This window comes from Streptacidiphilus sp. MAP12-16 (assembly GCF_041262165.1).
GTDB lineage: Bacteria > Actinomycetota > Actinomycetes > Streptomycetales > Streptomycetaceae > Streptacidiphilus.
The window spans coordinates 112457-159959 of the sequence record NZ_JBGCBY010000020.1; the positions used below are offsets into that span (position 1 = coordinate 112457).

The following is a 47503-nucleotide window of genomic DNA, read 5'->3' on the forward strand; positions in this document are numbered from 1 at the left end:
TGGTTCAAGGGCCAGGGCTGCTACGTCATCGGCGGGGTGCCGCGCGAGTGGCGCACCGGAGTGAACGGCTCCCGGGCCGGGTTCGGCGACGTCTACCACGCCTTCCACATGCTGACCCCCTGGATGGTCGGCGCCATCGGCAACGCGGCCGACTCCGACTCGGTCTACCAGAACGTCAACGTCCCCGACCAGGCCGACTGCAACGCCCACGGCATCGACTACCAGCCCTGCGTGCTCCCCGGGGACCTCTCCGGGCGCCAGCGGGCGCACGGCGACTTCATGTGGCGGCAGTTCTACAACATGATCCGGGTCGGCGCCCAGGGCATCTACATCTCCATGTTCGACGAGTACGGCGAGGGCAACCAGATCGCCAAGACCGCCGAATCCCAGGCCTGGACACCGACCAACTCCGGCTTCGCCGCACTCGACGAGGACGGCACCGCCTGCTCGGCCGACTACTACCTGCGCCTGACCGGTGACGGCGGCCGCATGCTCAAGGGCCAGATCGCCCTGACCGCCACCCGCCCCACCCAGCCGGTCATCAGCACCGCGCCAGCCCTCAGGACGATCACTCTGCGCTCCAGGGCCAACAACGACTACGTAACCGCCGAGAACGCCGGCGCCGGCTCGCTGATCGCCAACCGCACCACCGCCGGACCCTGGGAGCAGTTCGACGTGGTCGACGCCGGCAACGGCAACATCGCGCTACGCGCCAGGATCAACGGCAAGTACGTCACCGTCGAGAACGCGGGCGCCGACCCGCTGATCGCCAACCGCACCGCGATCGGCGCATGGGAGACCTTCAGACTGATCACCAACTCCAACGGAACAGTCAGCCTGCTCGCCCAGGTCAACGGCAAGTACGTCACCGCCGACAACGCCGGCGCCAGCGCACTGATCGCCAACCGCACCAGCATCGGACAGTGGGAACAGTTCGACCAAGCCACCGTGTGAGTGCAGCGCGTCAGGAGTCGCGGCCCGGGCCGACACCAGTTCCGCCAGCCTGATGCAGGTCGCCGGGGAGCCGCAGTGCCGGGCCGCGCCCGTCGGGCGCGGCGGCGGCGTTTTCCCAGACCGCGCGGACGGCGTCCGGGTCGGGGATCAGTCCCGGCTCCGTGGCCGGGGCGAGTTGCTCGGCGAACTCCTCGGCCGCTCGGCCGGCGGCCACCCGCGGCCCCGGCCGGCGGGCGCCCCATCGGGTGCGGGTCGGTGAAGAGTCGTCAGGGAGGCGACCAAGGTGTCGGCCGCCTCCGCCATGCGTGAGACCGCGACGCGGTCGGCGGGCGACCCGCCTGTTCTTTCCCCTCCCCGTTCGAGCGCGGAAGCCGTGCTGCCTCTCGGCGAACCCACGGGCGTGTCGGCCGTCGATGGACACGCGCGTCAGCAGTGATCGTCCGATCTGAAGCCGATTGGCCCCGGTTGCCGTGAACCCCGCGTCTGTGACACGCGTATCCGTCTGTGACACGCGTATCTCCGATGCAGCGCACATGCGGCACACGGGACGCGTGGCTCCCGTACGCGGTTGGAAGGGGGTCATCCGAGCATCGAATTGGCATGACCGCGTCATACAAGCACGGCATTGTGCAAGCACCCAGCCTGACGGAGGATTTCGATGTCACAGAACAAGCTCTGGCCGCACGCTCTTTCGCTCTTCCGTGTCATCGTCGGGGCGCTGTTCGCGTGCCACGGCGCGGCCACGGTCTTCGGTGTGCTCGGCGGCGCCGCGGGGTCCGGGGCGGCCTCGCCGGTGGGGGCCTGGCCCGGATGGTGGGCCGCCTTGATCCAGCTCGTCGGCGGAACCCTGGTCGCGGTGGGGTTGGGCACCCGTGCCGCGGCCTTACTCTGCTCCGGCTCGATGGCCTACGCGTATTTCAGCGTCCACCAGGGCAAGGCGGTCCTGCCGATCCAGAACGGCGGTGAGGCCGCCGTGATGTTCTGCTGGACCTTCCTGCTCATCGCTCTTGCCGGACCGGGGGAGTGGGCGCTGGATGCACTTGTGGCGCATAGGCGGACGACGCCGGGCCGAGTGGTGCAGGCAGCCGACCCGGCATCCGAGAGCGTCACCGCGTAACCACCGCTTCGGCCCCCGCCCGTACCGGGACCGTCCTCACGCGCACGTCCGAGGGCCCCGAGGGCCCTCCCGGTGCGGGCCATGCGCGCCGATGCCGGAAACGGCAATAACTCGAGTCCGCCCCGTCGTCGCCCGACCTCATCGAGCCTGCCTCTTGTGCGGTCGCGTTCGTCGGGGCGGTACCGGCTGAGTCCGATGATGGTTGCCCCCGACTGGGCGGGCGGTTCCTGCTCGCCTGCGCCCCCAGCTCGCGGACCCTCCCCGTTGCGGCGTGCGCGAGGTGTTCAGACTCGCGGGTGCTGTCGCGGCACTACAGCGGGACGGGAACGCTGACAGGCCCGTGGTACCACGGACACTCCTCGTGGTTGACGGTTGGTCAGATTTGACGACGTTGTGCGCCAACGCTTGACAGCCATGTGCACGGCCCGTAGAAATCAGCTGGCTAGAGAGCGCTCTCTCGCACGAGTAGCGCCAACCGGCTCTGCGGGCAGTTGTGTTGTGGCATCACCCTGCCACAGCTTCGCCATGCCCGCTGCTGGAACCGAGAAGGCGCGAGCCGCGCTGAAGGGAAGGCAACGTGTCCGTCATACCGCGTATCGGCCGGGGAGTCGGCCGCCGAAACGAACCTCCAGGGCAGTCGTCCAGGACGCCGGCGAGGGGGCGCTCGTTCCTGGCCACCGTGGCACTTCTTGCCGGATGCCTGACCGGCGCCGTCACCACGACGATGGTCGCCGCCCCGGCGGCGCAGGCGGACACCGTGCCGCCGGCGCCGCCGGGTTGGACGACCGTGTTCGGCGACGACTTCGCGGGGGCGGCCGGATCCGCGCCGTCGTCAGCGAACTGGTTCTACGACATCGGCACCGGTTACGGGACGGGAGAACACGAGCAGACCACGAACTCGACCAACAACTCCTACCTGGACGGCAACGGTCACCTTGTTCTGAAGGCCATCAACAATGGTGGGACCTGGACCTCGGCACGGCTCGAGAGCACCCGTGAGGACTTCCAGGCGCCGGCCGGCGGCAAGCTCGAGATGACGGCCTCGATCGAGCAGCCCAATCCCGCCAACGGGCTCGGCTACTGGCCGGCGTTCTGGGCTCTCGGATCCCCGATGCGGGCGGGCGGTGGTTGGCCCACGTCCGGGGAGATCGACATGATGGAGGACGTCAACGGCCTGAACCAGGCATCCCAGACCCTCCACGACTCGGCGAACAGCCCCGGACACACGCTGATCGCCTGCCCCGGCGCGGGGTCCACCTGCCAGACCGGCTACCACACCTACTCGGTCATCATCGACCGCACCAACACCAGCGCCGAGACCCTCCAGTTCCTGATGGACGGCACTGTCGAGAGCACCATCACCGAGGCGTCGGTGGGCACCACGGCCTGGCAGCAGGCCATTGACCACGGCTTCTTCATCATCTGGGACCTCGCGATGGGAGGCAACTACCCGGACGGGGTCTACGGCTCCGCGACCCCCACGGCGGCGACGTCCTCTGGCGGGGCCATGAGCGTGGGATATGTGGCCGTGTACGAGCAGGGCGGCAACTCCACCCCCACCGGGACCGCCACCGCGACCGGCGCGTCCAAGGGGATCAACGGCCTCTGCCTGGCCAACCAGAACTCCCTCAACACGGAGGGTAACCCGATCGGTGTGAGCGCCTGCGACGGAAGCGCGGGCCAGCAGTGGTCGCCGTACAGCGACAACACCCTCCGGGTCCAGGGCGGCTGCCTGGACGTGGTGAGCGCCGGGACGACCAGCGGCACCAACGTCGACTGGTATCCGTGCAACGGCACCGCCGCCCAGGGTTGGACCCACCAGGCCAACGGCGAGCTGCTGAACCCGAGTTCCGGGCTGTGCCTGACCGATCCCGGCGGCAACACCGCCTCCCGGCTCGACATCGAGACCTGCACCGACTCCGCCCAGCAGCAGTGGACAGTGCCCAGCGGTGGCGGCACCGGAAACACGGTGACGGTGACGAGTCCCGGCAGTCAGAGTTCGACGGTGGGTACGGCGGCGAGCGTGCAGGTGCACGCGAGTGACTCGGCGTCGGGTCAGACGCTGACCTATGCCGCCACCGGACTGCCCGCAGGGTTGTCGATCAATGCCTCGTCCGGGCTGATCTCCGGGACCCCGACTGCGGCGGGTACCTCCAACGTGACAGTGACCGCCACCGACAGTACCGGGGCGGTCGGATCGGCCGCCTTCAGCTGGGTCGTGAGCGCGGCCGGCGGTGGGTGTGGGACGACCAATATCGCGCTGAACAAGACCGCCACCGCGTCCTCGACGGAGAACGCCGGAACGCCGGCGCAGGCTGCGGTGGACGGCAACACCGGTACCCGTTGGTCCAGTGCGTTCTCCGACCCGCAGTGGTTGCAGGTAGACTTGGGCTCGGTGCAGAACATCTGCCAGGTCGTCCTCGATTGGGAGACGGCTTACGCCACGTCCTTCCAGATCCAGACGTCCAATGACGGCACAACGTGGACGCCGATCTACTCCACCACGACAGGTACCGGCGGCACCCAGACCCTCAACGTCACCGGCACCGGCCGCTATCTGCGCATGAACGGCACCGCGCGTGCCACCCAGTACGGCTACTCCCTGTGGGAGCTGCAGGCCTTCGCGGGAACTGGCGGTACCGGCGGCGGGTGTGGGACGACCAATGTCGCGCTGAACAAGACCGCCACCGCGTCGTCGACGGAGAACGTCGGAACGCCGGCGCAGGCTGCGGTGGACGGCAACACTGGTACCCGTTGGTCCAGTGCGTTCTCCGACCCGCAGTGGTTGCAGGTGGACTTGGGCTCGGTGCAGAACATCTGCCAGGTCGTCCTCGATTGGGAGACGGCTTACGCCACGTCCTTCCAGATCCAGACGTCCAATGACGGCACAACGTGGACGCCGATCTACTCCACCACGACAGGTACCGGCGGCACCCAGACCCTCAACGTCACCGGCACCGGCCGCTATCTGCGCATGAACGGCACCGCACGCGCCACCCAGTACGGCTACTCGCTGTGGGAGCTACAGGCCTTCAGCAGCTGAGCGCTCCTGCACCGGGTGGGGCCGGGAACCCGATTCCCGGCCCCACCCCGCACAAAAGGCACAGCCAGGTGACGCTGCTACGCCAGTCGCCCCAGGGGCGGGCGCCGCCTTCAGCCTCGGTGTCGGTGGTGGGGGCGTACCGATGCCGGTGTTCTCGAAGGCCGCTGGGAACGAGGAGTGCCGTTTGCGCGCGGCGCGGGCCAGGTGGATCTCGTCGCCGACGACGATGAGCACGCCTATGCCCTGCGCGAGTGGGCTTGCCGCCACCCGCACGGCCGCGTCGAGGTTGCCAGGGCCGTCTGTGCCGGGCAGGCCCGAGTTGCGCATGGCATCGGTCACCACGACTGGGCCGGTCTTCGCGGTGCGACCGCGAGGACCGTGGTCGGCTCCCACGGACACGCCTTTGTATCGGCAATGCCGTGCGACGCCCTGCGCGAGTGGGCAAGATGGGCGAGACTTAAGTCCCATCAATGGACCCGTGTGGGCTCGTCGTCCGCGTGGCACGGCCCCCGCTGGAAGAATCCCGCGTCGAGGAGGATACAGCTTGGCCGGCGATCGTCGCCCCCTTCAGGCGTTCCGGGAAGACGGCCGCCTGCGTTCCTGCGCGCGGCGTCCTCGGGCCGTGGTGGGCTGACGGGTGGACGAGCTCTTCGGCCGGAACGACGAATGCGCCACGTTGCGCGTCCTTCTCCAACACGCCCAGCGCGGGATGAGCGCGGCAGTCGTTCTTCGGGGCAGCGCAGGAGCCGGCAAGACCGCGCTGATGGACTACGTGCACCGCGCGGCGTCGCCGGACTTTGAGGTGCTGCGCTTCGACGCGGTCGAATCCGAGGCGCAACTCGGATACGCCGCCCTCCACCAGCTGCTGCTGCCGTTCTTGGGCCGCATCCCCAAGCTGCCGGAGCCGCAGCGCGACGCGATCAGCCAGGTCTTCGGGCTCCAGCGGCGCAAGACCCCGCCGGACCGCTTCCTGGTCGCGATGGCCTCGCTGGGGCTGCTGGCCTCCCGGGCCGACGGCCCCCCGCTGCTGTGCCTGGTGGACGACGCCCACTGGCTGGACGACGATTCGGCTGAGGTCCTGAGCTTCATCGCGCGAAGGATGTACGCCGACTCCGCCGCGATCGTGTTCGCCGCACGCGACGGCGCCACCCATGCCGAACGGCTGACCGGCCTGCCCCAGCTTCCGGTCGACAGCCTGGACCCCGTCTCGGCCGGCCAACTGCTCGAGTCCGTCGTCAACGGCACCCTGGCTCCGGATGTCGGCTCGCGTATCGTCGCCAGCACCGGAGGCAACCCTCTGGCGCTGATCGAGGCGGCCAGGGAACTGCACGCCGACCAGCTGAGCGGCGAGTCCCCGCTGCCCGACCCCGTGCCTCTGGGGCAGAAGCTGGAGCGCAGCTACCTCAGCGACGTCGCGGCCATGCCGCCGCGGACCCGCACCCTCCTGCTTGCCGCCGCGGCCGACCCCACCGGCGACCCCAACGTGCTCTGGCGCGCGGGCGCCGAGCTCGGCTTCGCCGCAGACGCTGCGGAAGCAGCCGAAGAGCGTCAGCTGCTCGCCATCCGGGACACCGTCAAGTTCCGTCACCCGCTGATCCGTTCAGCCATCTACTACGGCGCGCCCCTCTCCCAGCGCACCCGCGTCCATGCCGCTCTGGCCGCCGTCACCGGCGACCTGGGCAACGCCGAACTGCGGGCCTTCCACCTGGCAGCGGCCGCCACCGAGCCCGATGAGAAGGTCGCGGCAGAGCTCGAGCAGGCCGCCGAGCGCACGCGCGACCGCGGCGGCTGGACGGGCAGTTCCACCCTCCTCGCGCACGCCGCCACGCTGACCGCCGACCTGCCCGCCCGCTCGCGTCGCCTCCTCGCCGCCGCCGAATCCAGCGCGATGGCCGGCTCTCCGGGCCGCGCCCAGGCCCTGCTCGACGAAGCCGCCGCCTACCGCGCCGACCGGCGGCACAACGGCCAGATCCAGCGCGCCCAGGCCCACGTCCACCGACTCATGGGCGAGCCGGCCCGAGCCACCAACGCGCTGCTTGCAGCCGCGCGGGAACTGGGCCCCGTCGACATCCGCCTGGCGCGGGACGTACTCGTGGAGGCCCTCGTCCAGGCCCAGATCAGCGACGCCCTGGCGCCTCGTGGCGCCACCCGCCGCAGCGTGGCCGAAGCCGTTCGCGCTCTTCCCCTGCCGCAACACGTGCAGGCAACGACGGGCGATGTGATCCTCGAGGCCGACACGGCACTCCACCTGGAGGGACTGGCAGCGGCGACACCGCTGCTCAAGGAAGCGATCGCCGCGGCCAGCAGCGAGAACTCCACGGCCGCGGAACTGTTCCCCTGGCTGGCCGCGGCCTGCTCACACGCCACCATCCTCGGCGACGACATCGCCCTGCACGAACTCGCCCGCCGGATGGAGACCGAAGCCCGCCGCCAAGGAACCGTGATCCCGATGGCGCTCGCGCTCAGCCACAGCGCGCTGTCCGAGCTCATCGCCGGACATCTGGCGGAGGCGGAGCGCTTCTTCGACCAGCGCGCGGCGCTGGAAGAAGCCCGCGGAGCCACCATCTACCTGGGTGCCCTGCTGGTCGCGGCCTGGCGCGGCGAGGTGGACACCGCCGGCCAGCTGCTGAAGGCCGTCGACGAACACGCCGCCCGCACCGGCCAGGGCTACCAACTGGTCTTCCGCGACTACGCGAACGCCGTCGTCGAACTCAGCCAGAGCCACTACCAGGAGGCCTACCTCAGCCTCAAGGACCGCATCGGAGAGGTCTGCCAGCTCAAGTTCGCAGTCGTCGACATGGTCGAGGCAGCCGCCCGATGCGGCATGGATGACAGAGCCGCCGAACTGACGGAGCGCCTGCGGCGCCTCGCCGAACGCACCCCCGTGCCCGGCCTGCTCGGCGATCTCGCCCGCGCCCGGGCCCTGACGTGCGACGCCCCCGAGCAGGCGGAACAGCTCTACCTTGAGGCCATCGAGCACCACCGCAACACCCGCGGACCGGGTCGGCGGGCGCGCAGCCACCAGCTGTACGGCGAGTGGCTGCGCCGCGAGCGGCGCACCAAAGAAGCCCGCAGTCAACTGCGCACCGCCCACCAGCTGTTCGAAGAGATGGGCGCCTACGGCTACGCCGCCCGCACGGCCCGGGAGTTGTCCGCCGCGGGGGACCCCGTGGAACCGCGCGACACCGCGGGCACCGGGGATCAGCTGACCGCTCAAGAGGCCCGGGTCGCCCATCTCGCGGCCGCGGGAGCGACCAACGCCGAGATCGCCGCCCAGCTGTTCCTCAGCGCGCACACGGTGGACTACCACCTGCGCAAGGTCTTCCGGAAACTCGACGTGCACTCCCGGCGCGAACTCGCCAACCAGCGCATGTTCACTACCCCGCAGTAGGCGCCGAGCCCCCGGCGCAGGCGCTGGCCGCCATCCCGGGACGCGCGGAGCAGTCGCGGGCGGCCAACACGGAAAGCAGCCCCGATTCCAGGGCGCGGGCGTAGTCGGCCATGTCGTCGTGGGCGACCAAGGCGAACAGGGCGGCGCCGGGCCCGGAGGGGTCGTAGACCCCTTGGAGGGGGCCGGTGTGGGGTTCGAGATCGATGTCGTGGTGGCGCAAGGTCCTCGGCGATGGCCAGGAGCTCGGCGGCGCCGCGTCCCAGCCAGCTTCATGGCTACCGCTCCCGGACGGTGTAGGTCAGGTGCGTCACCCTCGGGGAGGGCTCGGCGCGGACCGGCTGCAGGGCCACGCGGGACGCGTCCACGCCCTCGAACAGGCGGATCCCGGAGCCGAACAGCACGGGTGACAGCGCGATCGAGAACTCGTCGATCAGGCCGGCGTTCACGTAGTCCAGGATCGTCGCGCCGCCGCCCGCGATGCGGACGTCGCGGTCGCCGGCGGCCTCGCGGGCCAGGTCGAGCGCGGTCTCGATGCCCTCGTTGACGAAGTGGAAGGTGGTCCCGCCCGGCCGCTCCCAGGGGTCACGCTTCTCGTGCGTCACGACGAAGACCGGCGTGTGGAACGGCGCCTCCTCCGGCCACGCCTGCTCGCCGAGGTCGAACATGCGCTTGCCCATCACGCTCGCGCCAGTGCGCTCGAACGTCTCCCTCGCGATGTCGTTGTCCCGTCCTTCCTCGCCGCCCTCGCCGAGCTTCAGGTTCTCCCGGAAGAACCGCTGCGGGAAAATCCACTGCTGCAGTTCCATCCACTGCGCCGTCCAGCGCTGCACGTCCGGGGCGTCCGTGCGCTCCTCGGGCGCGATGAACCCGTCCAGCGACATCGACACGCTGAAGAACACCTTCCCGGCCATCAGCCCTCCGCTCCCTTCCGGACGATCTCGGTGACGTAGGCAGCCAGGTTGCTCAGGGTCTGCCGGCCGCCCTCGATCGCGTGGTACTTCTCGACAGCCTCGTCGCGCAGCTCCTTGGTGAGGAACACGGTGCGCATCTCGATCCGGGTCGCCGCGCCGTCCGGCGCGAAGGTGAGGGTCGACTCGAAGGCGTTGGGGTCGCCGCGGGACTCACCGTGGCGCAGCGCGATCCGCTCCGGCGGGGCGATCTCGGTCCAGGAGATCCACTCCTGGTAGTCCGTCCCGTCCGGTCCGTGCATCATGAAGTCCCACTCCCCGCCGACGCGGAACTCGAACGCCCGCGTGGTGGTGGTGAACCCCTCCGGCCCCCACCACCGCGACAGGTGCCGGACCTCGGTGAACGCCTCGAACACCAGCTCCCGTGGGCCGTCGATGACCCGGGAGATGACGATCTCGCGGTCGTCCGTCGCGGACTTCATCGGCGCTCCTCGTCCCGTCGCTCTCATCAGCTACTCCTCCTGCCTTGCCTGCTTCAGGTCCTGCACGTACGCGCCCAGCCGGTCGAAGCTCTCGTTCCAGAATCGTTCGAACCCACCGGTCCACTCGTGGACCGGTCGCAGCCCGCGGGCATCAAGGCCGTACAGGCGCTGCTTGCCTGCGTTGCGGTCCCGCACCAGCCCGACCTCCCGGAGTACCCGCAGGTGTTTGGACGCGCTCGGCTGGGTCATCCCCAGCTCCCGGGCCAGCTCGGTCACCGGCCGCTCACCCGCCCGCAGCAGCAGCAGGATCTCCCGGCGCTGCGGCTCGGCGATCGCGTTGAAGACATCTGACGTCGTCGCTGCTCGTGCCATGACCGCCATCATATTCCGATATCGGCATGCGTCAAGCCGGGGGGAAATCAGGCGAGTCCTGTCAGACGACGATCGTTCCTCCGCGGCTTCGCCGCCGCGACGATGGCTGGAAGCGCTGGCTCATCGTCGAAGGCACCGCACACAGCGACTTCTCCGACCTGCCCGTGCGCCGTGTCCGGACGCGCCCGCCCATCGTCGGTCGGTCACCGATGCCATCGGCCGGATCCTGCGGCGCTACCTGGAGGATGGGACATCCAAGCGGACGTTCGCATACCTCACTCGCAGATCTGGAGCAGGTGATTCCCGATCGCTGTCCGAACTGGCCACGCGTGGTCGCGTAGCCGCCGCTACTACGTGCCGCACGGGATGACACGGCAGTCCACCCGGCGAATGGTGGTCTCGTAGGCGACCTCATGGCTGGTCCCTGGCAGCCCGGGTGGCCCAGGCAGCCGTCCGGGGACCGGCGCAGGCACGCGAGTGCCACGCGAATGCCACGGAACATGGCACGACCGGCCGCCATGTCAGCCGGGCCGCACCGCGTGGCCCCGTCTCACCGTCAGCATCCTTGGCGGTCGCGCCGGCCCGGGCCGGCGCGACCGCACACGATGGGAAAGAGGAGAGCAGATCATGACTTCACAGGCACCCTCATTCACCGTGGTCCTGGTCCATGGTGCCTTCGCCGACGCCTCCAGCTGGGCCAAGGTCATCGACCGGCTGAGCCAGGCGGGCGTCGCCTCGGTAGCGCCGAGCAACCCGCTGCGCGGACTGACCGCCGACGGGGAGTACACCGCGAGCGTGGTGTCCCAGATCGACGGGCCGGTCCTGTTGGTTGGGCACTCCTACGGAGGCCCCGTCATCACCTACGCCTCCTCCAAGGCCGACAACGTCAAGGGCCTGGTCTACGTCGCCTCCTTCGGTATCGACAAGGGCATGTCCACCCTCGGGTCGAACGCGGCGTTCGCCCCGGCCGAGCTGGACTCCTCCCTGCTGCCGAAGGCCTTTCCGCTGGGCGACGGAACCGGGACCGAGTTCTACATCCAGCCCGAGCACTTCCACTCGGTGTTCTGCGCGGACCTGCCGGCCGAGCAGGCCGCCATCATGAACGCGACCCAGCGACCGGCGACCGACACGGCTTTCGGGGAGCCGCTCGCTGTGGAGCCCGGCTGGAAGAACGTTCCCAGCTGGTTCGTGGTCGCCGGGGCTGACCACGCCATCAACCCGGACGCGGAGCGGGCCGCGGCGCAGCGGGTCGGGGCGACCGTGACCGTGGTCGAGGGCGGCTCCCACGCCATTGCCCTCTCGCGCTCGGACGAAGTGACCCAGGTGATCCTCACCGCCCTTCAGGCCGTCGCGAAGTGAGCACGACCGGGGGAGGCCGAGAGCCTCTCCCGGCAGTAGTCCACGGCAGCGGGTGCGCGGGCCCCGGTGAGGGGCGTTTCCACCGCAACCGCGCGGAGCCGACACGTTTCCGCCGAAGCCGCCCGGAGCCGACAAGGGCCCTCGGACGGTTGGGTCGAGGACACGCGAGCCCCGGGCGCGGTCGCTCGAACCCACGTCGCTCGCAGGTCCACCAGGTTTCCCAGCTCCACAACTGACCGGCCTGCCCGGCACAACTGACCGGCCTGCCCGGCCCTCCCCGGCGGGCGGCGACACGGGGGGCGACCCGGCGGGCGGCGACAGCCCGCGCCCGCGGGCCCAGCTGCCATTCCGACGGGAGCTACCAAGCGGCGGCCGCACCGCGGCCAACCCGCCGCGGATCCCGGTCTTCAGCGGCTCCGGGCCGTGGCGTGGTAGTCGACGGCCCGGATGCACCCGTGGATGTGGTCGTTGACCACGCCCACGTTCTGCATGAACGCGTACACGCTCGTAGGCCCGATGAAGCGGTAGCCCTGAGACTTCAACCGCTTGGAGAAGGCCTCCGCGTCCGGCGTGACGGTGGGCAGTTCGGCGAGGGATCGGGGTGCTCGCTTGCGATCGACCTCGTAGGACTTGGCGAGGGCCGGGAGGTCAGGCGACGCGGACAGCATGGTGCGCGCGTTCTCGATGGTGGCCTGGATCTTGGCGCGGTTGCGGATGATCGAGGGGTCCTCCACCAGCCGGTCGACGTCCCGGCCGGTCATCGAGGCCACCTTGGTGACGTCGAAGCTGCGGAACGCCGTCTGGAACGCGTCCCGCTTGCCGAACACGATCCGCCAGCTCAGTCCGACCTGGAACAGGCCGAGGGTGAGGGCCTCGAACATCGCGGACTCGTCGTGGGTGCGGGTTCCCCACACCTCGTCGTGGTAGCGGGCAAGCGCGGTGTCGCCCGTCCCGGCCCAGTCGCAGCGCGGCTTCCCGTCGTATCCGATGACTACATCGCTGTCCATGCGATCCTCCAGCGTCCTGTTCCCGTCCTGTTCCGCGGCTGATGGCGCCCCCGCTGGCACTGCTTCCCCTTCAGGTTCCCATCCAGGCGCGGGACACGGTGCGGTGCGCAGGCCCAGCTGGGCGCAGCGATTGCGGCCACGTAGCCGCCCGGCCCGGCTCCCAGGACGACGACGTCGAAGTCGGAGTCGGGGTTCATGGCTCCACCTCACAGCTGTTCGGGTCAGTCTGTCGGTCGCCCGCTCAGGTCGCCGGGTACAGCAGGTCCAAGGGCCCGGACAGCGCGGCACGGACCCGCCGTGCGGCCTCGTCGACGAGCACCTCCGGCTCGTCGCGCTCGATCGCGTCCATCGTCTTGGCGGCCACCTCGGTCGGCGCCGCCTTCGGCGCGTTCACCCCCACGGTGGCGTCGGTGTCCACATAGCCGACGTGAACGCCCACGACCAGCGTCCCCTGCTCGCGCAGGCCGACACGCAACGCGTTCGTCAGTGACCACTCCGCGGCCTTGGACGCGGCGTAGCCCGGGAATCGGTTGTTCGCCCTCCACGACGCCACCGACAGCATGTTCACCAGGGCTCCGCCACCGTTTGCGGCGAGCACGGGCGCGAACGCCCGCGAGACGGCCCACACGCCCAGGTAGTTCACCTCCATCTCCCGCCGCGCGCCCTCGAACGAGCCGTCCAGCAGACCGGGCCCGGCCTGGATGCCGGCGTTGTTGATGACGATGTTCGCGTCGCACGCCAGTGCCGCGGCCTCCTCGACCTGGCCGTGGTCGGTGACGTCGAGTCGCACCGGTTCCAGCCCGGGCAGGTTGAACTCCACGGGCTGGCGGACCCCCGCGTACACCTTGGCGGCGCCCCGGGCCAGCAGGGCGCGCGAGAAGGCGAGCCCGATCCCGCGGTTCGCACCGGTCACCAGGGCGACCGCTCCCTCGATCCTCATCGTCCGACACCTCGTTTCACGGGTTGCTGCGTGTTGTCGTCGCCGGCGCCGGTCTGCGGGACGGCCCCTGCTGTGGCGGCGGAATCCCGGTGCAGCTCGGTGAAGGCCTGGCGATCGCGGGAGCTGACGTGCGTGGCAGCGCGGTCGGGTCCGGGCTGCGGCGCCGCGGGGCTGGTGGGCCGGTGGCCCCGTTCCAGAGGTCAGGCCTTGGCCAGCAGCTCGCGAACGTGCTGGACGAGCTCCTCGTTGGTGTAGGAGTGGCCACCGATGCCCCAGCCTCCGGGGACCGCCTCGGTCAGGGCCACCCAGGTGCGCTCAGCCAGCGAGGGGTCCCCAGCGGCGGATGCGACCAGCTCGGAGATCTCCTTGACCAGGCCGAGCTGCTGCTCACGGTTGAGCGCGCCGGCGTTGGTGGTAACGGCGACCCGCACGTGGTCGGTGCTGCCGCCGGCGCTGGAGAAGCTCTCCGCGTCCAGCTCGTGGACGAAGGCGGCCGTGTTGTCCGTGAAGAACGGGATGACCGGGACCTTCTCCCAGCGCATGATCGCCTGGGCGAGCTCCTGGGCCAGCGCCTTGCGGTCCTTGATCAGACCCTTGGCGGCGTAGACGTCGATCATGGGCATGCGATCAATCCTCGCTGTGCGATGTGAACTGGATGGTGAAGCGGACTTCGCCGTGTAGCGAGCATCCCTCACGTGGGCGACCAAGAGATCCCGCAGCGCACGTAGTCCGCGCGGACGGGTGCGTAGGGCCCGCGCTGTGAGGTCAACAAGACGGCCCGGATCCCTACGGGCCATCCGACAGGTGCTCGATCTTGCGTCCGGTGGCGCCGGCCGCGTCGCGAACGAAGGCAAGGTTCAATCATCGGACCAAAGCGACTTCGTGTGGTTCCATGACGGTGTGTTGCCAAGTACCTACGAGAAGCAGGACTGCTCGCTCGCCCGTGCCTTGAAGTCGTGGGGGAGCGTTGGACCTTGCTGGTCATGCGTGACGCCTTCTACGGCGTCCGCCGCTTCAACGACTTCTCCGCGCACCTCGACGCGCCGCGAACCGTGTTGAGCGCGCGGCTGTCTGCCCTGGTCAAGGCGGGCCTGCTCGAACGTCGGCCTGACCCTCAGCACGGCGGGCGCCACCTGTACGAGGTGACGGACAGGGGAAAGACCCTGTGGCCGCCCCTGTACGCCCTGCGTTCCTGGGGCGAGTCCTACGCGGCCGACGACCGCGAGCCCCGCCGGGTGTTCACGCACGCGTCCTGCGGCCAGCCGCTCGACGCCACCGCCCGCTACGCTGCATGCGACGTGGTCCCGGAACCGCAGGACGTCATAGTGATGCCCGTGTGGCTTCCGAGCAGGACACCGTGGAAGGGATCGTCGCCGAGATGCTGAAGCTGCACGGAGACCGGGACAACCCGTACACCCTGTGGCTCTCCGCCCGCCGGATCGTGGCCACTCGCGGATAGACCAGTTCCCCCAGTACGGAGAACGTCGACGCTACTGGCCGGCCAGGCGACATGGATGCTCCGAAGCGACCCACTGCCTGACGGCGCCGTCCGCCCGGCGTGTGCACCAGCAGATGCAGCAGGATCCCACCACGGCTGGGCAAGATGGACGAGACCAGATCCCCTGCTCCGGCCAACCGGGCAGGGCATCACTCTTCGGCACGAGGACGACGTCGCGTGGATGAGCTGTTCGGGCGGAACGACGAATGCACCGAGCTGCGTGCCGTGCTCGATCGCGCCCGACAGGGAATGGCAGCAGCGGTCCTGCTGCGCGGCGAACCTGGATCCGGCAAGACCGCGCTCCTGGACTACGTCCACCGCACCGCTGACCCGGAGTTCGAGGTGATGCGGTTCGACGCCGTCGAATCGGAGGCGGAACTCAGCTACGCCGGGCTGCATCAACTGCTGCTGCCGCACCTGGGACGCATTGCCAAGATCCCCGAACCGCAGCGCAAGGTCCTCGGCCGGGTGTTCGGGATGGAGCGGGCCAGCGCGCCCCCGGACCGCTTCCTCGTCGCCCTGGCAACGCTGGCCCTGGTCGGCACCAGAAGCGACCCCCGGCCGCTTCTGGTCCTGGTCGACGACGCTCACTGGATCGACCGGGAATCCGCCGAAGTCCTGATGTTCGCAGCTCGCCGCCTGTACGCGGACTCCGCCGCGATGGTGTTCGCCGCCCGGGAGCCGGGCGGCCGGACTGATCCGCTCGCGGACCTGCCCACACTCGCCGTGGACAGGCTCACCGCCGATGCGGCCGCACGGCTGCTGGAATCCGCCGTCGGCACCGCCGTACACCCGGATGTCAGCGCGCGCATCGTCGCCGGGACGGGCGGAAACCCGCTGGCTCTCATCGAGGTAGCCCGAGAACTGCGACCGGAGCAACTGACCGGTGAGGTCCCCCTGCCCGATCCAATTCCGGTCGGCCACGCCCTCGAACGCGGATACCTGCGCGAGGCGATGACGCTGCCACCCCGGACACGCACGCTGCTCCTGACCGCAGCGGCAGACCCCACCAACAGCCCCACCCTGCTGTGGCGGGCCGGCTCCGAACTCGACTTCGACGCGAGCGACGCCGCCGCCGCCGAAGAGCGCAACCTCCTGATCGTCCGCGACAACGTCAAGTTCCGGCATCCGCTGATTCGTTCAGCGCTCTACTACGGCGCCACCCTCGCCGCGCGCGTTCAGGTCCACGCCGCGCTCGCCACCGCCACCGGAGACCTCGGCAACGCCGACCAACGCGCCTGGCACCTGGCCGCAGCCGCCACCGGGCCCGACGAAGCGGTGGCCGCCGAACTCGAACTCGCCGCCGCGCGGACCCGGGACCGCGGCGGCTGGACCAGCGCGTCCAGCCTGCTCGCTCGCGCGGCCGTACTCACTCCCGCCTCCCCAGACCGGACCCGACGCCTCCTGCAGGCGGCAGAGGCCAGCGTCGTCGCCGGATCCCCGGGCCTCGCCCAGGCACAGCTCGACGAGGCAAACGCCCTGATCAACGACCAACGTCAGCGCGGGATGGCGCTGCGCGTGCAGGCCCGCGTCCACCGGCTGGCCGGCGCGCCCGGCGAAGCCACCGCCGCCTTGCTCGCGGCAGCACGGGAGTTGGGCCCGACCGACATCCGCACGGCCCGCGACATCCTGGTGGAAGCGCTGGTCCAGGCGCAGATCAGTGAGTCCCTCGCTCCTCAAGGTGCCACCCGCCTCAGCGTGGCCGAGGCCGTCCGATCCCTCCCTCTACCCCCAGGGGAACCTGTCCGTGCCGGTGACCTGATGCTCGAGGCCGACACCGCACTCCACCTGGAGGGGCTCGACCGCGCCACACCGCTCCTCAAAGCGGCCATCACGGCCGCGGCCGGCGAGCAGGCGACGGCTCCGGAGTTCTTCCAACTGCTGGCCGCTGCCTGCTTCCACGCCACCATGCTCGGAGACGACGTGACGTTCCACGAGCTCGTGCAGCGCATGGAGTCCGAAGCCAGGCACCAGAGCTCCGTCATCCCGCTCACCCTCGCCCTCAGCTACAACGCCCTGTCCGAACTCATCGCCGGACATCTGGCCCAATCGGAGCGCTACTTCGACCAGCGTGCCGCCTTGGAGGAGGCCCGCGGCTCCGAACTCCACCTCGGCACCATGCTGATCGCCGCCTGGCGCGGGCAGGCCGAGCCGACCGCCGAACTCCTGGACGCCGTTGCGGAGCACGCCACCCGGACAGGCCAGGGCTACCAACTGGTCTACCGAGACTACGCACGATGCATCCTCGCCCTCGGCCAAGGGCGCTATCGCGACGCCCTTCTCAGCCTCGAGCCCCGCATGGGGGACGGCTGCCAACTCAAGTTCGCGATCGTGGACCTGGTTGAGGCAGCCATCCGCTGCGGCGAAAACCGGAAAGCCGCGACCCTGCGCGAGGACCTCGCCCACCTCGCCAGGCGAACCCCGGTGCCGGGCCTGCTGGGCGACCTTGCCCGCGCACAGGCGGTGACCTGCGAAGTGGCACAAGAAGCGGAGCAGCTCTACCTGACGGCCATCGACCACCACGAGAACACCCGCGGACCGGGCCACCGCGCCCGCAGCCACCAACTCTACGGAGAGTGGTTGCGACGAGAGAAGCGCACCAAAGAGGCCCGACGCCAACTGCGGATCGCCCTCGACCTCTTCGACGCCATGGGCGCCCACGGTTTCGCCGCCCGCACCGCCCAGGAGCTGTCCGCAGCCGGAGACCCTCACCAGCCGCGGGACTTCCAGCACCGGGACGACGAACTGACCGCCCAGGAAGCCAGGGTCGCGCACCTGGCGGCGTCCGGGGCCACCAACGCCGAGATCGCCGCGCAACTGTTCCTCAGCGCCCACACCGTCGACTACCACCTGCGCAAGGTCTTCCGGAGACTCGACGTCCACTCCCGACGCTCGCTGCGCCAGCGCTACGGCCGCTGAGCCCTGGCATCGACAGCCGCACGGCCCCGTGCTGCAGCCACGACGCCGGGGGGGCGAGCCGATGGCGATCATTCGTTCGGGCTCGCTCCTGCGGCTCATGTGCGGGACGGGGAGTAGCGCCCCACCAGGCGATCTGCCATCAGATCTCGGCTGCGGACTGGCTCAGAAGGTGAACCGCGTGCCGATGCTGTTGGGCACGAAGGCCTCGCCAAATCGGGCGGCCATAGCGTGCTGGGCCCGCCAGCCGGTGCAGTGTGCGGGGACGAGCACCTGGGGATCGAGCAGGGCGAGGTCATCGAGCACACGCGGAATGAGGGGTTCGAACAGCGGCCCGTTGAGGTGGAACCCACCGAGCAGTGCGTGCAGCGGCTGCTCGCCGGTCAGTCGCCGGGCGTAGCGGCTGATGTTGACCACGCCGGCGTGGCCGCAGCCGGTGATCACGATCAGTCCCTTGCTGCGGACGTTGACGATGAGCGCTTGATCGTCGAGGACGAGCGGGTCGGGCTGCCAGACCTCATCGATCCAGGCCTGCTGGATCGGGAAGCCCGGCTCGTAGCCGCTGACGCGTGGCACCTCGCCGGTGATCAGGACGGATCGGTCGAGCAGGAAGCTTGGTTGCTGGTTCTCGATGATGTCGAAGCCGACCTCTCGCAGCGCGGTCGCGCTGGTGGTCGGTAGCTCGAAGGGCTCACGTCCGGGGAATACCGCGCGGCGACGGCGCCAGAAATGTGGATGGATGAGCACCGGCATACCGGTCGGGCCGAGGACGCGCAGCAGTCCGTCCAGGCCGGCGGTGTGGTCGAAGTGCCCGTGGCTACAGACGATCGCCTCGATCGAGGATGGATCGACGTCCAGGCGACGCATGTTCTCCACGACCCCGTCGGGGCTGGCACCGGCGTCGAACAGCACCCGATGCTCGTGCCCGGCTTTGGAGATGGTGACCAGCATCGAGAATCCGTGTTCGGCGATCAGGGCGTCTGGGACCTCACGGTCGGTCATCACCGAACATCGCCGAGCGGGCCGCGGCTGTGGGCCTACCCGGTGGGCCGGCCCCTGGTCGGGCATGAACAGATCCAACGAGTTGTCCATCAGCGTTGTCACCGTGACGGCATCGACCGGTTCGAGGTTGAGTACCTCAACCGGTCCCACGTCGTGCAGGAGTCGGTGCGGATTGTGCTGCGGAGATTCATCGACGCACATACCGTGCTCCTCGCGCAGGAAGTCGTGCCAGGCATTCTGACCGTACACCTCCTGGTAGACGCGCTGGCCGAGCCCGCAGCGGAGCCTCACCCAAATTGCCCATCTCGCAGCCCAGGTCGGCGCGACCAGTAGCGGGCAATCAGACTGAGGCGGTCAACCGGCAGAGGAACGCTGCGGCACGGTCGGCTTCGGGGAAGCCGGTCGCCGGGCCGATGGGGCTTTGGAAGTCCGCTTGTCGGCGTTGCGGATTCGGCCGATACGATCTGCGGAAGGCCCTGCCGTGCCCCTGGGCGGTAGGGCTGCCTCCATGTTCTGGGCGCGTGCACCGCCGGCGCGCAGGACATGGAGACCCAGGCCTGTCCTGTGCGCCGTGGCCGCGGTGCGGGAAGGCCTCGGGGCCTTGTTGGACAGGACCGGCTCCGGGCTCGGTGGGCGGCCGTCAGCTGGGGCTGTTCGCGCGCAATTTGGTGAGTTCGGTGGTCCAGAGGGTGGTGTGGGCGGTGAGTTGGGCGCGATCGTGGGCGGGTACGGCTTGCCTGTCGTCGCGGACCTGCATGCTCCTGCGCCACCAGGCGTCGTGGTCGTGCTCGGTGGTGGCGCTCTCTGCCAGGTGACTGTAGCGGGCGATGAGTTGGTTGGCCGTGGCCAGGAAGGCGTCGTACAAGGTGGCGGTGCTGGTGCCCGGGTCGGCTTCGTCGGGCTGCTGCGACACGGTCATGGCCAGCTCCTGCGGGATGGGCAACGGCTTCGGGGAGAGTCTTTCCGGAGTCGGCATCCCTGATGCCCCCGACACGCTGAAGGTCCTGGTATGCCCTCCCACGGGCTGGCCGCCCTGATCGCGGCTTCGACCTGCAGCACCCGTGCCGGCGCCGCGCGATGGACGTAGTCGTCGTCACGAGCTTGCTGCTGGCCCGGCTGCTGACCGACGTTGCTCGCACACGCGCGCTCACCTGTTCACCACCTCGCTCGCCGAACTGGTCGCGGCCGGGGCTGCCGGGCGAGGGGCGCGCTGCCCGGGCAGGCCGTGCTGCTCTGAATCCATCTGACCGGGCCTCACCGGTTGGAGGATCATCGTGAATCACAGATCTCGTGCTCCCGAGCAGGAACGGTAGACCGGCGTCATGACCAGGGAATCAGGGTTCGTCGCGCGGACCGGGCACGAGCTCGACAACGCGATCGGCGAAGGGCGACGGCAGCAGGTCGCGCAGGCATGGGAGTCGCTGCGACAGATCCGCCTCCTCACCCAGCCCGAGCATCCGGAGCTGCCCGCGGCCTGGGAGAGGAACCGCCTCCTCCAGGCCGTCGGCCTGGCCCTCGAAGCTGCCGACACCTCGTTCTGCGCGCTCGACGAGCACGGCGCCGTGGACCACACCGGAGTCCAGCTCACCTTGGACACTCCTGCGCTGGTGCGTGGGGTGTGGCGGCACCGGCGCGGGGAACGCCCGATCGACGCCGGCGACGAAGCACTCGGGCGCTGCGCCGAGATCCTCAGGCAGGCGGGCTGGGACGCGCTGCTCTACCGTGCCGGACGCACCCGCTACATCCTTGTCCAACCCCGCCGGGATAGCTGAATGCCCCGGCTGCCCGCAGCAGCGCTATACCGCTCGACCAGGCCAGATGATCAATTGCCACCGGCACGGCCGCCCTGGGACCGGATGGGCTCGTGCTCTGGGGAGCTGTGACCGACGGCCAGGTTGTTTTCGACCTGTTCGAGCCCGTCCAGTAGTGCCTTTTGCTGTGCGGGTGTCATCTGAGCGGTCGTGATCGCTTCGAGTCGCGCCCACAGCTGCTCCACCGAGCGTCGTAGTCCATTGCCGGCGGCGGTGGTCTCCACCAGCGTGGCTCGCCCGTCGTTCGGATCGGGCCGACGGCGGACGAACCCGGCCCGCTCGAGCCGTTGCACGGTGCGGGTCATCGCAGCCGAGTCCGTGTCGAAGACCACGGCGAGGTCCGCCTGCCGCTGGGGTCCGGTATCCCACAGGTGCATCAGGAGCAGTTCGTGGCCGGGGTGCAGTCCGACGGCCCGGAACAACTGCCTGGCGTGCATGACGTGAAGCCGCGTTACCCGGATCAGAGCGTTGCTTATGGGGCCGCTGCTGGCCGCGGTGGCGGAGGGGGCGCCTCCGCGTCCGGGCTGTCGTGAGGTCATGGATCATCCTAGCCGTTCTGCAGCTTCGGACCGGTTCGCGCCGGCTGGCGGGCCCCGCCGCGTGATGAGGAGTCACCGGCAGGTGTGAGTCGCTGCTGCAGCGCTGGAGCGTTCCGGGCAGTACTCGGTCTTGCGTCGGCAAGTTTGCTGTCCAGGTCACATAGGTTCTGCTGGGAGACCGATTTCCCATGGATGACAGCCTACACTCCTCAAAGTTCTCCGTCTCTCTGGAATAAAGTCCCGACCGCCAGCATTATGCTGTCTAGAACAGCTAATGGGCTCGGCCTCCTGTCGGCCTGTGCGGTGGAAGGACGTGATGTGGGCCAAATCGCCCTGCTGGCCGACGGCGCGATCCAGGTCGAGGCCTCATGGCCGCGGTCACCCGATCGGGCAGGCGCTGTCGCCGTTCGAGTCCCTGCGGTCGGCCCACACGATGAACAGTCCCGGTCGCTCCCCAGGAGTGATCTCGCGGCACGAGCCATGAGCTGGTTTCTCATCCCATTCAAGATCATCCGCAATCGATGTGAGGTAGAGCGATGAAGGCAATCCAGATGACCGAGCAGGGCGGCCCTGAGGTGCTGCGGCTGGTAGAGCTCCCCGACCCGCAGCCGGGGCCGGCCGAGGTACTGATCCGCGTGGAGTCCGCTGCGGTCAATTTCTCCGACGTCATGCGCCGCCGCGGCGACGTCTACCCGGCGGCCACGCCGTCGCCCTTCGTGCCGGGCGCCGAGGTGGCGGGCACCGTCGTCGCCCTCGGGCCCGGTGTGGACGGCCCGGCGGTCGGCACCAAGGTATTCGGTACCGTCGGTGCCGACGGCTCCGGCGGATACGCGGAGCTGGCGCTTGCCTACACCCCGAGCGTGATCCCGATCCCTGAAGGGCTCGGCTCCGACGCCGCGGCAGGGATCGTGGTCGCGGGACTGGCGGCGACCGTCGTCCTCACCGAGCTCATCGGGCTCGGAAAGGGCCAGAGCGTGTTCATCCCGGCCGCGGCCGGGGGCGTCGGCCAGTACGCCGTGCAGATCGCAAAGCTCCTCGGCGCCGACACTGTGATCGCGGGGGCCAGCACTCCGGCCAAGCGTCAGATCGCACTCGACCTCGGGGCCGACCACGCCATCGACTACACCCGGGATGACTGGCCGGAAGAGGTGCGGGAACTGACGGGCGGTGTAGGGGTGGACGGCGCGCTGGAGATGTCGGGCCCGGCCCGCCTGGCCCAGACGTTGCGCGCCTTGGCTCCGTTCGGACGTCTGGTCGTCCTGGGCTCTGTCGGTGGAACCACCGAGGGCCTGGACCCGGCCGCACTGGCTCCGCTGCTGTACGACCCGGCTCCCAGCCAGTCCCTGATCGGCTTCAACCTGGGCATCTGGTTCGAGCACCGCCTGCCGGAGGCGGGCAAGGCGTTGCAGCGCCTGGTGGGATGGGTCGCTTCGGGCGAGGTGCGCACGCCGGCGACTCAGACGCTGCCCCTCGCCGAGGCGGCCGAGGCCCACCGTCTTTTGGAGACCGGCCAGACCACGGGCAAGCTCATCCTCAAGCCCTGATCCGCCGGGCCGGCCCCTCCGCTGCGACCGGCTCCGGCCGTATCGGCCGGGCCGACCCTCGCTCCACCGACTGAGTGGTCGGCTCTCGAAGTCCTTCGGGGGTTGACCTGAGAGTCCGAGCCGTGCCGAGAGGACAGCGGCGATCTGGTGCTGTGCGGCGAAGGTCGGCACCCCCGTGCCACATCAGGAACATCCGCCTTCCGGTCAGACGGGCAGGTCTCCTGACGGTCACGCCGACATGGCCTGTCCACCGCCTTCGGCATCCTCCGCGCAGGCGGCGGCGAGGCTGTCCAGCGACAGCTCCAGCGCGTGGGCCAGGGCCGCCACGGTGAAGAAGGCCGGGGTCGGGGCCCGGCCGGTCTCGATCTTGCGGAGTGTCTCCGCGGACACCCCGGCCGCGGCTGCCACATCCACCATGCTGCGGTCGCCGCGGGCCTGGCGGAGCAGGGCACCGAACTGCTCTCCGCGTTGCCGCTCTCGCGGACTCAAAGGAACTCTCACCATACCCGTGATACTAATACCGGTATAAGTATTGGGTAGCATCGCATCGCAGGGAGTCACGACACATGGTGGAGATCAAGACCGACACAGCACTGGAGACGATGCGGGAAGCCGGACGCGTCGTGGCCCACGCCCTCGCGGCCGCCCGCGAAGCGGCAGCCGTGGGAGTTCGCCTGCGCGAGCTCGACGAAGCCGCCCGCACCGTCCTGACCAAGGCCGGGGCGCGCTCTCCGTTCCTGGGCTACCAGCCCTCCTTCGCCCCCACCCCCTTCCCCGCGGTGATCTGCGTCTCCGTCAACGACGCCGTCGTGCACGGCATCCCCGACGACTACCGCCTGCGCGACGGTGACCTGGTCAGCGTCGACTGCGGAGCCGAACTCGACGGCTGGACCGGCGACGCCGCGATCAGCTTCACGGTCGGCACCCCTCGTCCCGCCGACCTGGAACTCATCGCCGCCACCCAGCAGGCCCTGGACGCCGGCATCGCCGCCGCCACCGTCGGCCACCGCATCGGAGACATCTCCCACGCCATCAGCACCATCGCCCGCACCGCTGGGTGCGGTATGCCGGCCGACTTCGGCGGCCACGGCATCGGCCGCCGGATGCACGAAGACCCACACGTTCCCAACCACGGACGCCCCGGCCGCGGCTTCCCCCTGCGCCACGGCCTCGCCCTGGCCATCGAACCCATGCTCATGGCCGGAGGACGCAACGACTACCGCACCGACCCCGACGGCTGGACCCTGCGCACGATCGACGGCACCCGCGCCGCCCACATCGAACACACCATCGCCATCACCCAGGACGGCCCCCGCATCCTCACCCTGCCCTGACCTCGAACCCGCCCACATTCGGCAATCAACCCCCGAAGGACTCCGAGAGCCGACCAAGGGGACGCCGCCATCCGGGCGGTGATGCTGCGTCAGCCCAGCGCGCGGTCGAGGTTGAAGGCGGCGCTGATCAGCGAGAGGTGGGTGAATGCCTGGGGGAAGTTGCCGAGCTGCTCGCCCGTCGGGCCGATCTCCTCGGCGAACAGACCGAGGTGGTTGGCGTAGGTGAGCATTTTCTCGAAGGCGAGCCGGGCCTCCTCCAGCCGGCCCGCGCGGGCCAGCGCTTCCACGTACCAGAACGAGCAGATCGAGAAGGTGCCCTCGGGGCCGCGCAGGCCGTCCGGGCTGGCGGTCGGGTTGTAGCGGTAGACCAGCGAGTCGGAGACCAGGTCCGTGGTGAGCGCGTCCAGGGTGGAGAGCCACTTGGGGTCGGTGGGTGAGATGAACTTGGCCATAGGCATCATCAGCAGCGAGGCGTCCAGCTCACCGTCGTCCAGAGCCTGGACGAACGCGCCCCGCTGGGCCGACCAGCCGCGTTGCATGATCTGCCGGTAGATCGCGTCACGGGATTCCCGCCAGCGGGGCAGGTCGGCAGGCAGGCCGCGGCGGTTCGCCATCCGCATCGCCCGCTCCAGCGCCACCCAGCACATCAGCCGCGAGTACACGAAGTCCCTCCGGCCCGCGCGGGTCTCCCAGATTCCCTCGTCGGGCTGGTCCCAGTGCTCGCAGAGCCAGTCCGCCATCGCGCCGAGCTCGTCCCAGCGGTCGCTGCTGATCGGCTGTCCCCACTTGTCGTACAGGTAGGCGGAGTCCATCAGGGCTCCGTAGATGTCCAGCTGGAGCTGGTGAGTGGCGGCGTTGCCGACCCGGACCGGTCCGGAGCCGAGGTAGCCCTCCAGGTGCGGCAGCTCGTACTCGGGCAGCTCGCTGCGCCCGTCGATGCCGTACATGATCTGCAGCGGGCCGGTCTCCCGGCTTCCGTGCAGGATGCCGCGCTCGCAGAGGAACCCCATGAACGCCTCGGCCTCCGAGGTGAACCCCAGGCGCAGCATGGCGTAGACGCAGAAGGCGGCGTCGCGGACCCACACGTACCGGTAGTCCCAGTTGCGTTCGCCGCCGACCTGCTCGGGCAGGCTGGTGGTGGGTGCGGCGACGATCGCACCAGTCGGCGCGTAGGTGAGCAGCTTCAGCACCAGCGCGGAGCGGTTCACCATCTCCCGCCACCGCCCGTGGTAGCGCGAACCGGCCAGCCAGCGGCGCCAGAACCGGACGGTCGCCTCGGCCTGCTCCTGCGCCTCGGCGCGCAGGCACGACCGGGTCGGGACGTCGTCGCCGATTCGGTCGAGGGCGAACACGTTGGACTCGCCCTCGCGGAGCTTGAAGTGCGACCACACGTCCAGGCCGTCGCTCTCCAGTGGTGCGGTGGCGGTCAGCGCGAGCGTCAGTGACGGGGAGCGGAACACCGCCTCGTTGCCTTCGAGGTGCGCGGTGTGCGCTTCGGCGCCGTAGCCGAAGCGCGGGGCGATCCGCGCCCTGAAGGGGAGGGTTCCGCGGACGCAGATGACCCGCCGGATCAGCCGGTGCCGGGCCGCCTCGCGCGACTCGTCGACCACCGGCATGAAGTCCTGGATCTCCGCCACGCCGTCTGCGGAGAAGAACCGCGTGATCAGGACGTTCGTATCGGGGAAGTAGAACTGCCGGGTGCGGGTCGGGACGTCGGCAGCCAGCTCGAACGACCCGCCCCGGTCGGCGTCGAGTATGGACCCGAACACGCTGGGCGCGTCGAAGCGCGGGCAGCAGTACCAGTCGATGGTGCCGTTCGTTCCGACCAGGGCGGTCGTTCGAAGATCGCCGATCAGGCCGTGCTCGGAGATCGGTACGTAGCGGCAGCTCTCGGCCTGCTCGAAACCAGTCGTGTCAAACGCCATACCGGCCTCCCTGCCGCTGCGACGCGGGCCTGGAGAAGAAACCTCCGCACTTCATGCTAGATGATTGATTCCAAGGGGTCCTGGGCTGCGCGTTGAGGCGCTGAACAGCAAGAATGCGGTCTCCTGTTGCGGTTGTCGGCAGCAGTAGGGGATGAGCATCACGGGCAGACGGTGTAGAGCCCCGCTTCCGGACCTGGGAGTTGGACGGGACCTGGGAGCGGCTGTCCACCGCGATCTTGGCCGAGGCCGAGGCGGCCGGAGCGATCGAGTGGATCGTGGGTCTGTCGCCTGAGACGCGGGGCTCAGCTGTGGCGTAGCGGAAGCCCGAGCGTGGGCTCGCCTGGGCTGGAGCGCCCTGCCGCACCGGCTGGGAAAACCGCTGTCGGGCAAGTGAATCAAGGTGGTAGAACCACTGCTGTGCATAAGACTCTGGAGTTTTCCGATCTGCTGCGGCTGATTGACGAACGTGCGACCGCCTTCCGCGCCGTGATCGCCTCGGCACCCAGCCTCGACGTGCAGGTGCCGACCTGCCCCGAGTGGACGCTGTTCGATCTGGCGCAGCACCTGGGCCAGGGGCGTCGCTTCCGGGCCGCCACCATCGCCGCGGGACCTGCCGACGCTCCCCCGGCCGAGGCCGTCGCCGAGCGCACCGTGCCGGCCCCCCGGGAGCGCGAAGAGCTGCTGGCCTGGTTGGCCGCGACGACGCAGGAGCTGCTGGACGCGCTGCTGGCGGCTGACCCGGAGGGCAGTTGCTGGACCGGGTGGGGTGCCACACAGTTGACGGACACCTGCGGTTCCGTCGCCCGGCACCAGGTCCAGGAGATCGCGGTGCACACGTACGACGCTCAGGTCGCCGTGGGCGCCCCGCAGCCTCTGCCGGCCGAGGTGGCGCTCGACGGTGTCGAGGAGAACCTGTTCATCAGCTGCTTCACGACGAGCGCCTGGCCGCACAAGCCCACCGCCTTCGACATGCACGCCACCGAGGGCCGCTCCTGGCGTCACACGGTCGACGGCGACGGTGCACGGACCACCCGGCTGCCCGCTACCGGCGAGGACCCGGACGCGGCCGGTCTCTCTCTTCGCGGCACGGCCAGTGATCTGGTCCTCTTCCTGTACGAACGCATTTCGGCGGACTCCCTGGAACTCGACGGGGACCCAGGGCTGCTCGACCTGCTCCACGCCTGGGAGTGGTGGGCGTGACGACACGCCACCGCGTACAAACCTGCCGCCTCCATCGCGAACGGGTCTCGTACCGAACGGTGGCGGTCTCACCAGATGATCGGCTCCAAGGGGTTCAGGGGTAGAACGTCAGCGTGACGATGTGCCGTCGTATGGCTGGGTCGGCCGCGAGTTCGAACAGCATCGGAAGCGCCCGCAGGTAGTCCTGACACCGGTCGCGGTACTCGCGGCGGGCGCCCTGCAGGACGGCCTCCGGGACTTGCTCGTTCTCCAGCTTGGCGGTCACCTGCCGTTTCAGGTCCCACATCGAGCGTCGAGGCCGAGCGCCGCTCTCAGTACAGGCTTCGTCGGCCTGGTCTTCGCAAGGCGTCACGTCCAGCACTCGAACAACCCGACAGTCTTGGTGAAGCCCCGCCGGAGCTGCTACCAAGGAATGAGGTTTTCTCAACGAAATGATCTCGTGAGGTGACTCGGCCCAGGGGATCCCGCGAGCCGCGATGAGTCCTGCTGCCTCCGGCGGTCGTACTGTCGAACCCGTCACCGAGGAGGACTTCTGATGCGCAGTGTGACCTATTCGATGGGCGTCTCACTTGACGGCTACATCGTCGGGCCGGACGGCGGCTTCGATTGGACGCCGCCCGACGAGGAGGTCTTTCGCTTCGTCACCGACGAGATTCGAGAGGTCGGTGTCTACCTGTTGGGGCGGCGGCTGTACGAGACGATGCTGTACTGGGAGACCGCCGACCAGGATCCACCGCTCGACGACTCAATGCTCGAGTGGGCCGCGATCTGGAAGCCGCTCCCAAAGGTGGTGTTCTCCTCCACGTTGTCGGCGGTGCAGGGCAATGCCCGCCTGGCCTCCGGCGGCCTGGCGGAGGAGATCGAGCGGTTGCGAGCCGAGCCGGGGGAGGGCGACATCGCGATCGGCGGCGCGACTCTCGCCGCCGAGGCGGCCGCGTTGGGACTGATCGACGAGTACCGGGCCAGGGTCTGCCCGGTGCTGGTTGGCGGTGGCATTCCGTTCTTTCCCCAGCGCGAGCGCCGGGTGGATCTCGAATTCGTCGAGACCCGCACCTTCAGCTCGAGAGTCGTCTACCTCCGCTACCGCGTGGCGCGTTAGCCGGCTCGTCCGTGCCACACGGCACTCCAGCGAGGCGATCACCGACGGCATGACAGTCGGGGCCGGTCTTCACTCGGGGAGATGCGTGGTGGTCATCTGCTCGCCGCAGCGGTGAGTAGATCGGTCACCAGTGCGAGTGGGGGCCAGTCAAGGCGGCCGTGGCGCGCCACGGCGTACGCCCGCAGCTCGACCTCCGGGGCGGTCAGCGGCAGCAGTCGTACCCCGGCGAGCAGTGGGTAGTCGACCGGCAGCAGCGCCACGCCCAGGCCCGCGACGATCATCTCCTGCACCAGTTCGAGGCTGTCGGCCTGGTGGGTGACCCGGGGGCTGAACCCCGCCATCGACGACAGCGTGCGGATAACTTGCTCGTCCGCTGTGTTGCGGGAGTTGACGATCCAGTCGTGCGCGCGGAAGCGGGCGAAGGTGTCCAGGGTCGTCCCCTCGTGGGCCTCGGCTCCCACTGGGACGCCGAGTCCCCAGCCGGCGGTCCACAGTGGTCTGGCGCTGACAGTGGGGTCGGCGGCGGCCGGAGCCAGGTTGTAGTCGTAGGTGAGGGCCAGGTCTGCCTCGTCCGCCGCCAGCAGCGCCAATGCCTCGGCGGGTTCGTGCTCGCGCATGAGGACATGAACCCGCGGATTGCTCACGGCGAGCTCGATCACGACGGGCAACAGGTATCCGCGGAATGCGGTGGCGAAGCCGGCGACCCGCAGGGTGCCGTTGGGCTCGGCTCCCGGGCCCAGGTCGCGGTGCGCCGTCTCGACCGCGGCCAGGATCGTCACCGCGTGCTCGGCAAGCCGCCTACCCGGCGGTGTCAGCCGGACCAGGCGCCCGGAGGGCTCGATCAGCGCGGTGCCCATCTCGCCGGCCAGGGCGGCGATCTGCTGCGAGACCGTCGAGGTGGTGATTCCGAGTACATCCGCGACCGCGCGCATCGACCCCAGCCGGGACAGCTCCGCCAGTATCTGCAGTCGCCGTGTCTCCATCCGGCCATTGTTCAGCAATCCCGAACGGAATGTCCATGATCGGCACGTGGACACCAACGGTCGCCAGGCCATCTACTGGGGTCCATGAGCCCGCTGGAACCCGTGACCCGTCCCCTCGCCCCCCGCCTGCCCCTGCCCGGCGCCCAGGGCGGAGCCCTGATGGCCCTGGGGTCGATGTCCTCGGTCCAACTCGGGCTGGCCCTTTCGGTACCCCTGTTCGCCCAGCTCGGCGCCCTGGGAACGGCAGGGCTACGACTGGCCTGGGCCGGCCTGCTGGTCCTGGTGCTGGTTCGGCCGCGCCGCCGCGACTTCACCGGCCGGGACCTGCTGGTCTGCGCGGTGCTGGGCGTGGTCACCGCCGGCATGGTGCTGTTCTTCATGCTCTCTGCTGCACGTATCCCGCTCGGCACCGCGAGCGCGCTGGAATTCCTCGGCCCGCTGGGGGTGTCCCTCTACCGCCCCGGCGCCGGGCGAAAGCACTGGACTGCGCTGGCCGCCGTCGGCGTCGTGCTGCTGACCGAGCCCTGGAACGGCGGCATCGACCCGGCCGGCCTCGGATTCGCCCTCGGCGCTGCGGCCTGCTGGGCGGCGTACATCCTGCTGACCCAGCGCGTCGGCGACCGGGTCACCGGCCTGAAAGGGCTGGCCGTTTCGCTGCCCGTAGCCGGCGTGGTCGGCATCCTGGTCAGCGGACCGTCCGAGCTGGGCCGGGCGACCTGGCCACTGCTGCTCATCATGCTGGGGCTGGCCGCACTGAGCACCGTGCTGCCGTTCTCACTCGAATTCCTCGCGCTACGCCGCCTCACCACCTCGGCCTTCGGTACCCTGATGAGCCTGGAACCCGCCATCGCGCTCGCCATGGGCCTGCTGGTGCTCGGCCAGGTACCCGGACTTCTGCCCGCAGTCGGCGTCGTCTTCGTGGTGATCGCGGGGGCTGGTGCGACTCGCACCGGCGCCCGCGAGGCAGCTGAGCGAGAGGCCCGGGAGCCAGTGACGTGTGACATCGCCGCCAGTCCAGCGCCGCCCGCACCATCTCCCCGGGGCGGGCAGGGCCGGGTTCCAGCACGCCTGGCATGACAAGGAGGAGCTTGGCCGTATCGACCTGCCTGCTCGCTCGTAGTCCGCTGATGTCGACAAGCGGGCCCCACAAAAACTGTCTTGTGGTCGCGCGCCCTGCGGCCATTCCTGTGAAGTGGCACGTACGAGGAGCGGGCAGCAGCCGTGGCTGTGCCCACCCTGGCGTTGCCGACCCTGGACGGCCGGTGGACCGATCCCTGGAACGCGAGCCCGCTCGGTGACCTTTGCCCGGAGGAAGCCGGGGCCGAAGCGAACTGGCGTCTTTCCGACGCCTACCTGCGCGGGCTGACGAAGGATGCGCTGATCGTCCAACTCCTCTGCCACTGCTGACTGGGCACCCCTCGAGGTCGGGCGCGGGGCCCGCCCGTGGGAGCGGGCTGCGCATCTGTGCCCGCCCACGACCAGGCGGCAAGACTCACCGTCGCCCCCAACGCGCCTCGACCGTCCTCCAGAACGGCCTGCGCGGGGCCCGGCTCGGGTACAAGAAGCGCGCGCTGCCTCCGAACGGGGCTCGGCCGCGCAGTCACACCAGCAGGGGTTTGAGGGCGCTCCACTGGCGCAGGCCGGGATGGGGTGGCTGATCGGATCCGATGCCCCCGCTGCGCGGGGAGGGCACCACTGCCCACCGGTCGCGTCCGCGCCCAGGGCGGTTCCAGCTCTTCGGCCCCGCGACACACTGTCGTCTCGCTCTTCCCAGCGGCTCTTGCAACCGCCCGCACTCCGCCATGGCCGAGCAACCTCGCCTCGTCGGCCACGGCCAAGCGCCGCTGCCCTCGTTGAGGTGCGGTAGTAACACCGAGAACCCGTGGGTGAGTTGAGAAATGATCTCGTGCATGATCGCCATACCAGCCCTACGAGCCGACAAGCGTGAAGCAACACCTTGATTCTTTTTGAGCCGACGGTAGTGCGCGGTCCGCAATCGCCCGGTCAGCCAGCAGGCGGCCGTCGTGGTCAACTCCCGCTCCAATGCGGGGAAGAGGTCGTCGACAGCAGCTGCTGGACGAGGCGCCGGAGGCGTTCGCGATCTCCATGGCTATCAGGTCCGGCGAACAGGTCGAGTGGTCACAGGCCGGGCAATTGGTTCCACCACCCGGCGCTTGCGTCCTCGGCGGTGGCTGCTTGATCAAACGGAACTCCGATCAGCTTTTCGGCCCAGGCCAAAACGTTAGCCATGGACACGTTGCACGCGGTGAACTATCACAGCAACCCGCCGCCCCACCTGGGCGGACACCACTGCCACGAGGAGACAGCCAGCATGCTCCAGCTCCGCAAGACCCGACGCGCCATCGCCCTCACCGCCGCCACCCTCGCCCTCGGCGGCGGGGTGACCATCACCGCGACCGGCGCCGCCCACGCAGCGCCGACGAGCTGCTCGTGGACGCGCGAAGGAAATGACGGCACCGAGTACGTCAGGGATGGCAACGGAAACCTTCTCATCGCGGGGTGGATCGAGCAGCAGTACGACTACTGCGGGAGCACTCGGGCCGTCTTCTACTGGAACAACTCGTTCCGGACGACGGGCCACCCCGGCATCACCGGAGCCTGGGTCCACGCAATCAACCAGTCGTACGACGACCTCGGCACAGGGTCGGACAGCGGCGGCTTCGTGGGATCCTCGGCCGGGGCCAGCGTGCCCACGGCTTCGATAGGCGTGCACGCCGGTGGGACCAATTCCTGGACCGGCGAGTCCGACCTCCGCGTCACGTACAGCAATGGGGCGGTGCGTGACTGCACGGCCTGGAGCGACACGCACGACTACCACACCGGAAACACGATCGCTGGGGGCGTCAGGAACGGCACATGCAGCCTCTGATGTGTCGCTGATGCGGCTGGCCTTCTGCACTATCCGGGAAGCCACATGGGCGTGAAGCCGGACGGGGCCGCAAGACCGTGTCAGTTGCGGCCTTCGGCGATCGCCGGGCCGGCGACGTGGTCGCGGGCTTACCGTCAGTCGAAGAGAACGGGATACGGGCAGAGTTCCAGAGGTGCTCCACGGTCCGCCCGGAGCCGCATTTGGCGACATCTCCGCTGGTGCTGTGCGACCTCGCCGACACGCTCGCGTTGAACCCGCTCGCCACCGCCCTGCTTGGCGACCAGACCCGCCAAGCCGGCGCTTCAGCCGGAGTGTGTTGGGTGGGTCGGCATGTGGGTGGAGGCTTCCGGCGCGGTGGCGGCGGGCGGCAGGGGTGCGGCGGGCTGGGAGGCTGGTCGCCGCAGCTATATGGACGTCAGAAGTCGAACAGCTGGCCGGTCGCGCGGCGCATCAGGCAGTTGTTGGGGGTAGGTCTGCCGGTAGTCGACCGGGTTGCCCTTCCACACGCCGATCACGGTCACGGTCACGGGCCGGACGAGGGCAGGGCACATGATCTGCAGGGTCGGCGTAGCGGTGAAGTCGAGGCCGTCGGCTTGAAGGGTCGCGCAGCTGGCGGCCGGGGCGGGGTGGTCGCCGCCCGGCTGGTCGCCGCATTGCAGGATGGCCGTGCGGCTGGCGCGCGGCGCGTCCGGGGTGCCGTCGGCCACGGTCATCACCAGTATCGAGGGGCCGTCCCCGCCAGGCGTGGGGGCGGCGAGGGCCTGCGGTGCTGCCATCGCGGTCAGCCCGGCGGCGAGGAGAGTGATGGCGGCCAGCCGGTGGGAGATGTGACGCATCGAGTCCTCCAGATTTCGTTCCCATGCCGTCCGAACGGTCGGACGGTTCGCAGCGAGGAGACTGTCACAGTCGGAAGGCGGGTAGCAGGACGACCGGGCCGAAGACATGTCATGTCCATGCATATTGGCTGGGTGATGGCTTGTGAGTGGAACGGTTGCGAGTGCGTGCGGGTCAGCACCGCGTGCCTCTCGGCGCCGGGCGCCGGGTGCCGGGCCGCGCCCGGGGTATGGCGGGGTCCTTCGCCGCGGGCGCGCAAGCCCTGGGGACAAGCCACCTCGGAAGGGCTGGACCCGGCCGCGCGACGCTTCACGCCTGGGATGGCGGTTGTCGGGTCAGCGCAGCGGGCGTGCGGCCCACGGCGTCCAGGCCGTGCACGCGGCTCGGGGCCGCGACGGTGGCGGCACGTTGGTTTGATGTACGGCTCCTACACCCCTCTCGTCGCCGCGTCTTTCGTCGCCGTGTTCCTCGTCGTCGACCTCGGCTTCGGCTCGTTGTCGGCCTTGATCGCCCCGCCGCGGTCGGTAGCCCGCTGATCGCCCGTGCCACGATCCGCGCTGGAGGCCGCAGCGACGGGGCCGTCCAACCGCCGCCCGAGCGCGAACGGAGTCCCCCGGAGTGCGATGCACCAGAGGTCGCGCTCTGCTGTGTAAGGGAATGGAACGACCCGGAACAGGAGATCTTGAAAATGGCCGTAGTAATGACAATGCGCTGGGCCGGCGTCACGCCCGAGCAGTACGACTCGGTCCGCGACACGGTCCGCTGGGAGCAGGACACGCCGACCGGCGCAGTCCTGCACGTCGCCTCCTTCGAGGGCGGCGCCTTGCATGTGACCGACGTATGGAGCTCGCAGGCGGACTTCGAGCGCTTCTTTGCCGACCGGCTCGCTGCAGCAGTCAAAGAAGCGGGCATTGAAGGCGAACCGGAGACCAGCTTCCGGCCCATTCACCGCCGCTTCGTCGCCCCGGGTGTGACCGGCGCCGCCAGCTGAGCAACACGAGTGTGGAAGACCCGGCCGCCCCATGGCCGAACATGACGGTGTTCCCGTGACCGGCCAGGTCACGGGAACACCGTGAAGTTCGGCCAGACCTACGCCAACGCCCTGCGCCGCCGACGCCCCCAGCCTGAGCGTCGCGCTCACAGGTCGCGGCGTTGGAAGACGAGCATGGCGAGGACCGCTGCGACGACTGGCCAGACCGTGAAGACGATCCAGGCCCCGGTGATCGTCGACTGGTGGAAGCCCGGGTCGAAGGCCGGGTCGAAGCCTGGAGGGACCTGGGGGGATCTCCCTCGGGCGCTGCCATGCGCGGAAGACGGTGCGTGGTCGATGTCGGCCGGCCAGCAAGGATTGCCGGCGGTGGGGTCGGTCAGCGGTCCTCTGCCTGGCCGAGCCGCTGCGCGGCGCGTTCGCCCCGGGCGGCTACCGGTTGCGTTCCGAAGGCCTGGCCGAGGCCGTACGGGGGCATGTTGACGTAGACCGTCTCGTGGCGTCCTGCGGGTACGGCGTAGGTCTCGTGCCAGATTCCCATGGCCGGCTTGTGGCCCCTGGTGGCGGAGGCGCGGGCCCTCTGGTTGAAGGCCTGCCAGGCGGGCCGGTGCTGCTGGTCGGCTGCGGCGGCGTACGCCAGCAGGCGGTCCGTGTCCTTCCAGTACTGGACCAGGGTGATCTCGCGCAGCCCCCCTCCGATCATGAGCCGGAAGCCGGCCACGCCGGAGTTCGGGTCGGCGGCGAGCTCCTTCAGCATCCCCGGCATCGCGGTGAAGGCGGGCCACCACTGGCGCAGCGCCCGCCAACGGTGGATCCGCATCCCAATCATGAAGACGACCACCTCGCCGTTGTTCGCGTCAGTGGCCCGCCCTTCGACGATTCGAACCGACATGATTCCCTCCGTAAGGACATGGGATAGCTTGACTATCCCTTGCTAGGATAGTCCCACTATCCCATCAGGCTTGTCCAGGGCCCTACCACTTTCGGAGAGGCGCGAGCCATGAGGCTGTCCGAGCTGAGCGCTCAGAGTGGGGTGTCCATTGCGACGATCAAGTTCTATCTGCGTGAGGGTCTGCTGCCGCCCGGAGAGCGGCTGTCGGCCTCCCGGGCCGAGTACAACGACGTGCATCTGCGCAGACTGCGGCTGGTACGGGCACTGATCCAGGTGGGCGGCATGTCCGTGGCCAGGACCAAGGACGTGCTTAGCGCTGCCGAGGACGACTCGCTGGACCAGCACCAGCGGTTCGGCGCCGCGCAGAGCGCGCTGCTGGGCGACCAGGGCCCGGAAGTTGCCGCGCTGCAGCCAGGGGAGAAGGCGAGAGCGACAGTGGACGAACTGCTGGAGGAGGTCGGCTGGGGGGAGTGTCGCGGCTACCCCGCGTACTGGATGCTGGTGGGCGCCGTGGCCTCGCTCGAGCGGCTGGGATACCCCAGCGACCTCGCCCATCTGCGCCCCTACGCCTCGGCGGCGGCGCCGCTGGCCGTCTTCGATCTCGGAGTGATCGGGGAGTATCCGCCCGGCGAGGCGCAACTGGAGGCCGTGGTGGCCCTCACCGTGCTGAACGAACCGGTACTGCTTGCTTTGCGGCGGATCGCGCACGCCTACGTATCCGGTCGGACGTTCAGTGCCGGGACGGGCGAAGGCGCCGCCGGCTAGAACTCCTTGGCGTGGGCCTGACCGCTCGCGCGGGGCTTGCCGTTCCTGGGCACGGCCGGACCGCTGTCCTTCCGACCCACAGCCGAAAGCCGTGGGTCGGCGAACCGGTCATTCCGCTCCGCCGACCCATGCCCAGCCATGGGCAGGTCACTCGCCGCGATGGGCGCTGCCGCGGTTTCGGCGTCCTCGAAGGGCGAGTACGCCGCCGACGGCGACGGCCAGCACGCCGGCGCCGGCGGCGTAACTGACGGTGTCGCTGGCCCCGGTGGTGGCCAGGGCTGCGCCCGTGCTCCCGGCGGACGGGGACGCGGAAGCCGGGGCGGACCCCGTTCCGGACACGGCGACGGCGGCAGCCGAGGCGGAGGCGCTCGCCGCCGACGACATCGGCTTCGCGGCGGTTGCTATCGCCTTGTCCCTGGTGAAGGTCAGGGTGCCGTAGCCAAGTTGGTCGAAGCCGCCGCTGGCGCCGCCGTAGTTCCCGCCGCCGCCCTCGGGGCGGACCTTCGCCGCGGTGGCGGCGGTGTAGGGGGCGGCGAGCTCGCGGCGGTTGACGTAGTGGTTGTAGATCATCTCCCAGATCGGGCGGGCCGCACCCCGGCCGTCCGGGGACGCGGCGGTGAGGGTCTGCGATCCCGACCACACGCCGGGCGCGCCGTAGTTCCAGGTCCAGGGGGTGTAGGGCACGTCGTAGCCCAGGTTCCACTTGGCGACGTACTCGATGCCCTTGAGGAGCCGGTTGTCGTCGTAGCCGTACAAGTCGATGCCCTGGTTCCAGGCCATCTCGCAGATGACGCCCGCCAGGCCCACGCCCAGCGTGGCGTGCCCCTGGTCCCGGCCGACCTCCACCCACTGCCCCAGGCCGCCGGGGTGGATCTCGGTGATGAGGTGCTTGATGGAGCCGTTGCCGGCACCGGTCTTGAAGTAGGTGACGGCCTCGTCGACCTTGGCCTGGTCGTCACACAGGATGCCCACGGACAGCACGCACGCCACACTCAGCAGGTCCCAGCTGCCCCAGTAGTTGGTGGCGAACGCGCCGTTGTGCTTGGCGAGGAAGTCGCTGCTCATCGGGTAGAAGATGGTGAGCATCATCGCCTTGAACCGGTCGAGGTCGAACCCGTTGTACCCGCGCATCAGCTCGGCGGCGTTCGCGAACTGGTAGCCGTAGATGCCCGCGGCTATGAACCTGTCCCCGCTGCCGGCCAGCGTCTTCATCTTCGCGGACCAGGCGTTGAGGATGTCACGGGCCGCATCCCCGTGCGCCGCATCGCCGGTGATCCTCCAGCGCAGGGCGTTCTGATAGGCGGCATGGATGTCGTAGTACATGGCGGCGTAGTTCTCCGGGGAGCCGGCGCCACGGTAGACGGTGGCCTGCGGGTTGGCCTTCCACGTGCTCTGCGAGACCGAGTTGGTCGCAAGCCGGTTCCAGCCGTCCGTCCAGGGCTGCGCAGCCGCCTTCACCTTCGCCGCCATGCGGTCCAAGTCGGCCTGCGTGTGCAGCATCCCCGGGTGTGCGAACCCCCCAGTGGCCGCCGCCGCGGTGCCAGTGCCCAGTGCCACTGTGCCGCCGGTCAGTGCCACGGCGCCGACACTGGTCGCCAGGCCACCGGCGATCTGCAGCAGGCTCCGGCGGTTGAGCATCTGCGGGCTCATGTTCTGACTCAACTGTTCTCCCTGGTCGGTCGGCTCTATGCCATGGAGACTGATCGGCCGACGGGCCATAACAAGAAGTCGCAACCAGAGTTAGCGGTCGCCGTGGCACCACAGGGCCCGGCGGTGAGAGAGCAGAGCTCAGCGCGCCGACGAACGGATGTGGCCGTCTTCGAGCACTGACATGGTGGCGCTGCCAGCGTGTCCACCCAGCCCGCATGACCCGTTGGGAATCAGGCCACCGCGAACACCGACACTTCGCAGAACCGGGTCAGTTTGATGCGATCGGCCGCGCGCGGAACGAAGCTCAGCCAAGGCAGAGGATCAGCAGCTGCACCCGACAGCTTGCCGGGGGAGACGGGGGCGCACTGGCCGGGGGTGTGGTTGGCGGCGGAGCCGAAGCGGAGACAGTCTTGCTGGGCGAGGCTGGGGACGACGACGCGGGTGCGGCGGACGTGGTCGTCCGCGCGCCGGGGACGGCCGCCGAGATGCCGGGGTCGGGCGACGACGCGCTCGCTGTGGCGGCAGAACTGATCGCAGTCGCCGGGGCATAGTCGGCTACTGGTGCGACGGCAGGGGCAGCCGCGCTCTGTGCTGGAACTGCGGCTGCCTTCGCAACCGATGGCGGCGTGTCGCCGTACCCGGTGGCGGAAGGCCCGCTCAACGCGGGCGGGGCGGGCACAGGTACGCCTCGGATTCCCGTGGTCCCCTGCAGGCTCACGACGCCCAAGCCGGCGATCATCAGTGTAAGGGCCAGCCGCCACCCCGGGACTGACCATCGGGAATGCCGGTCTGGCACGCCCGACCGCGCCAGGGCAGGACCAGGGCGCGTGGCCGCCACCGGGCGCGCCTCCGCGACGGACCCGACACCTGCAGTGGAGTGGGCCACCGGCAGTTCGACCGCCGCGATGCCACAGCCTGGGCAGGAGAGCGCACCGTTGACGTAGCGGCGGCAGGTCGGACAGTACCTCACGGGATCCTCCGCGCCAGTAGAGACAGGTCTCGCCGGCAGAGGAGGCGAGACGCGGCCACACTGGCAGGCGGACGCTCAGCCGACCGGCCGCTCGCCGAAAAAGCCCGCAATTGGGCCCCTGGACTGCTAATGTTACCTGTCGTAATTGAGCCCTGACGTTGGGTCAGCTCCCTTGTTGGGCTCGGCCCCGCAGACAGCGGTGGCGGCGCTGGGCGGGGTTCATCGACTGGAGTGTCCTGGCAGCGATCGCGCACACCGCCCACACCGACGGCCGCCCGCGATCCGTACCCGGTGCGTGGTGGGCACCGCCGCGAACGGATATTCGGCACGGATCAGCCCGTCCCGTTCAGCGTCGGGAGGTATTCGGCGGCTCGGCCGGCACCTCGCCCGCCGCGCGTGCGGACGCTTGGGTGACCGGTTCCAGGTCGGTGGCGTCGGGGCGCGTTCTGGTGGCGGCGGAAGCTCCGCAGCACGCAGCGCTTCTGCGAGGACCTAAGCCAGACGGCGTTCTCCTGCCGTCCCGCGCCGCCGAGTTGAGCCCACTGGTCACTTCGCTGGATCAAGTCCTGCCCGACGGCCACGCAGACGGCGTTTGACTGGTCACCAATTCCGTTCGCGGTGGCTGAGGACAACCCACTAGCCTGCCCCGATATGGACATTGACGATCCCAAGGAGCTGGTCCGGCGCGGGTATGACGCCCTGTCCGTGCGCTACGACGAGGCCTACGGCTCCGGGACGAAGTACCAGCCGTGGATCAGCGAACTGTGCCGCCGCATTCCGGCCGGAAGCAGGGTGCTGGACCTGGGTTGCGGAAGCGGTGTACCTGTTGCTCGCGACCTGACGGCTGCGGGTGTCCAGGTCACGGGCGTCGACATCAGCGAGGTCCAGATCCGCAGAGCCCGGGATCTCGTGCCGCGGGCTGAGTTCATCCGCGCCGATGCCACGACTCTGGACTTCAGCAAGGACTCCTTCGACGCGATCGTCTCCTTTTACGCACTCATCCACATCCCCCTTGAGGAACAGCCCTCGCTGCTGGAGAGGGTGGCCACGTGGCTGCGGCCTGGCGGATGGTTCCTGGGCACCACCGGCCAAGGTGCTTGGACCGGACTCGACGACAACTGGCTCGGCGGCGGGGTGGCCATGTGGTGGAGCCATCCGGACGCCACTACGAGCCGGGCCTGGCTCTCCCAAGCGGGCCTGACGGTCGAACAGGAGGAGTTCGTCCCCGAAGGCGAGGGCGGCCACGCGCTGTTCTGGGCCCGCCGCCCCTGAGGCTGACCTGTCATCGACGTCTCTCTCCGGCGCGAGCAACCTGGCGCTCGGACCTCAAGTGCGGAGGCAATCAACCAATGGTCACGAGACCAGAACCCAGACTGATCCTCTTGTGCGGGCTCCCCGGAGCAGGAAAGACGACGCTGGCGAAGCGGATGGCTGAAGAGATCCCCGCCGTGCGTCTGTGTCCTGACGAGTGGATGGCCAGGCTCGGCATCGACTTGCTCAACGCAGCGGCTCGCGACCAGTTGGAGGGGCAGCTCTGGGAGCATGCGCAGGAACTGTTCAGGCTCGGGCAGACCGTGATCTTGGAGTTCGGCTTCTGGGATCGCGCTGAACGGGACGAGAAGCGACTCGCCGCACGTGCACTCAGGGTCCCCGTCGAGTTGCACTACCTCGCAGTGCCGCTGGACGAACTATTCCGCCGCGTCACGGCCCGCTACCGAGAATGCCCGAGTGGCACGGTCCCGATCAGCCGCAACATGCTCGAAGAGCACGCGAAGCACTTCGAGACGCCAGGACCGGAGGAACGTGACCTCTTTGACGAGCCTCTTTCCTGAACCAGGGTCACCGGGCTCAATCCCGCCGAGTCGATACGCGTGCCGAAGACCATGGACCCCCTGCCCACCCGATGGTTCGAACTTGCTCTGCTGATGGCATCGCGTATGGGATCGGCGTGAGTTGCCCAGGCGGACGGCGACAGAACGAGCAGTCTGTGGTCCCAAGCAGTCGGGACCGGCTCAGTCGCCGAACGCACGGGACAACCGGCCCCCGGCACGGGTGCCCCAGCCGAGGTTCCGCCGCCCGCACCGCGCCGGGGCAACTCCTTCACCTCGGTCTCGCTGGATCCGCCGCTCGTGCTGTTCTGTCTGCACCGGGGTTCCCGGCTGCGGCCGGTCATCAGCCGCGCGCGCGGATTTCGTCGTCAACTTCCTTGCGGCCCAGCAGGAGTCGCTCGCCCTGGCGTTCGCCGCACGCGAGTCCGCGGTGTTCGAGGACGTGACGCATCACCGGTCCGCCGATGGGCTGCCGATACTCAGGAGTACGGCGGCGGCGACCACATCATCGTGCGCGGCGAGGTGGTCGAACTCGGGGTGCCGAGCGAGGACGAGGACCCGCTGATCTTCTACCGGGGTGCGGTGCATGCGCTGCAGGAGAGGCCCGGGGCCCTCCGCCTGCGCTGATCAGAGCGGGCGGCTCGCTCGCAGCTGGTCCGCGGCATCGTAGGCCAGTCGTGCGCTCTCGACCTTCTCCAGGTTGGTGCCGGACCACTGCACGAGAGCGGAGAACAGGGGGGCCAGGCTCCGGCCCAGCTCGCTGATCTCGTACTCCACCCGGGGCGGCACCTCCGGGTAGTAGGTGCGCACGACCAGGCCGTCGCGCTCCATCTGCCGCAGCCGCTGGGTCAGCACCTTGGGCGTGATAGTGGCGATCTTGCGTTCCAGGTGCACGAAGCGCTGGCGTCCGAACTCGTTGAGGGTCCACAGGATGGGTGTGGTCCAGCGGCTGAAGACGATGTCGACCACGGGGCCGATCGGGCAGGCCTGCTCCGCGCCGACCTGCGCGGTTGACGTGCCGGATGCGTTGACGCCCATGTCGGCTCCTCAGGGGTAGTCACTTTCCTATAGGTACCTACTATATCGGCGCTGCTAGCCTCGGCGCAGTCGCTACGGCAACGAAAGTCACCCCTTATTCGCGACCCGGGCACGAGCTATCTCCATGCATCAAGGAACAGTCCGAATAATCCCCGTCCAATCGATTCACCTGGAGTTGTTCCATGCCTGCGCCAGAATCATCCACTTACCCCGCCGTGCGGGCCTCGGACGTGCCGGAGGCCGGAACGTCCGACCGCTCCGGCCTCATCCTGGTGTTTCTCTGCATCGCCGGATTCATGACGTTCCTCGACGTCTCGATCGTGAACGTCGCCCTGCCGTCGATCGAGAAGACGCTCAACATCTCCGAGAGCTACCTGCAGTACATCGTGACGACCTACGGCACGGTGCTCGGCGGATTCCTGCTGCTCGGCGGTCGGCTCGCTGACACCTTCGGACGCCGTCGCATGCTGCAATCCGGTCTGGTGCTGTTCGCCCTGGCCTCGCTGATGGCCGGCTTCTCCCAGGGTGCCGTCATGCTGATCGTCGCGCGCGGCCTTCAGGGCCTCGGCGCGGCCATCATCGCCCCCGCCGCCCTCAGCCTGCTGACCGTCACCTTCGCCGAGGGCCCCGCACGTACCAAGGCGCTCGGCGCCTGGGGCGCGGTCAGCGGTATCGCCTCCGTCGTCGGAGTGATCCTGGGCGGCCTGTTCACCGAGGGGCCCGGTTGGCGCTGGATATTCTTCATCAACGTGCCGATCGGAGTGGCGGCCGCGGTCCTCGCGCCCACGATCGTGCCCGAGAGCCGCTCCGATGAGCGCCGCACCACCTTCGACACCGCCGGCGCGATCACCCTCACCGGCGGACTGGTCCTGTTCATCTACACCCTGGGCCAGACCGCCACCGCCGGCTGGACCTCCGCGCGGACCCTGGGCAGCCTCGCCGCCGTGGTCGTCCTGCTGGCCTCGTTCATCCAGATCGAGCGCCGGGCCCAGTACCCGCTGATCCCGCTCGGCATCTTCAAGCGCCCCGTGCTCCGGGCCGCGAACCTGACCGCCATCCTGTTGTTCGGCACCCTGGTGACGCTGTTCTTCTTCGCCAGCCTGTTCATGCAGCAGGTCCTCAACTACTCCCCGATCCGCACCGGCATGGCCTACGTTCCGCTGGCCATCATCGTGTCCGTCGGCGCCGGCGTCGCCTCGACCCTGGTCACCAAGGTCGCCGCCAAGCCGGTGCTGGTGCTTGGCCTGCTGCTCGCCGCCACCGGTCTGTTCCTGCTCTGGCGGGCCCCCTCCAACGGGAGCTACGTCGTCGACATCCTGCCCGCTTTCCTTGTCGCCGGGCTCGGCCTGGGCATGACCTTCGTGCCCCTGCAGGTCGCCGCGTTCTCAGGAGTCAGGACAGAGGAGTCCGGACTGGCCGCAGGCCTCATCAACACCAGCCAGGAGGCCGGCGGAGCGCTCGGCGTAGCCATCGTCGCGACCATCGTGTTCAGCCGGGTCCCTGCCCTGACCCGCTGGGCGGACGGCGACCCGACCCGGGTGCTCGCGGCCCGGGTGACGGTCTTCCACGAGGCATTCCTGATCGGCGCCTGCTTCGCCCTCCTCGGAGTTGTGATCTCGCTGCTCCTGCTGCCGATGATGCGGGCGTCGGACACCCCGGAGACCGCCGCGGCGGAGCCCGTCCACGGCGCCTGAAGGGCGGAGCGTTCGATGGCTCTGTCAAGTGGCGGGCGGCACCTGGCTCACCCTGGAGGGCCGAGCCACGATCACCGACGATCCCGAGCGGGTGGCCGAAAGAGTACGGCGCTACGTCAAGCGCTACTGGTCGCCCCGCCGCCGCTGCCCGGGATGGTCGTCATCGAGATCGAGGTCGACCGGGTGCTCGGCCTCGACTGAACAGCCATTGACGGCTGCGCGACGGTGCCGGGCTCGATGGTGCGGTCTGTACCGAACTACACACTCCCGCCGGACACGGCGGTTTCAGCGGGATGGGACAGCGGTTCTGCTCCCGGGCGCTCGAACTGAGTGCGGTACAGCTCCTCGTAACGGCCGCCGGCGGCGAGGAGCTCCTCGTGGGTGCCGCGCTCCACGACCTCGCCCGCCTCGACGACAAGGATCTGGTCGGCGGCACGGACGGTGGACAGGCGGTGCGCGATGACCACTGCGGTGCGGCCCTCCAGGGCCTCGGCCAGAGCCTCCTGGACGGCCGCCTCCGAGGTGGAGTCCAGGTGGGCGGTGGCCTCGTCGAGGATGACCACGCGCTGGCGGGCCAGGAGCAGCCGGGCGATGGTCAGGCGCTGGCGCTCGCCGCCGGAGAGGCGATAGCCGCGCTCGCCGACGACCGTGTCCAGGCCGTCGGGCAGCGAGGCAACCAAGCCTTCGAGGCGGGAGCGGCGAAGCACGTCCCACAGCTCGCCCTCGGTGGCATCGGGCCTGGCCAGCAGGAGATTGGCGCGGACCGACTCATGGAAGAGGTGGCCGTCCTGGGTGACCATGCCGAGGGTCTCTCGGATCGAGTCGTGCGTCAGATCGCGTACGTCGAGGCCACCTAGGCGAACGGCCCCCTCATCGGCGTCGTACAAACGGGGCAGCAGTTGGGCGATGGTGGACTTCCCGGCTCCGGAGGAGCCGACGAGCGCGACCATCTGGCCCGGTTCGGCGCGGAAGGACACGCCGTGCAGGACCTCGGTGCCGCCCCGGGTGTCCAGGCTGGCGACCTCTTCGAGGGAGGCGAGGGAGACCTTGTCTGCGGACGGGTAGCCGAACCGGACGGCGTCGAACTCGACGGAGACCGGGCCCTCGGGGACCTTGCGGGCGTCCGGCTTCTCGTCGATGAGCGGCTTGAGGTCGAGCACCTCGAAGACCCGCTCGAAGCTGACGAGGGCGCTCATGGCCTCGACGCGGGCGCCGGCGAGGGAGGTCAGGGGTGCGTACAGGCGGGTGAGCAGCAGAGCGAGGGAGACGACTGCGCCCGGCTGCAGCTGTCCACGCAGTGCGTAGAAGCCGCCGAGCCCGTAGACGAGGGCCAGCGCGAGAGCGGAGACCAGGGTGAGGGCGGTGATGAACGCCGACTGCGACATCGCCGTCCGTACGCCGATGTCACGCACCCGGCGGGCCCGTGCGGCGAACTCGGCGGACTCGTCGGCGGGCCGGCCGAACAGCTTGATCAAGGTCGCGCCGGGCGCCGAGAAGCGCTCGGTCATCCGCGTGCCCATGGCCGCGTTGTGCTCCGCGGCTTCGCGCTGAAGGCGTGCCATGCGGGTGCCCATGCGGCGGGCAGGGACGACGAACACCGGCAGCAGCACCAGGGCGAGCAGGGTGATCTGCCAGGAGATGGTGAGCATGACGGCGAGGGTCAGCAGCAGCGTCACGACATTGCTCACGACGCCGGAGAGGGTGTTGCTAAAGGCGCGCTGGGCGCCGATGACGTCGTTGTTGAGGCGGCTCACCAGGGCGCCGGTGCGGGTGCGGGTGAAGAAGGCGACCGGCATGCGCTGTACGTGGTCGAAGACGGCGGTCCGCAGGTCCAGGATCAGCCCTTCGCCGAGGCTCGCCGACAGCCAGCGGTTGAGCAGGCCGAGGGCGGCTTCCGCGAGTGCGATCGCGGCGATCAAAAGCGCGAGGCGGGTGACGGTGCCGGTGTCCTTGCCGTTCACGATCGCGTCGACGACGCGCCCGGCGAGGACGGGGGTGGCGACAGCGAGGAGTGCGGTCGCCACACTGAGCACCAGGAACTGCATGATCTGTCGGCGGTGCGGACGGGCGAAGGCCCCGATGCGCTTCACGGTGGCCCTGGTGAGGGGACGGCGCTCCTGCTGCGCGTTCATCACGCTGTGCAGCTGCATCCAGGCTGTGGATTCCATGCTCATGAAAGAGACTCTAGGCTTTCGACGTTCTGACAGGTGTGTGAGGTCGCAGTCTCGGGTGGTTCGCTGTGAAGCGCGCCGGCTTGCCCGGCCCGGAAGCCTCTCCAGCGCACAATGGCCGACCCGATCGAACCTGGCCACAGGTATGTCTTCTGACGTTCTATCCGTCGAATCTCAGCGAGCGCTGCTGAGGAGAGACCATGGATGGTCGTGGTGTCGTCGTGCATCCGGGGCCCGCGCTGAAGCTCGGTACGGACGCGGCCGGGCCGTCTACGCGGCATCGGCCTATCTGGTGAACGTCATGCTCGTCATCGTCCCACCCGTAGGCACTTCGCGAGCAGACCGGGTCGACCCCACGTCCTGACGAGCAGTTGCCGGCGCCTCCGCGGCTCGCGCCCGCAGCTACCGCTCGTGCTCGGCAACGGTAGGCGGCGTGCTGTCGACGGCACCCTCCTGCGCACCCGCCGACGCACCGGGGACAAGAACCGGCCGAACTACGGCGGCAAGCACAAGGCCCACGGCCTGCTGTTCCTCGCGCTCACCGACGAGAAGGGCGACGGCGCGCCGACTCGGCATGACGTGTGAAGACCGGCTGCCGGACGCGCGGGGGCGCCGTTTCGGCGCGGGCCGGAACGGCGCGAGGTGCGTGCCCCGGTGCCGCCCTACCGTGCGGGGACCGCGCCGTCGTAGACGTTGTCCGGGGTCGCGATCGAGGTGACAGCGCGGGCGAGAAGCGTGGACGGCTCCTGGCCCTGGAAACTGATGTCCGTGTTGATCTGGATCACGAGGGTGGCCTTCTGTGAAGGCAGGTAGACGGTCACGCTCTCGTAGCCCGGGATGGAGCCGTTGTGCCCGATCCATCCGTTGGTCACGAAGATGCCCAGGCCGTAGCTGGTGCCGGGGAAGCCGGTCGGCAGCACCTTGAGCCGCTCCCGCTGGGTGTGCGGGCGCAGCAGCGCTCCGGTGGCGACGATCTCGGCCCAGCGGCGCAGGTCCTGCAGGTTCGAGATCATCGCCCCGGCTGCCCAGCCCCAACTCGGGTTCCAGTCCGTGGAGTCCACGGTCGCGCCGGTCGGCGTCTGGTTGGTGTAGCCACGCGGGTGCGGCATGGGGAACTCGGCTCCCCGCGGGAGCAACGTGTGGCGCAGGTGAGCCGGGCGGAGCACCCGTTCGTCGAGGAAATCGGTGAGGCTGTGGCCGCTGACCTTCTCGATCACCAGGCCCAGCAGGATGAGGTTGCTGTTGGAGTACTGGAACTCCTCGCCCGGCGCGAAGGTGTTGCAGTGCTTGAAACCGTAAGCGAGCACCTCCTGCGGGGTGAACGGACGGCTCGGATCGCCCTCCAGCGCCTGCGCGAAGTCCGGGTCGGCGGTGTAGGGGAACAAGCCGCTGCGCATCTCCGCGAGCTGACGCAGCGTGATGCAGTCACCGTTGGGCACCCCGTCGACGTAGGCGGCGATCGGGTCGTCCAGCCTGATCCGACCGTCGTCGACGAGCTCGAGCAGTGCGGTGACGGTGAAGGTCTTGGTCTCGCTGCCGATCCGCGTGAAGAGGTCGGTGGTCATCGGCGCGCCTGTGGTGACGTCGGCGACACCGGTCGCGCGAACATAGCTTCCCCTGCCCGGCATCCACAGCCCGACGACGACGCCCGGAATACCGGCCTGCGCGCGAACGTCCTCGATGGCCTTGTCCAAGCGAGAGGTCAGCTCGGGACCGAGGCCGTGCGGCGTGTCGTCGTCCTCGCCGTACCGGTCCAGGCTCTCGGCCTGGGCGGCTGAGGCGAAAGTCCTTGTCATCGGGGCCAGCGCGGTCGCCGCGAGGAGCGCTGCGGTGAAAGCACGGCGGGAGGGGGTACCTGGCATGTCCGGCGCTTCTTCCTGGTCGGGAGCTCAGACGGCAACGTCACCACCCGCGCCCCCAGTGGAGGCCTCAGCCGCGGCACGACGTCGACGAGTCCACTCGTTCGGCGTCATACTCCGCGCCAGTTCCCCGGGGGCAGCCCGCCAGCCCATCGCCTCCAGGGATTTGCCCTGCGTCTCCTTGATGCAGAAGGACACGAACGGGATCGCCAGCATGCTCCTGCGGGCCCTGCTCATGCTGACGAACGTCGAGGTGGTCCGCTGACGGATGATCACCCGATCGCGATCGCGATCGCGATCACGTTCCTGGGCGGCTCGAGCACCCTGGCCTCGCCCCACAACGTGTGCCGGCATCGGTTTCCGCATCCAGGTAGGCCCAGTGCGTCGCGCCGCCTGCGTGGGGTTGTGTGCCATGTGCGACAGCCAGGGCGTCGATGATGATCAGTCCGCGTCCATGCTCGTCGTCCGGGCAGCGGCCCTTGTGCCCCTGGACGGGTGG

The 47503-nt window shown here is 69.4% G+C and carries 43 protein-coding genes and 3 pseudogenes (1 of these 46 only partly in view); 22 read left to right on the top strand and 24 right to left on the bottom strand.

The genetic code is table 11. The features are described from left to right. Window positions 1-954, top strand: the 3' portion of a protein-coding gene (locus ABIA33_RS25175) for a xylosidase (protein ID WP_370084713.1). Its footprint begins 738 nt before the window's first position; 954 of the gene's 1692 nt are visible here — the last part of the coding sequence; the start codon falls outside the window, past its left edge; it ends in the stop codon at window positions 952-954. 46 nt (window positions 955-1000) lie between these two features. On the opposite strand, the pseudogene ABIA33_RS25180 reads toward ABIA33_RS25175, so the two are convergent. Next, window positions 1001-1290 (bottom strand): annotated as a pseudogene (locus ABIA33_RS25180) (aminoglycoside phosphotransferase); the annotation flags it as partial. Window positions 1291-1612: 322 nt separating this feature from the next. Between ABIA33_RS25180 and ABIA33_RS25185 the strand changes: the two are divergent. Then, window positions 1613-2071 carry a DoxX family protein gene (locus tag ABIA33_RS25185; protein WP_370084714.1) on the top strand — a complete coding sequence of 153 codons (459 nt, stop codon included), beginning with the start codon at window positions 1613-1615 and terminating at the stop codon, window positions 2069-2071. A gap of 679 nt (window positions 2072-2750) precedes the next feature. After that, window positions 2751-5114, top strand: a complete 2364-nt coding sequence (locus ABIA33_RS25190) for a discoidin domain-containing protein (protein WP_370084716.1) — start codon at window positions 2751-2753, stop codon at window positions 5112-5114. Here the strand turns inward: ABIA33_RS25190 and ABIA33_RS25195 are convergent. Then, window positions 5094-5582, bottom strand: a complete 489-nt coding sequence (locus ABIA33_RS25195; protein WP_370084717.1) for an asparaginase domain-containing protein — start codon at window positions 5580-5582, stop codon at window positions 5094-5096. The genes ABIA33_RS25190 and ABIA33_RS25195 overlap by 21 nt on opposite strands. Before the next feature lie 169 nt (window positions 5583-5751). Between ABIA33_RS25195 and ABIA33_RS25200 the strand changes: the two genes are divergently transcribed. Continuing rightward, a complete protein-coding gene (locus tag ABIA33_RS25200) occupies window positions 5752-8505 on the top strand; it encodes an AAA family ATPase (protein WP_370084718.1) in 2754 nt (917 codons plus the stop codon). On the opposite strand, the gene ABIA33_RS25205 is transcribed toward ABIA33_RS25200, so the two are convergent. Genes ABIA33_RS25205 through ABIA33_RS25220 form a run of 4 tightly spaced genes read right to left on the bottom strand, consistent with a single transcriptional unit; the run spans window position 8492 to window position 10267 of the window. Next, the gene (locus tag ABIA33_RS25205) at window positions 8492-8725 is read right to left on the bottom strand and encodes a hypothetical protein (protein WP_370084720.1); all 234 of its coding nucleotides are present in this window, start codon (window positions 8723-8725) and stop codon (window positions 8492-8494) included. The genes ABIA33_RS25200 and ABIA33_RS25205 overlap by 14 nt on opposite strands. A 55-nt stretch (window positions 8726-8780) precedes the next feature. After that, window positions 8781-9416 (bottom strand): dihydrofolate reductase family protein, encoded by a 636-nt coding sequence (locus ABIA33_RS25210; protein ID WP_370084722.1) that lies wholly within the window; start codon window positions 9414-9416, stop codon window positions 8781-8783. Beyond that, a complete protein-coding gene (locus tag ABIA33_RS25215; protein ID WP_370084724.1) occupies window positions 9416-9895 on the bottom strand; it encodes an SRPBCC family protein in 480 nt (159 codons plus the stop codon). The genes ABIA33_RS25210 and ABIA33_RS25215 overlap by 1 nt, the downstream gene beginning before the upstream one ends. A 30-nt stretch (window positions 9896-9925) precedes the next feature. After that, window positions 9926-10267, bottom strand: a complete 342-nt coding sequence (locus ABIA33_RS25220) for an ArsR/SmtB family transcription factor (RefSeq protein ID WP_370084725.1) — start codon at window positions 10265-10267, stop codon at window positions 9926-9928. 627 nt (window positions 10268-10894) lie between these two features. On the opposite strand from ABIA33_RS25220, the gene ABIA33_RS25225 reads away from it, so the two are divergent. Further along, entirely contained in the window at window positions 10895-11626 is a 732-nt protein-coding gene (locus ABIA33_RS25225; protein WP_370084727.1) for an alpha/beta fold hydrolase, read from the top strand. Window positions 11627-12033: 407 nt separating this feature from the next. On the opposite strand, the gene ABIA33_RS25230 is transcribed toward ABIA33_RS25225, so the two are convergent. From ABIA33_RS25230 to ABIA33_RS25245, 4 genes and pseudogenes are all read right to left on the bottom strand, one after another. Further along, complete coding sequence (locus ABIA33_RS25230) at window positions 12034-12633, bottom strand: DNA-3-methyladenine glycosylase I (RefSeq protein ID WP_370084775.1); 600 nt, start codon at window positions 12631-12633, stop codon at window positions 12034-12036. 78 nt (window positions 12634-12711) lie between these two features. After that, window positions 12712-12830, bottom strand: a pseudogene (locus ABIA33_RS25235) (FAD-binding protein); the annotation flags it as partial. Between the two features lie 44 nt (window positions 12831-12874). Then, window positions 12875-13573: an SDR family oxidoreductase gene (locus tag ABIA33_RS25240; protein WP_370084729.1), complete on the bottom strand. Its 699-nt coding sequence runs from the start codon at window positions 13571-13573 to the stop codon at window positions 12875-12877. Between the two features lie 200 nt (window positions 13574-13773). After that, window positions 13774-14196, bottom strand: coding sequence for a 4-oxalocrotonate tautomerase family protein (locus ABIA33_RS25245; RefSeq protein WP_370084730.1), 423 nt, complete (start codon window positions 14194-14196; stop codon window positions 13774-13776). Between the two features lie 333 nt (window positions 14197-14529). On the opposite strand from ABIA33_RS25245, the gene ABIA33_RS25250 reads away from it, so the two are divergent. Both ABIA33_RS25250 and ABIA33_RS25255 read left to right on the top strand, forming a co-directional pair. Then, the gene (locus ABIA33_RS25250) at window positions 14530-14958 is read left to right on the top strand and encodes a winged helix-turn-helix transcriptional regulator (protein ID WP_370084731.1); all 429 of its coding nucleotides are present in this window, start codon (window positions 14530-14532) and stop codon (window positions 14956-14958) included. A 290-nt stretch (window positions 14959-15248) separates the two neighbouring features. Beyond that, window positions 15249-17990: an AAA family ATPase gene (locus tag ABIA33_RS25255; protein WP_370084732.1), complete on the top strand. Its 2742-nt coding sequence runs from the start codon at window positions 15249-15251 to the stop codon at window positions 17988-17990. A gap of 162 nt (window positions 17991-18152) precedes the next feature. On the opposite strand, the gene ABIA33_RS25260 is transcribed toward ABIA33_RS25255, so the two are convergent. Continuing rightward, window positions 18153-19280, bottom strand: coding sequence for an MBL fold metallo-hydrolase (locus ABIA33_RS25260; RefSeq protein ID WP_370084733.1), 1128 nt, complete (start codon window positions 19278-19280; stop codon window positions 18153-18155). Window positions 19281-19629: 349 nt separating this feature from the next. Further along, entirely contained in the window at window positions 19630-19908 is a 279-nt protein-coding gene (locus tag ABIA33_RS25265; RefSeq protein WP_370084734.1) for a hypothetical protein, read from the bottom strand. Window positions 19909-20311: 403 nt separating this feature from the next. On the opposite strand from ABIA33_RS25265, the gene ABIA33_RS25270 reads away from it, so the two are divergent. Beyond that, window positions 20312-20761: a hypothetical protein gene (locus ABIA33_RS25270; RefSeq protein ID WP_370084736.1), complete on the top strand. Its 450-nt coding sequence runs from the start codon at window positions 20312-20314 to the stop codon at window positions 20759-20761. Between the two features lie 50 nt (window positions 20762-20811). Here the strand turns inward: ABIA33_RS25270 and ABIA33_RS25275 are convergent, their stop codons facing one another. Beyond that, window positions 20812-21339 (bottom strand): MarR family winged helix-turn-helix transcriptional regulator, encoded by a 528-nt coding sequence (locus ABIA33_RS25275; RefSeq protein ID WP_370084738.1) that lies wholly within the window; start codon window positions 21337-21339, stop codon window positions 20812-20814. A gap of 536 nt (window positions 21340-21875) precedes the next feature. On the opposite strand from ABIA33_RS25275, the gene ABIA33_RS25280 reads away from it, so the two are divergent. Then, entirely contained in the window at window positions 21876-22883 is a 1008-nt protein-coding gene (locus ABIA33_RS25280) for a zinc-binding alcohol dehydrogenase family protein (protein ID WP_370084740.1), read from the top strand. Between the two features lie 228 nt (window positions 22884-23111). On the opposite strand, the gene ABIA33_RS25285 is transcribed toward ABIA33_RS25280, so the two are convergent. Beyond that, window positions 23112-23387 (bottom strand): helix-turn-helix domain-containing protein, encoded by a 276-nt coding sequence (locus ABIA33_RS25285; protein WP_370084742.1) that lies wholly within the window; start codon window positions 23385-23387, stop codon window positions 23112-23114. 62 nt (window positions 23388-23449) lie between these two features. On the opposite strand from ABIA33_RS25285, the gene map reads away from it, so the two are divergent. Further along, entirely contained in the window at window positions 23450-24217 is a 768-nt protein-coding gene (gene map / locus ABIA33_RS25290; RefSeq protein WP_370084744.1) for a type I methionyl aminopeptidase, read from the top strand. An 89-nt stretch (window positions 24218-24306) separates the two neighbouring features. On the opposite strand, the gene ABIA33_RS25295 is transcribed toward map, so the two are convergent. Then, a complete protein-coding gene (locus ABIA33_RS25295) occupies window positions 24307-26142 on the bottom strand; it encodes a glycoside hydrolase family 15 protein (RefSeq protein ID WP_370084745.1) in 1836 nt (611 codons plus the stop codon). Between the two features lie 417 nt (window positions 26143-26559). Between ABIA33_RS25295 and ABIA33_RS25300 the strand changes: the two genes are divergently transcribed. After that, window positions 26560-27342, top strand: a complete 783-nt coding sequence (locus tag ABIA33_RS25300) for a maleylpyruvate isomerase family mycothiol-dependent enzyme (protein ID WP_370084747.1) — start codon at window positions 26560-26562, stop codon at window positions 27340-27342. Window positions 27343-27436: 94 nt separating this feature from the next. Here ABIA33_RS25300 and ABIA33_RS25305 read toward each other — a convergent pair whose 3' ends face one another. Continuing rightward, a complete protein-coding gene (locus ABIA33_RS25305) occupies window positions 27437-27703 on the bottom strand; it encodes a hypothetical protein (protein ID WP_370084748.1) in 267 nt (88 codons plus the stop codon). Between the two features lie 174 nt (window positions 27704-27877). Between ABIA33_RS25305 and ABIA33_RS25310 the strand changes: the two genes are divergently transcribed. Further along, a complete protein-coding gene (locus ABIA33_RS25310) occupies window positions 27878-28441 on the top strand; it encodes a dihydrofolate reductase family protein (protein WP_370084750.1) in 564 nt (187 codons plus the stop codon). A gap of 92 nt (window positions 28442-28533) precedes the next feature. On the opposite strand, the gene ABIA33_RS25315 is transcribed toward ABIA33_RS25310, so the two are convergent. Beyond that, the gene (locus ABIA33_RS25315) at window positions 28534-29424 is read right to left on the bottom strand and encodes a LysR family transcriptional regulator (protein WP_370084751.1); all 891 of its coding nucleotides are present in this window, start codon (window positions 29422-29424) and stop codon (window positions 28534-28536) included. An 84-nt stretch (window positions 29425-29508) separates the two neighbouring features. Here ABIA33_RS25315 and ABIA33_RS25320 point away from each other — a divergent pair, with 84 nt between their 5' ends. Then, a complete protein-coding gene (locus tag ABIA33_RS25320; protein ID WP_370084753.1) occupies window positions 29509-30501 on the top strand; it encodes a DMT family transporter in 993 nt (330 codons plus the stop codon). A 144-nt stretch (window positions 30502-30645) separates the two neighbouring features. Beyond that, window positions 30646-30831 carry a hypothetical protein gene (locus ABIA33_RS25325; RefSeq protein WP_370084777.1) on the top strand — a complete coding sequence of 62 codons (186 nt, stop codon included), beginning with the start codon at window positions 30646-30648 and terminating at the stop codon, window positions 30829-30831. 320 nt (window positions 30832-31151) lie between these two features. Here ABIA33_RS25325 and ABIA33_RS25330 read toward each other — a convergent pair. Continuing rightward, window positions 31152-31345 (bottom strand): annotated as a pseudogene (locus ABIA33_RS25330) (ISAzo13 family transposase); the annotation flags it as partial. Window positions 31346-31672: 327 nt separating this feature from the next. On the opposite strand from ABIA33_RS25330, the gene ABIA33_RS25335 reads away from it, so the two are divergent. Further along, window positions 31673-32314 carry a hypothetical protein gene (locus ABIA33_RS25335; RefSeq protein ID WP_370084754.1) on the top strand — a complete coding sequence of 214 codons (642 nt, stop codon included), beginning with the start codon at window positions 31673-31675 and terminating at the stop codon, window positions 32312-32314. A 404-nt stretch (window positions 32315-32718) separates the two neighbouring features. Here ABIA33_RS25335 and ABIA33_RS25340 read toward each other — a convergent pair whose 3' ends face one another. Then, window positions 32719-33150 carry an SSI family serine proteinase inhibitor gene (locus ABIA33_RS25340; protein ID WP_370084756.1) on the bottom strand — a complete coding sequence of 144 codons (432 nt, stop codon included), beginning with the start codon at window positions 33148-33150 and terminating at the stop codon, window positions 32719-32721. Between the two features lie 686 nt (window positions 33151-33836). On the opposite strand from ABIA33_RS25340, the gene ABIA33_RS25345 reads away from it, so the two are divergent. After that, the gene (locus ABIA33_RS25345) at window positions 33837-34139 is read left to right on the top strand and encodes a hypothetical protein (RefSeq protein WP_370084776.1); all 303 of its coding nucleotides are present in this window, start codon (window positions 33837-33839) and stop codon (window positions 34137-34139) included. A gap of 376 nt (window positions 34140-34515) precedes the next feature. On the opposite strand, the gene ABIA33_RS25350 is transcribed toward ABIA33_RS25345, so the two are convergent. Further along, window positions 34516-35028: a DUF4188 domain-containing protein gene (locus tag ABIA33_RS25350; RefSeq protein ID WP_370084758.1), complete on the bottom strand. Its 513-nt coding sequence runs from the start codon at window positions 35026-35028 to the stop codon at window positions 34516-34518. Window positions 35029-35136: 108 nt separating this feature from the next. Here ABIA33_RS25350 and ABIA33_RS25355 point away from each other — a divergent pair, with 108 nt between their 5' ends. Next, the gene (locus ABIA33_RS25355) at window positions 35137-35793 is read left to right on the top strand and encodes a MerR family transcriptional regulator (protein ID WP_370084759.1); all 657 of its coding nucleotides are present in this window, start codon (window positions 35137-35139) and stop codon (window positions 35791-35793) included. Between the two features lie 147 nt (window positions 35794-35940). Here ABIA33_RS25355 and ABIA33_RS25360 read toward each other — a convergent pair whose 3' ends face one another. Next, window positions 35941-37455 (bottom strand): alginate lyase family protein, encoded by a 1515-nt coding sequence (locus tag ABIA33_RS25360; protein ID WP_370084760.1) that lies wholly within the window; start codon window positions 37453-37455, stop codon window positions 35941-35943. Window positions 37456-37853: 398 nt separating this feature from the next. Here ABIA33_RS25360 and ABIA33_RS25365 point away from each other — a divergent pair, with 398 nt between their 5' ends. The 3 genes from ABIA33_RS25365 to ABIA33_RS25375 all read left to right on the top strand — a co-directional run bounded on the left by ABIA33_RS25365 (window position 37854) and on the right by ABIA33_RS25375 (window position 40245). Beyond that, window positions 37854-37994 (top strand): hypothetical protein, encoded by a 141-nt coding sequence (locus tag ABIA33_RS25365; RefSeq protein WP_370084761.1) that lies wholly within the window; start codon window positions 37854-37856, stop codon window positions 37992-37994. Window positions 37995-39064: 1070 nt separating this feature from the next. Beyond that, window positions 39065-39685 (top strand): class I SAM-dependent methyltransferase, encoded by a 621-nt coding sequence (locus ABIA33_RS25370; RefSeq protein WP_370084762.1) that lies wholly within the window; start codon window positions 39065-39067, stop codon window positions 39683-39685. Between the two features lie 77 nt (window positions 39686-39762). Continuing rightward, window positions 39763-40245 carry an AAA family ATPase gene (locus ABIA33_RS25375; RefSeq protein WP_370084763.1) on the top strand — a complete coding sequence of 161 codons (483 nt, stop codon included), beginning with the start codon at window positions 39763-39765 and terminating at the stop codon, window positions 40243-40245. Window positions 40246-40869: 624 nt separating this feature from the next. Here the strand turns inward: ABIA33_RS25375 and ABIA33_RS25380 are convergent. Beyond that, complete coding sequence (locus tag ABIA33_RS25380) at window positions 40870-41280, bottom strand: winged helix-turn-helix transcriptional regulator (RefSeq protein ID WP_370084764.1); 411 nt, start codon at window positions 41278-41280, stop codon at window positions 40870-40872. 182 nt (window positions 41281-41462) lie between these two features. Between ABIA33_RS25380 and ABIA33_RS25385 the strand changes: the two genes are divergently transcribed. Continuing rightward, the gene (locus tag ABIA33_RS25385; protein WP_370084765.1) at window positions 41463-42974 is read left to right on the top strand and encodes an MFS transporter; all 1512 of its coding nucleotides are present in this window, start codon (window positions 41463-41465) and stop codon (window positions 42972-42974) included. A gap of 257 nt (window positions 42975-43231) precedes the next feature. Here ABIA33_RS25385 and ABIA33_RS25390 read toward each other — a convergent pair whose 3' ends face one another. Then, the gene (locus ABIA33_RS25390) at window positions 43232-45148 is read right to left on the bottom strand and encodes an ABC transporter ATP-binding protein (RefSeq protein WP_370084767.1); all 1917 of its coding nucleotides are present in this window, start codon (window positions 45146-45148) and stop codon (window positions 43232-43234) included. 408 nt (window positions 45149-45556) lie between these two features. Here ABIA33_RS25390 and ABIA33_RS25395 point away from each other — a divergent pair, with 408 nt between their 5' ends. After that, window positions 45557-45730, top strand: a complete 174-nt coding sequence (locus ABIA33_RS25395) for a hypothetical protein (RefSeq protein ID WP_370084768.1) — start codon at window positions 45557-45559, stop codon at window positions 45728-45730. A gap of 77 nt (window positions 45731-45807) precedes the next feature. Here ABIA33_RS25395 and ABIA33_RS25400 read toward each other — a convergent pair whose 3' ends face one another. Then, window positions 45808-47007, bottom strand: a complete 1200-nt coding sequence (locus tag ABIA33_RS25400) for a serine hydrolase domain-containing protein (protein ID WP_370084769.1) — start codon at window positions 47005-47007, stop codon at window positions 45808-45810. Between the last annotated feature and the right edge of the window lie 496 nt (window positions 47008-47503).

Bases quoted from the DNA above. Each gene is read 5' to 3' on its own strand.
- ABIA33_RS25185 (WP_370084714.1), top strand. From the start codon at position 1,613: ATGTCACAGAACAAGCTCTGGCCGCACGCTCTTTCGCTCTTCCGTGTC.
- ABIA33_RS25195 (WP_370084717.1), bottom strand. From the start codon at position 5,582: ATGGGACTTAAGTCTCGCCCATCTTGCCCACTCGCGCAGGGCGTCGCA.
- ABIA33_RS25210 (WP_370084722.1), bottom strand. From the start codon at position 9,416: ATGGCCGGGAAGGTGTTCTTCAGCGTGTCGATGTCGCTGGACGGGTTC.
- ABIA33_RS25215 (WP_370084724.1), bottom strand. From the start codon at position 9,895: ATGAAGTCCGCGACGGACGACCGCGAGATCGTCATCTCCCGGGTCATC.
- ABIA33_RS25220 (WP_370084725.1), bottom strand. From the start codon at position 10,267: ATGGCACGAGCAGCGACGACGTCAGATGTCTTCAACGCGATCGCCGAG.
- ABIA33_RS25225 (WP_370084727.1), top strand. From the start codon at position 10,895: ATGACTTCACAGGCACCCTCATTCACCGTGGTCCTGGTCCATGGTGCC.
- ABIA33_RS25230 (WP_370084775.1), bottom strand. From the start codon at position 12,633: ATGGACAGCGATGTAGTCATCGGATACGACGGGAAGCCGCGCTGCGAC.
- ABIA33_RS25240 (WP_370084729.1), bottom strand. From the start codon at position 13,573: ATGAGGATCGAGGGAGCGGTCGCCCTGGTGACCGGTGCGAACCGCGGG.
- ABIA33_RS25245 (WP_370084730.1), bottom strand. From the start codon at position 14,196: ATGCCCATGATCGACGTCTACGCCGCCAAGGGTCTGATCAAGGACCGC.
- ABIA33_RS25265 (WP_370084734.1), bottom strand. From the start codon at position 19,908: ATGACCGTGTCGCAGCAGCCCGACGAAGCCGACCCGGGCACCAGCACC.
- ABIA33_RS25270 (WP_370084736.1), top strand. From the start codon at position 20,312: ATGACCAGGGAATCAGGGTTCGTCGCGCGGACCGGGCACGAGCTCGAC.
- ABIA33_RS25275 (WP_370084738.1), bottom strand. From the start codon at position 21,339: ATGACCTCACGACAGCCCGGACGCGGAGGCGCCCCCTCCGCCACCGCG.
- ABIA33_RS25280 (WP_370084740.1), top strand. From the start codon at position 21,876: ATGAAGGCAATCCAGATGACCGAGCAGGGCGGCCCTGAGGTGCTGCGG.
- ABIA33_RS25285 (WP_370084742.1), bottom strand. From the start codon at position 23,387: ATGGTGAGAGTTCCTTTGAGTCCGCGAGAGCGGCAACGCGGAGAGCAG.
- map (WP_370084744.1), top strand. From the start codon at position 23,450: ATGGTGGAGATCAAGACCGACACAGCACTGGAGACGATGCGGGAAGCC.
- ABIA33_RS25295 (WP_370084745.1), bottom strand. From the start codon at position 26,142: ATGGCGTTTGACACGACTGGTTTCGAGCAGGCCGAGAGCTGCCGCTAC.
- ABIA33_RS25310 (WP_370084750.1), top strand. From the start codon at position 27,878: ATGCGCAGTGTGACCTATTCGATGGGCGTCTCACTTGACGGCTACATC.
- ABIA33_RS25315 (WP_370084751.1), bottom strand. From the start codon at position 29,424: ATGGAGACACGGCGACTGCAGATACTGGCGGAGCTGTCCCGGCTGGGG.
- ABIA33_RS25320 (WP_370084753.1), top strand. From the start codon at position 29,509: ATGAGCCCGCTGGAACCCGTGACCCGTCCCCTCGCCCCCCGCCTGCCC.
- ABIA33_RS25335 (WP_370084754.1), top strand. From the start codon at position 31,673: ATGGACACGTTGCACGCGGTGAACTATCACAGCAACCCGCCGCCCCAC.
- ABIA33_RS25340 (WP_370084756.1), bottom strand. From the start codon at position 33,150: ATGCGTCACATCTCCCACCGGCTGGCCGCCATCACTCTCCTCGCCGCC.
- ABIA33_RS25345 (WP_370084776.1), top strand. From the start codon at position 33,837: ATGGCCGTAGTAATGACAATGCGCTGGGCCGGCGTCACGCCCGAGCAG.
- ABIA33_RS25350 (WP_370084758.1), bottom strand. From the start codon at position 35,028: ATGTCGGTTCGAATCGTCGAAGGGCGGGCCACTGACGCGAACAACGGC.
- ABIA33_RS25355 (WP_370084759.1), top strand. From the start codon at position 35,137: ATGAGGCTGTCCGAGCTGAGCGCTCAGAGTGGGGTGTCCATTGCGACG.
- ABIA33_RS25370 (WP_370084762.1), top strand. From the start codon at position 39,065: ATGGACATTGACGATCCCAAGGAGCTGGTCCGGCGCGGGTATGACGCC.
- ABIA33_RS25375 (WP_370084763.1), top strand. From the start codon at position 39,763: ATGGTCACGAGACCAGAACCCAGACTGATCCTCTTGTGCGGGCTCCCC.
- ABIA33_RS25380 (WP_370084764.1), bottom strand. From the start codon at position 41,280: ATGGGCGTCAACGCATCCGGCACGTCAACCGCGCAGGTCGGCGCGGAG.
- ABIA33_RS25385 (WP_370084765.1), top strand. From the start codon at position 41,463: ATGCCTGCGCCAGAATCATCCACTTACCCCGCCGTGCGGGCCTCGGAC.
- ABIA33_RS25390 (WP_370084767.1), bottom strand. From the start codon at position 45,148: ATGAGCATGGAATCCACAGCCTGGATGCAGCTGCACAGCGTGATGAAC.
- ABIA33_RS25400 (WP_370084769.1), bottom strand. From the start codon at position 47,007: ATGCCAGGTACCCCCTCCCGCCGTGCTTTCACCGCAGCGCTCCTCGCG.